Origin of the sequence: Pseudonocardia benzenivorans CB1190 (assembly GCF_000196675.2) — a bacterium.
Lineage (GTDB): Bacteria > Actinomycetota > Actinomycetes > Mycobacteriales > Pseudonocardiaceae > Pseudonocardia > Pseudonocardia benzenivorans.
Genome location: NC_015312.1, coordinates 5,331,995 through 5,387,106, shown reverse-complemented (window position 1 = coordinate 5,387,106; position 55,112 = coordinate 5,331,995). Strand labels below are relative to the sequence as shown.

General features: G+C 73.5%; 58 protein-coding genes and 1 pseudogene (1 of these 59 cut by a window edge). 36 read left to right on the top strand and 23 right to left on the bottom strand.

Annotated features, from left to right (window positions below; genetic code table 11):
• On the bottom strand, nt 1–1,061 hold the 5' portion of the coding sequence (locus PSED_RS25285; RefSeq protein ID WP_013677077.1) for a bifunctional glycosyltransferase family 2/GtrA family protein. 202 nt of this gene lie to the left of the window's left edge; 1,061 of the gene's 1,263 nt are visible here — the first part of the coding sequence; it begins with the start codon at nt 1,059–1,061; its stop codon lies off the left edge, out of view.
• A gap of 174 nt (nt 1,062–1,235) precedes the next feature.
• On the bottom strand, nt 1,236–2,195 hold the full coding sequence (locus PSED_RS25280; protein WP_013677076.1) for a cytochrome c oxidase assembly protein: 960 nt from the start codon (nt 2,193–2,195) through the stop codon (nt 1,236–1,238).
• A 404-nt stretch (nt 2,196–2,599) separates the two neighbouring features.
• On the opposite strand from PSED_RS25280, the gene PSED_RS25275 reads away from it, so the two are divergent.
• Together PSED_RS25275 and PSED_RS25270 are read left to right on the top strand one after the other, a co-directional pair.
• Nucleotides 2,600–4,024 (top strand): LCP family protein, encoded by a 1,425-nt coding sequence (locus PSED_RS25275; protein WP_233899152.1) that lies wholly within the window; start codon nt 2,600–2,602, stop codon nt 4,022–4,024.
• 47 nt (nt 4,025–4,071) lie between these two features.
• Nucleotides 4,072–5,085, top strand: coding sequence for an undecaprenyl-diphosphate phosphatase (locus tag PSED_RS25270; protein ID WP_013677074.1), 1,014 nt, complete (start codon nt 4,072–4,074; stop codon nt 5,083–5,085).
• Here the strand turns inward: PSED_RS25270 and PSED_RS25265 are convergent.
• From PSED_RS25265 to PSED_RS25250, 4 genes are all read right to left on the bottom strand, one after another.
• Nucleotides 5,061–6,581 (bottom strand): sensor histidine kinase, encoded by a 1,521-nt coding sequence (locus PSED_RS25265; protein WP_013677073.1) that lies wholly within the window; start codon nt 6,579–6,581, stop codon nt 5,061–5,063. The genes PSED_RS25270 and PSED_RS25265 overlap by 25 nt on opposite strands.
• The gene (locus PSED_RS25260) at nt 6,578–7,321 is read right to left on the bottom strand and encodes a response regulator transcription factor (RefSeq protein WP_013677072.1); all 744 of its coding nucleotides are present in this window, start codon (nt 7,319–7,321) and stop codon (nt 6,578–6,580) included. The genes PSED_RS25265 and PSED_RS25260 overlap by 4 nt, the downstream gene beginning before the upstream one ends.
• Before the next feature lie 78 nt (nt 7,322–7,399).
• Nucleotides 7,400–8,146, bottom strand: a complete 747-nt coding sequence (locus tag PSED_RS25255; protein ID WP_013677071.1) for a siderophore-interacting protein — start codon at nt 8,144–8,146, stop codon at nt 7,400–7,402.
• Between the two features lie 23 nt (nt 8,147–8,169).
• Nucleotides 8,170–8,781: a TetR/AcrR family transcriptional regulator gene (locus tag PSED_RS25250; RefSeq protein ID WP_013677070.1), complete on the bottom strand. Its 612-nt coding sequence runs from the start codon at nt 8,779–8,781 to the stop codon at nt 8,170–8,172.
• Nucleotides 8,782–8,849: 68 nt separating this feature from the next.
• Here PSED_RS25250 and PSED_RS25245 point away from each other — a divergent pair, with 68 nt between their 5' ends.
• From PSED_RS25245 to PSED_RS25220, 6 genes are all read left to right on the top strand, one after another.
• Entirely contained in the window at nt 8,850–10,331 is a 1,482-nt protein-coding gene (locus tag PSED_RS25245; protein WP_013677069.1) for a flavin-containing monooxygenase, read from the top strand.
• A gap of 23 nt (nt 10,332–10,354) precedes the next feature.
• Complete coding sequence (locus PSED_RS25240; protein WP_267939108.1) at nt 10,355–11,302, top strand: o-succinylbenzoate synthase; 948 nt, start codon at nt 10,355–10,357, stop codon at nt 11,300–11,302.
• A gap of 243 nt (nt 11,303–11,545) precedes the next feature.
• A complete protein-coding gene (locus PSED_RS25235; protein WP_013677067.1) occupies nt 11,546–12,490 on the top strand; it encodes an NAD(P)/FAD-dependent oxidoreductase in 945 nt (314 codons plus the stop codon).
• Between the two features lie 10 nt (nt 12,491–12,500).
• Nucleotides 12,501–13,973: an FAD-binding oxidoreductase gene (locus PSED_RS25230; RefSeq protein WP_013677066.1), complete on the top strand. Its 1,473-nt coding sequence runs from the start codon at nt 12,501–12,503 to the stop codon at nt 13,971–13,973.
• A 38-nt stretch (nt 13,974–14,011) separates the two neighbouring features.
• Nucleotides 14,012–15,532: a CYTH and CHAD domain-containing protein gene (locus PSED_RS25225; protein ID WP_013677065.1), complete on the top strand. Its 1,521-nt coding sequence runs from the start codon at nt 14,012–14,014 to the stop codon at nt 15,530–15,532.
• Between the two features lie 34 nt (nt 15,533–15,566).
• Complete coding sequence (locus PSED_RS25220; protein WP_013677064.1) at nt 15,567–16,589, top strand: PHP domain-containing protein; 1,023 nt, start codon at nt 15,567–15,569, stop codon at nt 16,587–16,589.
• 25 nt (nt 16,590–16,614) lie between these two features.
• Here the strand turns inward: PSED_RS25220 and PSED_RS25215 are convergent, their stop codons facing one another.
• From PSED_RS25215 to PSED_RS25200, 4 genes and pseudogenes are all read right to left on the bottom strand, one after another.
• Nucleotides 16,615–17,181, bottom strand: coding sequence for a DUF1707 SHOCT-like domain-containing protein (locus PSED_RS25215; protein WP_013677063.1), 567 nt, complete (start codon nt 17,179–17,181; stop codon nt 16,615–16,617).
• A 45-nt stretch (nt 17,182–17,226) separates the two neighbouring features.
• On the bottom strand, nt 17,227–17,658 hold the full coding sequence (locus PSED_RS25210) for a cupin domain-containing protein (protein ID WP_013677062.1): 432 nt from the start codon (nt 17,656–17,658) through the stop codon (nt 17,227–17,229).
• A gap of 384 nt (nt 17,659–18,042) precedes the next feature.
• Nucleotides 18,043–19,005 (bottom strand): carbohydrate kinase family protein, encoded by a 963-nt coding sequence (locus PSED_RS25205; RefSeq protein WP_013677061.1) that lies wholly within the window; start codon nt 19,003–19,005, stop codon nt 18,043–18,045.
• 139 nt (nt 19,006–19,144) lie between these two features.
• A pseudogene (locus tag PSED_RS25200) lies at nt 19,145–19,576 on the bottom strand (SRPBCC family protein); the annotation flags it as partial.
• A 70-nt stretch (nt 19,577–19,646) separates the two neighbouring features.
• Between PSED_RS25200 and PSED_RS25195 the strand changes: the two are divergent.
• The 5 genes from PSED_RS25195 (at nt 19,647) to PSED_RS25175 (ending at nt 24,111) form a co-directional block, all read left to right on the top strand.
• Nucleotides 19,647–20,651 (top strand): CobW family GTP-binding protein, encoded by a 1,005-nt coding sequence (locus PSED_RS25195; RefSeq protein ID WP_013677059.1) that lies wholly within the window; start codon nt 19,647–19,649, stop codon nt 20,649–20,651.
• A 34-nt stretch (nt 20,652–20,685) separates the two neighbouring features.
• Nucleotides 20,686–21,813: an alpha/beta hydrolase gene (locus PSED_RS25190; RefSeq protein WP_013677058.1), complete on the top strand. Its 1,128-nt coding sequence runs from the start codon at nt 20,686–20,688 to the stop codon at nt 21,811–21,813.
• 67 nt (nt 21,814–21,880) lie between these two features.
• Nucleotides 21,881–22,606, top strand: a complete 726-nt coding sequence (locus PSED_RS25185; RefSeq protein WP_013677057.1) for a hypothetical protein — start codon at nt 21,881–21,883, stop codon at nt 22,604–22,606.
• A gap of 155 nt (nt 22,607–22,761) precedes the next feature.
• Nucleotides 22,762–23,082, top strand: coding sequence for a putative quinol monooxygenase (locus PSED_RS25180; protein ID WP_013677056.1), 321 nt, complete (start codon nt 22,762–22,764; stop codon nt 23,080–23,082).
• Nucleotides 23,083–23,187: 105 nt separating this feature from the next.
• Nucleotides 23,188–24,111, top strand: a complete 924-nt coding sequence (locus tag PSED_RS25175; RefSeq protein WP_013677055.1) for a LysR family transcriptional regulator — start codon at nt 23,188–23,190, stop codon at nt 24,109–24,111.
• A 23-nt stretch (nt 24,112–24,134) separates the two neighbouring features.
• On the opposite strand, the gene PSED_RS25170 is transcribed toward PSED_RS25175, so the two are convergent.
• Nucleotides 24,135–24,446, bottom strand: a complete 312-nt coding sequence (locus tag PSED_RS25170) for a TfoX/Sxy family protein (protein ID WP_013677054.1) — start codon at nt 24,444–24,446, stop codon at nt 24,135–24,137.
• Nucleotides 24,447–24,568: 122 nt separating this feature from the next.
• On the opposite strand from PSED_RS25170, the gene PSED_RS25165 reads away from it, so the two are divergent.
• Entirely contained in the window at nt 24,569–25,393 is an 825-nt protein-coding gene (locus tag PSED_RS25165; RefSeq protein WP_013677053.1) for an SDR family oxidoreductase, read from the top strand.
• An 85-nt stretch (nt 25,394–25,478) separates the two neighbouring features.
• Here the strand turns inward: PSED_RS25165 and PSED_RS25160 are convergent, their stop codons facing one another.
• Complete coding sequence (locus PSED_RS25160) at nt 25,479–26,150, bottom strand: TetR/AcrR family transcriptional regulator (protein ID WP_013677052.1); 672 nt, start codon at nt 26,148–26,150, stop codon at nt 25,479–25,481.
• A 263-nt stretch (nt 26,151–26,413) separates the two neighbouring features.
• Between PSED_RS25160 and PSED_RS25155 the strand changes: the two genes are divergently transcribed.
• Nucleotides 26,414–27,136, top strand: coding sequence for a TetR/AcrR family transcriptional regulator (locus tag PSED_RS25155; RefSeq protein WP_083845285.1), 723 nt, complete (start codon nt 26,414–26,416; stop codon nt 27,134–27,136).
• A gap of 116 nt (nt 27,137–27,252) precedes the next feature.
• On the opposite strand, the gene PSED_RS25150 is transcribed toward PSED_RS25155, so the two are convergent.
• Complete coding sequence (locus PSED_RS25150; protein WP_013677050.1) at nt 27,253–27,930, bottom strand: antibiotic biosynthesis monooxygenase family protein; 678 nt, start codon at nt 27,928–27,930, stop codon at nt 27,253–27,255.
• A gap of 747 nt (nt 27,931–28,677) precedes the next feature.
• Between PSED_RS25150 and tal the strand changes: the two genes are divergently transcribed.
• The 4 genes from tal to PSED_RS25130 all read left to right on the top strand — a co-directional run bounded on the left by tal (nt 28,678) and on the right by PSED_RS25130 (nt 32,660).
• Nucleotides 28,678–29,877 carry a transaldolase gene (gene tal / locus PSED_RS25145; protein ID WP_013677049.1) on the top strand — a complete coding sequence of 400 codons (1,200 nt, stop codon included), beginning with the start codon at nt 28,678–28,680 and terminating at the stop codon, nt 29,875–29,877.
• Nucleotides 29,874–30,467: a Dps family protein gene (locus tag PSED_RS25140; RefSeq protein WP_013677048.1), complete on the top strand. Its 594-nt coding sequence runs from the start codon at nt 29,874–29,876 to the stop codon at nt 30,465–30,467. Before tal ends, PSED_RS25140 begins: the two co-directional genes overlap by 4 nt.
• 119 nt (nt 30,468–30,586) lie before the next feature.
• Nucleotides 30,587–32,299: an aa3-type cytochrome oxidase subunit I gene (gene ctaD / locus PSED_RS25135; protein WP_049803503.1), complete on the top strand. Its 1,713-nt coding sequence runs from the start codon at nt 30,587–30,589 to the stop codon at nt 32,297–32,299.
• A gap of 31 nt (nt 32,300–32,330) precedes the next feature.
• Nucleotides 32,331–32,660 (top strand): hypothetical protein, encoded by a 330-nt coding sequence (locus PSED_RS25130; RefSeq protein WP_013677046.1) that lies wholly within the window; start codon nt 32,331–32,333, stop codon nt 32,658–32,660.
• Nucleotides 32,661–32,794: 134 nt separating this feature from the next.
• Here PSED_RS25130 and PSED_RS25125 read toward each other — a convergent pair whose 3' ends face one another.
• From PSED_RS25125 to PSED_RS25100, 6 genes are read right to left on the bottom strand one after another with little or no spacing between them, the layout of a single operon-like run.
• Nucleotides 32,795–33,694 carry a GNAT family N-acetyltransferase gene (locus tag PSED_RS25125; RefSeq protein WP_013677045.1) on the bottom strand — a complete coding sequence of 300 codons (900 nt, stop codon included), beginning with the start codon at nt 33,692–33,694 and terminating at the stop codon, nt 32,795–32,797.
• Between the two features lie 56 nt (nt 33,695–33,750).
• Nucleotides 33,751–34,380, bottom strand: a complete 630-nt coding sequence (locus PSED_RS25120) for a uracil-DNA glycosylase family protein (protein WP_013677044.1) — start codon at nt 34,378–34,380, stop codon at nt 33,751–33,753.
• 14 nt (nt 34,381–34,394) lie between these two features.
• On the bottom strand, nt 34,395–34,925 hold the full coding sequence (gene msrA, locus PSED_RS25115; RefSeq protein ID WP_013677043.1) for a peptide-methionine (S)-S-oxide reductase MsrA: 531 nt from the start codon (nt 34,923–34,925) through the stop codon (nt 34,395–34,397).
• Between the two features lie 14 nt (nt 34,926–34,939).
• Nucleotides 34,940–35,383, bottom strand: a complete 444-nt coding sequence (locus tag PSED_RS25110; protein ID WP_013677042.1) for a DUF5709 domain-containing protein — start codon at nt 35,381–35,383, stop codon at nt 34,940–34,942.
• A gap of 24 nt (nt 35,384–35,407) precedes the next feature.
• Nucleotides 35,408–36,130, bottom strand: coding sequence for a ferredoxin reductase (locus tag PSED_RS25105; RefSeq protein WP_013677041.1), 723 nt, complete (start codon nt 36,128–36,130; stop codon nt 35,408–35,410).
• Complete coding sequence (locus PSED_RS25100; RefSeq protein WP_013677040.1) at nt 36,127–36,738, bottom strand: sulfite oxidase-like oxidoreductase; 612 nt, start codon at nt 36,736–36,738, stop codon at nt 36,127–36,129. The genes PSED_RS25105 and PSED_RS25100 overlap by 4 nt, the downstream gene beginning before the upstream one ends.
• A gap of 326 nt (nt 36,739–37,064) precedes the next feature.
• Here PSED_RS25100 and PSED_RS25095 point away from each other — a divergent pair, with 326 nt between their 5' ends.
• The 7 genes from PSED_RS25095 (at nt 37,065) to ligD (ending at nt 44,131) form a co-directional block, all read left to right on the top strand.
• Nucleotides 37,065–37,982: an NADP-dependent oxidoreductase gene (locus tag PSED_RS25095; RefSeq protein WP_013677039.1), complete on the top strand. Its 918-nt coding sequence runs from the start codon at nt 37,065–37,067 to the stop codon at nt 37,980–37,982.
• A gap of 55 nt (nt 37,983–38,037) precedes the next feature.
• Nucleotides 38,038–38,982: an NADP-dependent oxidoreductase gene (locus PSED_RS25090; RefSeq protein ID WP_013677038.1), complete on the top strand. Its 945-nt coding sequence runs from the start codon at nt 38,038–38,040 to the stop codon at nt 38,980–38,982.
• Between the two features lie 202 nt (nt 38,983–39,184).
• On the top strand, nt 39,185–40,870 hold the full coding sequence (locus PSED_RS25085) for a SulP family inorganic anion transporter (RefSeq protein ID WP_013677037.1): 1,686 nt from the start codon (nt 39,185–39,187) through the stop codon (nt 40,868–40,870).
• A 55-nt stretch (nt 40,871–40,925) separates the two neighbouring features.
• The gene (locus PSED_RS25080; RefSeq protein ID WP_132975736.1) at nt 40,926–41,111 is read left to right on the top strand and encodes a hypothetical protein; all 186 of its coding nucleotides are present in this window, start codon (nt 40,926–40,928) and stop codon (nt 41,109–41,111) included.
• An 88-nt stretch (nt 41,112–41,199) separates the two neighbouring features.
• Entirely contained in the window at nt 41,200–41,586 is a 387-nt protein-coding gene (locus PSED_RS25075) for an ATP-binding protein (protein ID WP_013677035.1), read from the top strand.
• A gap of 2 nt (nt 41,587–41,588) precedes the next feature.
• On the top strand, nt 41,589–42,029 hold the full coding sequence (locus PSED_RS25070; protein WP_013677034.1) for an anthrone oxygenase family protein: 441 nt from the start codon (nt 41,589–41,591) through the stop codon (nt 42,027–42,029).
• Between the two features lie 50 nt (nt 42,030–42,079).
• Nucleotides 42,080–44,131, top strand: a complete 2,052-nt coding sequence (ligD, locus tag PSED_RS25065) for a DNA ligase D (protein ID WP_013677033.1) — start codon at nt 42,080–42,082, stop codon at nt 44,129–44,131.
• A gap of 137 nt (nt 44,132–44,268) precedes the next feature.
• Here ligD and PSED_RS25060 read toward each other — a convergent pair whose 3' ends face one another.
• The gene (locus tag PSED_RS25060; protein ID WP_013677032.1) at nt 44,269–44,757 is read right to left on the bottom strand and encodes a nuclear transport factor 2 family protein; all 489 of its coding nucleotides are present in this window, start codon (nt 44,755–44,757) and stop codon (nt 44,269–44,271) included.
• Nucleotides 44,758–44,949: 192 nt separating this feature from the next.
• Here PSED_RS25060 and PSED_RS25055 point away from each other — a divergent pair, with 192 nt between their 5' ends.
• From PSED_RS25055 to PSED_RS25035, 5 genes are all read left to right on the top strand, one after another.
• Nucleotides 44,950–45,240 (top strand): hypothetical protein, encoded by a 291-nt coding sequence (locus tag PSED_RS25055; protein ID WP_013677031.1) that lies wholly within the window; start codon nt 44,950–44,952, stop codon nt 45,238–45,240.
• Nucleotides 45,241–45,296: 56 nt separating this feature from the next.
• Nucleotides 45,297–46,340, top strand: coding sequence for an L-glyceraldehyde 3-phosphate reductase (gene mgrA, locus PSED_RS25050; RefSeq protein ID WP_013677030.1), 1,044 nt, complete (start codon nt 45,297–45,299; stop codon nt 46,338–46,340).
• A 6-nt stretch (nt 46,341–46,346) separates the two neighbouring features.
• Nucleotides 46,347–47,342, top strand: a complete 996-nt coding sequence (locus tag PSED_RS25045; protein ID WP_013677029.1) for a zinc-dependent alcohol dehydrogenase family protein — start codon at nt 46,347–46,349, stop codon at nt 47,340–47,342.
• Between the two features lie 97 nt (nt 47,343–47,439).
• Nucleotides 47,440–48,042, top strand: coding sequence for a cysteine hydrolase family protein (locus tag PSED_RS25040; protein ID WP_013677028.1), 603 nt, complete (start codon nt 47,440–47,442; stop codon nt 48,040–48,042).
• A gap of 73 nt (nt 48,043–48,115) precedes the next feature.
• A complete protein-coding gene (locus PSED_RS25035; protein ID WP_013677027.1) occupies nt 48,116–49,108 on the top strand; it encodes an amidohydrolase family protein in 993 nt (330 codons plus the stop codon).
• On the opposite strand, the gene PSED_RS25030 is transcribed toward PSED_RS25035, so the two are convergent.
• Nucleotides 49,086–49,481, bottom strand: coding sequence for a TOBE domain-containing protein (locus PSED_RS25030; RefSeq protein ID WP_013677026.1), 396 nt, complete (start codon nt 49,479–49,481; stop codon nt 49,086–49,088). The two genes, PSED_RS25035 and PSED_RS25030, sit on opposite strands and share 23 nt — an antisense overlap.
• 75 nt (nt 49,482–49,556) lie before the next feature.
• On the opposite strand from PSED_RS25030, the gene PSED_RS25025 reads away from it, so the two are divergent.
• From PSED_RS25025 to PSED_RS25015, 3 genes are all read left to right on the top strand, one after another.
• On the top strand, nt 49,557–50,315 hold the full coding sequence (locus PSED_RS25025; RefSeq protein ID WP_013677025.1) for an enoyl-CoA hydratase-related protein: 759 nt from the start codon (nt 49,557–49,559) through the stop codon (nt 50,313–50,315).
• A gap of 62 nt (nt 50,316–50,377) precedes the next feature.
• Nucleotides 50,378–52,216: a chloride channel protein gene (locus PSED_RS25020; RefSeq protein WP_013677024.1), complete on the top strand. Its 1,839-nt coding sequence runs from the start codon at nt 50,378–50,380 to the stop codon at nt 52,214–52,216.
• Nucleotides 52,217–52,265: 49 nt separating this feature from the next.
• Nucleotides 52,266–52,751 (top strand): MarR family winged helix-turn-helix transcriptional regulator, encoded by a 486-nt coding sequence (locus tag PSED_RS25015; RefSeq protein ID WP_103379947.1) that lies wholly within the window; start codon nt 52,266–52,268, stop codon nt 52,749–52,751.
• Between the two features lie 64 nt (nt 52,752–52,815).
• Here the strand turns inward: PSED_RS25015 and PSED_RS25010 are convergent, their stop codons facing one another.
• Nucleotides 52,816–52,989 carry a hypothetical protein gene (locus PSED_RS25010; protein ID WP_013677022.1) on the bottom strand — a complete coding sequence of 58 codons (174 nt, stop codon included), beginning with the start codon at nt 52,987–52,989 and terminating at the stop codon, nt 52,816–52,818.
• Between the two features lie 109 nt (nt 52,990–53,098).
• On the opposite strand from PSED_RS25010, the gene PSED_RS25005 reads away from it, so the two are divergent.
• Nucleotides 53,099–53,440 carry a hypothetical protein gene (locus PSED_RS25005; RefSeq protein ID WP_143770614.1) on the top strand — a complete coding sequence of 114 codons (342 nt, stop codon included), beginning with the start codon at nt 53,099–53,101 and terminating at the stop codon, nt 53,438–53,440.
• A gap of 9 nt (nt 53,441–53,449) precedes the next feature.
• Here the strand turns inward: PSED_RS25005 and PSED_RS25000 are convergent, their stop codons facing one another.
• A complete protein-coding gene (locus PSED_RS25000; protein WP_233899485.1) occupies nt 53,450–54,172 on the bottom strand; it encodes an SDR family oxidoreductase in 723 nt (240 codons plus the stop codon).
• A gap of 105 nt (nt 54,173–54,277) precedes the next feature.
• Here PSED_RS25000 and PSED_RS24995 point away from each other — a divergent pair, with 105 nt between their 5' ends.
• Nucleotides 54,278–54,754: an RrF2 family transcriptional regulator gene (locus tag PSED_RS24995; protein WP_103379994.1), complete on the top strand. Its 477-nt coding sequence runs from the start codon at nt 54,278–54,280 to the stop codon at nt 54,752–54,754.
• Nucleotides 54,755–55,112 lie beyond the last annotated feature (358 nt).

Genomic DNA, 55,112 nt, shown 5'->3' with positions numbered 1-55,112 from the left:
ACCACGAGTCCCTGGAACTGGTGGCGCCCCGCGCCGGCGCGGCCGCGGACGCCGAACGTCAGCCGACGGTTGGCCGCGGTGTTGGCGAACGTCGTCAGCAGCAGCGCGAGGATATTGGCCGCGATCGCGCCCATCATCCCGCGCAGCAGCACGTAGAGCAGCAGGTTCGCCAGCGTGCTGGCGACGCCGATCGCGGCGAACCGGGCCAGCTGGCCCGTCATCCCCAGGGGGACCCCGGGCACCTCGAGCGGGGCGCGGCCCAGGCTCGCCCGCAGCTCGCTCACCGGCAGGCGCCCCGACGCCAGCGCGCGCCCGACGCGGACGATCCCGCGCAGGTCGGCCTTGGCCGTCGCGACGATGTCGACGCGGGAGTCGGGGTCGTCGACCCAGTCGACGGGCACCTCGTGGATGCGCAGCCCGGCCCGCTCGGCGAGCACGAGCAGCTCGGTGTCGAAGAACCACCCGGTGTCCTCGACCAACGGCAGCAGCCGGGCCGCGACGTCGCGCCGGATCGCCTTGAACCCGCACTGCGCGTCGGAGAACCCGGCGGCCAGCGTGCCGCGCAGGAGCAGGTTGTAGCAGCGGGAGATGAACTCGCGCCTCGCGCCGCGCACGACGCGCGAGCCCCGGCCCAGCCGGGTGCCGATCGCGAGGTCGGAGTGTCCGGACAGCAGCGGCGCGACGAGCGGGAGCAGCGCGGCGAGGTCCGTCGAGAGGTCGACGTCGCAGTAGGCCAGCACCTGTGCGTCGGACGCACCCCAGACGCTGCGCAGGGCCCGGCCGCGGCCCTTGAGCTCCAGCCGGACGGCTGCGACCTCGGGGATCTCCTCGGCGAGCGCCGCCGCGATGCGCGGGGTGGCGTCGACGCTCGCGTTGTCGGCGATCGTGATGCGGAACGGGTAGGGGAACGACCCGCGCAGGTGTGCGTGCAGCCGGCGGACCGACGGCTCGAGATCGCGTTCCTCGTTGTACACGGGGACGACGACGTCGAGCACGACGTGCCCGCCCGGACCCGGCACGGGCGCGGGGAACACAGCCGGATCGGCGGTGTCGAGGCTCATGGGCACGACGATGTCGACGTTCCCTGTCCTCGCCTTGTGGTCGTCCTGTGCGCGAGCTGTGAGCGGAGACGACGCCACGGTTCCGCGCGAGACGCCGGCCGCAACCCGAGCGCTCCCGCGGCGCGAGTGGACGACGGTGAGGTCGCGCGTGGAGGCCGGGGACCGGCGGGCCCCTCAGCGGCGGCGGAAGCGTTCCGCGAGCTGCGGGTCGTCCTCCCACCAGAGGCGACTCGGGGCGGTGTCCTCGGGGTCGTCCTGCTGCGCCGCGGCGGCGGCCTCCCGGGCGTCGAGCTCCGCGTCGATCTCGACGGCGCGCTGCTCGTCCTCGCGCGTCATCCGGGCGACGACGATCCCGATGAACGGCAGCCCGACGACGTCACCGCCCACCCACAGCACGCCGGCGCCGAGGACCTGGTCCAGTCGCAGGTCGGGACCCCAGTCGCGGTGCAGCGCCAGGTAGTGGTCGGCCCCGACGAGCGGCCCGAGCCACAGCACCAGGCCGAGCACCGCGTCGCCGACGACCTCGACCACGGTGATCCACAACGTCACCAGGTAGGGGTCGGCGCGCGGGGTGGGGTCGACGCGCAGCCGGGTCCAGAAGTAGAGCCAGCCCGCGACGACGAGCATCGTGCCGGACAGCCCGCTCGCGACGGTGCTGCGCAGCGTCAGCGGGTAGAGCGGGCTGAGGTACAGGACCAGCATCGGCACGACGAGCACGACCGTCACGACCAGCGGGAACGTCAGCGCGCGGGCGGGGGCCGAGTGCAGCACGCGCGACCAGCGTGCGCGGCTGCCGGGAGGCAGGAGGTCGGCGACGAGCCGCACCGGCGACCCCATCGCCAGCAGCAGCGGCGTGACCATCAGCAGCACGACGTTCTGCGCGGCGCGTGGCCAGAACAGGGTGTCGGCGTACACGCCGAGGAAGCTGCAGCCGACGAACGCGATGCTCGCCGCGCCGAGCACGAAGCAGACGGTCCGCGACCGCGGCCATGCCGGCCCGGCATGCCGGGCCCGAGCGGTGAGGTAGCCGCCGAGCAGCAGCACCGCGGCGAGCAGCGTCCCGGGGTCGGCCCGCCACGACGTCAGCGTGCGGCCGAGGGTGAGCGGCGGCAGCGCCGCGGCGAGGGCGTTCACGAAACACCTCGCGCAGCTATTCCCGCGATGCGCCGACGTGAATTCCGCCACGATTTCGGCGCGGCCGTGGCGTACATCGGCCCTCCCTTTTACGTCGCCCGGTTGCCGATGGTATCTGCGCCCCGACCGCTCTTCCCGTCGTCCTCGTCTGACGGGAATCTGCTGGAAGGCGGGCTTGCGGCCGGACGTCCGGATGTCGCGGCGGTACGAATTGTGCCCAGCTCGGGGCAATTTCCAGGTAAAGCGACGGTATTCGGTCGGCGGGTGCTGCGGGTACGTCCCGAGCGCGTGTCAGAATCGCGATTCCCGGGTCCGACCCCGGGTGATCGGGTGAGGTGTCGATGGGGCTCCCGGGAGGGGCTCGCGCCGGATTTCGGCGCGGAGGGTCGCGGGCAGGTGTGACGGTGCGGGTGGTCGTCGCACTCGTGTCGGCGATCACGCTGACCCTCACGGGCTACGCGTGGTCGGCCTACAGCAGGCTCGACGGCGGCATCGCCACCAGCGACGTGCTCAGCGGCAACCGTACGGCCGACGGCGCGACCGACATCCTGTTGGTGGGTATCGACAGCCGCACCGACAGCCATGGGAACCCGCTGCCGCAGGCGGAGCTGAACGCGCTCACCGCGGGACCCGACACGGGTACGAACGACACCGACACGCTCATCCTGGTGCGCATCCCTGCGAGCACGTCCGCGCCGGTCACGGCGATCTCGATCCCGCGCGACTCCTATGTGGAGATCCCGGGCTACGGCACCCACAAGATCAACTCGGCCTACGCGCGCGCGATGGCGAGCGCACAGAGCCGGCTGTCGGCCCAGGGGGTCACCGGCGCCGCGCTCGCCGTCCAGGAGGCCGACGCGGGCCGCAAGGAGCTGGTCCGGACCGTCGAGCAGCTGACCGGCGCGTCGATCGACCACTACGCGGAGCTCAACCTCGTCGGGTTCGCCGACATGACGCAGGCCGTCGGGGGTGTGCAGGTGTGTCTCGACGCACCCGCGCGCGACAGCTACTCCGGCATCGACCTGCCCGCGGGACCCCAGACGATCGCGGGCCCGCAGGCGCTCGCGTTCGTCCGACAGCGCCACGGGCTGCCGCGTGGCGACCTCGACCGCATCGTCCGCCAGCAGGCGTTCCTCGCCTCGCTCACCCACCAGGTGCTCTCGGCCGGCACGCTCGCCGACCCGGCCCGGCTGACGTCGCTCATCGACGCCGTCGACCGGTACATCGTGCTCGACCCCGGCTGGGACCTGCTGACCTTCGCCTCCGGTCTGCAGGGGCGCACCGGCGGCGACATCCAGTTCCGCACGATCCCGACGGGCAGCGTCGACCTGCGGACGCCCTCGGACGGGGACGCCGTGCAGGTGGACCCGTCGGCGGTGCGGGCATTCGTCGCCGGGGTGGGCGCGCCGCCCCCGCCCGCCTCCTCGGCGTCGACGGGGAACGCGCTCGCCGACGCCGGTGCCACCGTCGACGTCGAGAACGGCACCTCCCGCAGCGGCCTGGGCGCCTCGGTCGCCCGTGAGGTCGCGTCGTCGGGCCTGCCGACGGGAACGGTCGGCAACAGCGCGGCGACGACGCACACGGTCGTGCGGGCCGGCCCGGGAGCCACCGCCGCGGCCGCCCAGGTGGCGACGCTGCTCGGCGGCGTTCCGGACGTCACCGACGACGCGCTGCCCACCGGGCACGTGGAGGTCGTCGTCGGGCAGGACTACCGCGGACCGACCGCGGCGGCCGCCGCGCAGGCCGCTGCCGGCGCGTCCGCGTCCGCGGCGCCCGGTGCGCCCCCCGCTCCGCCGCTGACCGCCGACGGGGTGCCCTGCGTGAACTGACGGCGTGACGCCGTGAGAGAGCCGCCACCGACAGCAGGAGGAGAGCGATGTCGACCATCTCGTACCTGGAGGCCGTCGTCGTCGGCGCCCTGCAGGGTGTCAGCGAGCTGTTCCCGGTCTCGAGCCTCGGGCACAGCGTCCTGGTCCCGGCGCTCGTGGGCGGCCACTGGGCCACCGACCTGTCGGTCACCCGGCCCGGTTCGCCGTACCTCGCGGTACTGGTCGCGATGCACGTCGCGACGGCGCTGGCCCTCGTCGTGCACTACCGCCGCGACTGGGTGCGGATCGTCGGCGGCCTCTGGGAGTCGTTGCGCCGCAGGCGGATCACCTCACCGATCGCCCGGATCGGGGTGCTGCTCGTGCTGGGCACGATCCCCGTCGGCATCGCCGGACTGATCCTGGAGGCCCCGCTGCGCGACGTCCTGGGCAAGCCGATCCCGGCCGCGCTGTTCCTGGCGGTCAACGGGCTGGTGCTCTGGCTCGTCGAACGCGGCCGCCGCGCGGCCGCCGACGACTCGGCCGCCGCCCCGACACCGTCCGACGACGCGGCCGCGCCGCAGGGGGCCACCGTCGACTTCTCCGCGCAGCCGACGCTGCCCATGCACGCGGTGGCGCCGGGCCGCGCCGGGGTGGCCACGGCCGTGTCGGCGGAGGACCGGTCCGACGCCCGGGTCTCGCGGCTGGGTTGGCGGGACGCCCTGGTGGTCGGTGGCGCGCAGAGCCTCGCGCTGCTGCCCGGCATCAGCCGCTCGGGCATCACGATGGTCGCGGCCCTGCGCCGCGGCCTGCGCCACGACGACGCCGCCCGCTTCGCGTTCCTGTTGGCGACGCCGGTCATCCTCGCGGCGGGCCTGCTCAAGATGCCGAGCCTGTTCACCGCGGCCGAGCGCCCCGTCCTCGGTCCCGCGCTGGTCGGCAGCCTGGTCGCGGGCGTCGCGGCGTACCTGTCGGCCCGGTTCCTCAGCCGCTGGTTCCACACCGGAACCCTGCGCCCGTTCGCGGTGTACTGCGTCGTCGCGGGCCTGGGCAGCCTGGTCTACCTCGGGCTGTTCGCCGGCTGACCGCCCGGCGGCGCGATCGCGACGGGCCACGGCGGGCCGGCCGGCGGCAGGTCCGCAGGCGGGCCGGCCGGCAGCCGCACGGTGAACCGGGTGCGCCCCGGCACGCTGTCCACCTGCACCGACCCGTTGTGGGCGGCGACGACCGCGTGCACGATCGCGAGCCCCAAACCGGTGCTACCCGCCGCCCGCGAGCGGGACCGCTCACCGCGGGCGAACCGCTCGAAGATGTGCGGCAACAGCGCGGGTGGGATGCCCGGGCCGGAGTCGGTGACCGTGAGCACGGCGTCGCCGTCGCCGGGGTCGGTCGCGAGCCCGACGGTGACCTCGGTGCCCGGCGGGGTGTGGGTGCGGGCGTTGGCCAGCAGGTTCGCCAGCACCTGGCTGAGCCGGGACGCGTCGCCGACGGTCGAGACGGGCTCGTCGGGCAGGGCGAGCCGCCAGGAGTGCTCGGGCCCGGTGGCGTGCGCGTCGCTGACCGCGTCGAGGACGAGTCGGGTCAGGTCGACGGGTGCGCGGTCCAGCGGCCGGCCCGCGTCGAGCCGGGCGAGCAGCAGCAGGTCCTCGACGAGCGTCGTCATCCGCTCGGCCTGCGAGGAGATGCGCACCAGCGAGTACTCGGCGTCGGGGCTGAGCGGGGAGCGCATCGTCAGCTCGGCGTAGCCGCGGATGGCGGCGAGCGGAGTGCGCAGCTCGTGGCTCGCGTCGGCGATGAACCGGCGCAGCCTCATCTCGCTGTCCTGGCGGGCCTCCAGGGCGCCGCCGACGTTGTCCAGCATCAGGTTCAGTGCCGCGCCCATCTTGCCGACCTCGGTCCGTGGGTCGATCTCCGGCACGCGCTCGACGATCTCGACCTCGCCGCGGTCCAGCCGCAGCGCGCTGATCGTCTCGGCGGTCTCGGCCACCCGTTCCAACTGCCGCAGCTCGCGGCGGACCAGGATCGCGCCGACGACGCCTGCGCCCGCGAGCGCGACACCGAGCACGATGACCTCGATGAGGATGAGCCCGTCGACGACCGACTCCGCGCGGGCCTGCGGCAGTCCGATGACGAGGAAGCCGCCGTCCGGGCTGGGGAACGCCGAGAGCCGGTAGGTGCCGATCGAGAGCGACGCGCTCGTCGGCTGCGCCGTCGGGACCAGTGCTTCCAGCGCGGCGTAGTCCTTGGTGGCGACCGGCAGGGTCGTCCCGCCCTTGTCGGTCACGAGTGCCTCGACGACCCGCCCGGCGACGACGTGCGCGCCCAGCGTCCGCGGCTCCTGCGCGGGTCCGAGGAAGACGTCGTTGCGGTCGGGCGACGGGCCTGGTGGCGGGCCCTGGTCCTGGAACCGGGAGAAGCGCTGGCCCGCCGAGCGCAGGTCGTCGTCGAGCTGGCGGATCATGAACTGGCGCACGGCGATCGTCGTGGCCAGGCCGATGACGAGGAAAGCGGCGGTGAGCAGCACGAGCACCGTGGCGACCAGCCGCGCGCGCAGCGAGCGCGGGGCCGCGCGGGGGGTCATTCCCCGGACGCGGGCTTGAGCACGTAGCCCGCGCCACGGACGGTGTGGATCATCGGTGCCCGGCCGTTGTCGATCTTCTTGCGCAGGTAGGAGATGTAGAGCTCGACGACGTTGGACTGTCCGCCGAAGTCGTAGTGCCACACGCGGTCGAGGATCTGCGCCTTGCTGAGCACGCGGCGCGGGTTGCGCATCAGGAAGCGCAGCAGCTCGAACTCGGTGGCCGTGAGGTCGACCTCCACGTCGCCACGGCGGACCTCGTGGCTGTCCTCGTCGAGCGTCAGGTCGCCGACGGCCAGCTCCGAGCCCTGCTGCGCGGCGGTCATCCCGGAGCGGCGCAGCAGCCCCCGCAGCCGGGCGACCAGCTCCTCGAGGCTGAACGGCTTGGTCACGTAGTCGTCGCCGCCCGCGGTCAGGCCCGCGACCCGGTCCTCGACGGCGTCCTTCGCGGTGAGGAAGAGCACGGGGACGTCCGGGGTGTCGGCGCGCATGCGGCGCAGCACCTCCAGGCCGTCGAGGTCGGGCAGCATCACGTCGAGGACGACGGCGTCGGGGCGGAACTCGCGGGCCGCACGCACGGCCGAGGCCCCGTCGGCCTCGGTGCGGACGTCCCAGCCCTCGTAGCGCAACGCCATTCCCAGCAGGTCGGACAGCGTGGCCTCGTCGTCGACGACGAGCACCCGCACGGCACTGCCGTCGGCACGCTGCAGTCGGCCGGCGACCTGCTCGTTCACCCCGGTCATGCGGCCACGATCGCGCGCGCGACTGTGACGCTGCTGGGGGAAGTCTGTGGGTTCCCTGTGCGACCGTCGCCCGGTCCGTCAGCGGGCGCGCCAGTAGCCCGTCGCGTAGACGCGGCGGCGGTCGAGACGACGGTCGTCGAGCAGGTGCCGGCGCAGGTCGCGGACCGCGCCGGACTCGCCGGCGAGCCAGGCCTGGCCGTCGCCGTCGGGCAGGGTCGCGGCCCGGACCGCGCTGACGAGCGGCTCGCCCGGCGCCGCGTCGCCGCGGCGGACCCAGACGACCTCCGCGTTCGGCGGCAGCGCCTGTTCCTCGCCCGCGTCGGCGACCTCCAGGAAGGCGACGACCGGTCCGGCGAACCCGGCGAGCTCCTCCAGGACCGTCGCGACGGCCGGCAGTGCGCTCTCGTCGCCGATGACGAGGTGGAACCGTGCGGCCGGGTCGGGCTCCCAGCGGCCGCCGGGCTCGGAGACGCCGACCCAGGCGCCGGGCTCGGCGGCGCGCGCCCAGGCCGCGGCGGGACCGTGGCCCTCGTGCAGGACGAAGTCGACGTCGAGCTCGCCGGCGGCCGGGTCGAAGCGGCGCACCGTGTAGGTGCGGATCGTCGGCCGCGGCTCGCCCGGGGGCCAGACCGGCCCGCCCGTGCTCGCCCGCGGCACGGCCGGGCGGTCCTGGCCCTCGACGGGGAAGAACATCTTGATCCGGCGGTCGGGGCCGTCGCCGGGGAAGCCCGCGAGCTCGTCGCCGCCGAGTGTCACGCGGATCATCCGCGGGGTGATCCGTGCGCTGCGCCGCACCTGCAGCAGCCGGGGTGCCGTCGTCGTCATCGCCGGACATTCTGCCGAGGGGTCTACGACGGGCGGTGTGCGAGGCCCGTCCAGACGAGGTCCATGAGGTACTCGGTCGCCTCGGCCGGCGACATCCGCGGACCCCCGTCGGCCGCCGACCCGCGCCAGAGCGCGAGGCGCTCGCACGCGCCGACGATGACGTGCGCCCATCCGGCCAGCCGCTGCGGCGCCGCGTCCGGGGCCTGGGCGGCGAGCATCCCGGCGATGAAGTCGGTCTGCTGGGCCCGGATCTCCTCCAGGGCGGCCGCGGCGGCCTGCGAGACCGACGCCTCCGAGTACAGCAGCGACCACGAGGGCTTCTGGGCGTCGAGGTACTCGAAGAAGGCCAGGGTGCCGCGGCGCAGCATGTCCTCGGGGCCGTCGGCCGCCGCCGCGGCGGCGGAGGTGACGTCGAGCAGCTCGGTGCGCACCCGCGCGACACACGCGAGCAGCAGCCCCTCCTTGGAGCCGAAATGGCTGTACAACACGGGTTTGGTCACGCCGACGACCTCGGCCACCGCGTCCATCGAGGCGTTCTGGTACCCACGCAGGGAGAAGACCGACACGGCCGCGTCGAGGATCTGCCGCTCGCGCTCGGCGCGGGCGACGCGGCGCCGGGGCGTGCGGGTCTCCATGGCCGCCGACCCTACCGGTTCTAAGTTACCGGTGGTAAGTTACCGGCGGTAACAGCGAGGGAGGGTGCATGAGCGAGGGCAGCGCGGTGGCCGCGGGCGCGGTCGCCACCGTCGAGACCGTCATCGTCGGCAGCGGGTTCGCCGGGCTGGGCATCGCCGTCGAGCTCGACGCGGCCCGCCGTCGCGACTTCCTGATCCTGGAGAAGGGCGACACGCTCGGCGGCACCTGGCGCGACAACGAGTACCCGGGCTGCGCGTGCGACGTCGAGTCGCACCTCTACTCCTTCAGCTTCCGGCAGAACCCGGAGTGGACCCGCACCTTCGCGCGCCAGCCCGAGATCCGCGCCTACCTCGAGGACGTCGCCGACCACTACCGGCTGCGCGACCGCATCCGCTTCGGCGCGCACGTCACCGGAGCCGAGTGGGACGGGCAGGGCTGGGACGTGCGCCTGCTCGACGGGACGACGATCCGCGCGCGCTTCGTCGTCTTCGGCACCGGTGCGCTGCACGACCCGGCGATCCCCGACATCGAGGGTCTCGACCGCTTCGCCGGCACCGCCTTCCACTCCGCGCGGTGGGACCACTCGCACGACCTGCGGGGCAAGCGCGTCGCCGTCATCGGCACCGGCGCGAGCGCCATCCAGTTCGTGCCCGCCATCGCTCCCGACGTCGCGTCGCTGACCCTGTTCCAGCGCACGGCTCCCTGGGTGCTGCCCAAGGGCGACAAGCCGATCGACGAGGCCGCCCGCGCGCGCTACCGACGCTTCCCGTTCCTGCAGAAGCTCGCCCGCACCGGCATCTACTGGCGGCACGAGGCGCTCGTCGCCGGGTTCCTCCACCCGCGGCTGATGGGCGTCGTCGGCAGGCTCGGGCGCGCCTACCTGGACCGTTCCTTCGCGGCCGACCCCGAGCTCAAGGCCAAGGTCACCCCCGACTTCACGATCGGCTGCAAGCGGATCCTGCTGTCCAACGACTACTACCCGGCGCTGCGCCGCGACAACGTCCACGTCGAGACGGCGGGCATCGAACGGGTCACCGAGACCGGCGTCGTCACCGCCGACGGGGTCGAGCACCCCGCCGACACGATCATCTTCGGGACCGGCTTCAGGGTGGCCGACGGCCTGAGCCGCATGACGGTCACCGGCCGCGACGGCGCCAAGCTGGGCGACGCCTGGCGCGGCGGGATGGAGGCCCTGCTCGGCACGACCGTCGCCGGGTTCCCGAACATGTTCCTGCTCACCGGCCCCAACACCGGGCTGGGCCACAGCTCGATGGTGCTGATGATCGAGTCGCAGATCCGCTACGTGCTCGACGCGATGGACACCCTCGACCGGCACCACGCCACGGCGATCGACACCGTTCGTGAGCGGCAGGACGAGTACAACGCCGCGATCCAGGCCAAGCTCGAGAAGGCCGTCTGGAGCCAGGGTGGCTGCGGCAGCTGGTACCTCGACGAGCACGGCCGCAACCGGACCCTCTGGCCCGGCACGACGTTCACCTACCGCCGCCGCACCCGCCGCATCGACCCGGCCGACCACCTCCTCCTGTGAGTGCCGCTACTACCGTCGACGGCGTGCGTGCCTTCACCTACGCGATCCCCATGACGACGCGCTTCCGCGGCATCACCGTCCGGGAGGGGATGCTCGTCGAGGGGCCCGCGGGCTGGGGCGAGTTCTGCCCGTTCCCCGAGTACGACGACGCCGAGGCCGCCGCCTGGTTCGCCGCCGCGCACGAGGCGGCGCACGACGGCTGGCCCGAGCCGGTGCGCGAGCGCGTCCCCGTCAACTGCATCGTCCCGGCCGTCGGGCCGGAGCGGGCGCAGGAGATGGTGCGCGCCTCGGGCTGCGCGACCGCCAAGGTCAAGGTCGCCGACGAGCCCGGCTCGCTCGCCGCCGACCTCGAGCGCGTCGCCGCCGTCCGCGACGCCCTCGGCCCCGGCGGCGCCGTGCGGGTCGACGCCAACGCGCGCTGGGACGTCGACGAGGCCGTGGCCGCGATCCGGGCGCTGGACCGGGCGGCGGGCGGGCTGCAGTACGTCGAACAGCCGTGTCCGACGATCGAGGACCTCGCCGCGGTCCGGCGCCGGGTCGACGTGCGCATCGCCGCCGACGAGGCCATCCGCCGCGCCGACGACCCGTTGGCCGTCGACGTCACCGCGGCCGCCGACGTCGCGATCCTCAAGGTCGCGCCGCTCGGTGGGGTGCGCCGGGCGCTGGCCGTCGCCGAGGCGTGCGGCCTGCCGTGCGTGGTCTCCTCGGCGCTGGAGACGAGCGTCGGGCTGGCGGCCGAGATCGCGCTCGCCGCCGCGCTGCCGCAGCTGGACTTCGCCTGCGGGCTGGGGACGGTCGCGTTGCTGCGTGACGACGTCGTGGCCGACCCGCTCCGCCCGGTCGACGGGCACCTGCCGGTGCTGCGCCGGGCCCCGGAGCCGGTGCGCCGCACCGCCCTCGCCGCCGACGCGCGGCGCACGCAGTGGTGGGAGGCCCGGCTCGCCCGCGTGTCCGCGCGGGTCACCGCCTGAGCGTCGACGCGCCGGCGGCGCACCGGAGCGATGGCGGTGCGCGCAACCAGCCGGCCGCAACCTCACTGTCGGCCGGGCCGCTGGACGGAGCGGTGAGGTCGCGCAATCAGCCGGCCGCAACCTCACCGTTCGCGCAGCGGCCCGGGGGAGCGGTGAGGTTGCGCGCGGGTGCTCGGCCGGGGCCGGCAACCGCCGCGCTTCGGGGTTCACCCGAGCGGTCCGGCGGTCGTAGGCTCGCCGGTCATGTCCGTCGTGGTCGTCGGGGCGGGACTGTCCGGGATCGCCTGCGCCACCGAGCTGGTGGCGGCAGGGGTTCCGGTGCGCGTGCTCGACCGCGCGGACCACGTCGGCGGCCGGATGGCCACCTGCACCGTCGACGGCCGGGCGGTCGACACCGGCGCCGCGTACTTCACGGTCCGCGACCCCGAGTTCGCCCAGGTCGTCGGGCGGTGGCGCACGGCGGGCCTGGCCCGCCCGTGGACCGTCGAGCTCACCGTCCTCGGCGGCGTCCGGCCCGGTCGCTCACCGGGGCCGGTGCGCTGGGCCGCGCCGCGGGGGCTGCGCAGCCTGGTCGAACACCTCGCCCGTGACGTGCCGGTGGAGCTGGGCCGCACCGTGCGTCACGTCGGACCGGGCCCGACGGTCGACGGGCGGCCGGCCGACACCGTCGTCCTCGCGATGCCCGACCCGCAGGCGGCCCGCATCCTCGACCACGCGACGGAGGCCTACGCCGCGGTCCGCGGACGGCCGTGGCGGCCGGTGCTCACCGTCGTCGCGGGGTTCGCCGAGCGCACCTGGCCGCAGCTGCCGGCGGCGTTCGTCAACGGCCATCCCGTCGTGTCGCTCGTCGCCGACGACGGGAACCGCCGCGGCGACGCCGCCCCGGTGCTGGTCGCGCACTCGACCGCGGAGGTCGCCCGCCGCCACGAGTCCGATCCGGACGCCGGGATCCCCGAGGTCGTCGAGGCGGTGGGCGAGCTGCTGGACGTGCGGGGCGCACCGGTGTGGACCCGCGCGTACCGATGGCGCTCCGCCGCCCCGGAGCGCGACCGGGACGTGCCGTTCCTGCTGGGCAGCGACGGCGTCGCGCTCGCGGGCGACGGCTGGGGCAGCTCGCGCATCGAGACGGCGTGGCGGTCGGGGACGTTGCTCGGCCGGGAGCTGGCCCGTCGACACGCGTCGCCGTAGCGTCGGGGCCATGGTGCACACAGCCGAGCCCGTCTCCCCGCTCGACCGGCCGTTCGGCGACGACCGGCCCGCTCGGCTCGCGGCCCTCGCGGCCGACCCCGCGGCGCAGGCGGTCCTCGATGAGCTGCACGCCGCGCTGCCCGCGGACCGGCTGCTCACGGACCCGGACACGATCGGCCCGTACGTCCACGACGAGGCCGAGTGGGCCGAGTACGGCACGCCGGCCGCGGTGGTCCGCCCCCGCAGCACCGACGAGGTGGCCGCGGTGGTGCGCAGCTGCGCGCGGCATCGCGTCGCCGTGGTGCCGCGCGGGGCGGGTACCGGGCTGTCGGGCGGCGCCAACGCCGTCGACGGCTGCATCGTGCTCAGCCTCGAGCGGATGAACGAGATCGTCGAGATCGACCCGGCGGAGCGGCTCGCGGTCGTGCAGCCCGGCGTCGTCAACGACCACCTGCGCGCCGCCGCGGCCCAGCAGAACCTCTGGTACCCGCCGGACCCCGCCAGCGCGCCCTGGTCGACGATCGGCGGCAACGTCGCCACCAACGCGGGCGGACTCTGCTGCGTGAAGTACGGCGTGACTCGTGACTACGTGCTGGCGCTCGAGGTCGTGACGGCCGCGGGCGAGGTCGTGCGGGTGGGGCGGCGCACCGCCAAGGGCGTCGTGGGCTACGACCTCGCGGGCCTGATGGTCGGGTCGGAGGGGACGCTGGGCGTCGTCACCGAGGTGACGGTCCGCTTGCGGCCGCTGCGCACGACCCCGCCGCGCACCGTCGTCGGCTTCTTCGACTCGCTGGCCGACACCGGCGCCGCGGTCGCGGCCGTCACCGCCGCGGGACTGCAGCCCGCGATCTTCGAGCTGATCGACCGGCACAGCCTGCAGGCGGTCAACGAGTGGCGCAACGCCGGTCTGCCCGAGAACGCCGCCGCGCTGCTGCTGGCCCAGACCGACCTGCCCGAGCCCGCCGCGACGGCCGAGGCCGAGGGCATCCTCGCCGCGTTCGAGGCGTGCGGGGCGAAGGACGCGGTGATCTCGACCGACGCCGTCGAGGCGGACGCGCTGTTCGAGGCCCGGCGGATGGTCTACCCGGCGCTGGAGCAGCGGGCCGACGCCGTCCTGACCGAGGACGTCTGCCTCCCGCGCGGCCGGCTCGCCGACATGCTCGCCGAGGTCCAGGACATCGGAGCCCGCCACGACACGTTCATCGCCAACGTCGCGCACGCCGGGGACGGCAACCTGCACCCGTTGATCATCGTCGAGCAGGGGGACGACGAGGCCCGACGGCGCGCCCAGGCCGCCTTCGAGGAGATCATCGACGCGGCCATCGCCCGAGGTGGGACGGTGTCCGGCGAGCACGGCGTCGGCCTGCTCAAGCGCGGTGGGATGCGCCGCGAGCAGTCGCCGCAGGTGCTGGCGATGCAGCGGGCCATCAAGGCCGCGCTCGACCCGCTGAGCATCCTCAATCCCGGGAAAGTCGTCGGATAGGCCTGGTTAGCGGGCCGCCGGGAGGGGCACGCTGAGGTATGGGCACCGCAGCCGACACCTCAGCGACCGCTGTCCGCACGTTCCGCGCCCCCGCCGGGGCCGGGGCGCCGGGGCTCACCGGGCTGCGGGGGGTCAGCGTCTCCGCCGAGCCGGCCGTCGTCACGGAGACGCAGCGGTACGACACCGACGACCTCCGCCTGGCGGCGGCAGGGATCCGGCTGGAGCTGGCGTCGGAGCCCGGCGCGGCGCAGTGGCGGCTGACGTTGCCCGGCGAGGACGACGTCATCCGGCTGCCCGCGACGCCGCCCGACGTCGAGGGTGCGGACCCGCACGAGCCGCCCGGCGAGCTCGACGAGCTCGTCCGTGGTGTGCGCCGGGACCGGCCGCTGCGCCCGGTCGCCCGCGTCCGCCGCGTCCGGACGACGACGCGGCTGCTCGCCTCCGGATCGCCGCGCGCCGCGCTCGACCGGGAGGAGGTGTCGGTGGCGACGCTCGGCGACTCGACGACCGTCGACACCTGGACGGAGTTCACCCTGTACCCGCCCGCGCGCGGCGGGGTGCTCGCCGCGGAGCTGGAGCGGCGGCTCGCCGACGTGGGGGCCGAGCCCGCGGAGCCCGCCGCGCAGGACCGGCTCGACGAGCTGCTCGCCCCTGCCCGGCCGCGCCGGGTGCGTCGCGGGAAGAAGGGCACCGCGGGTGCGGTGCTGGTCGACCACCTGGCGCGGCAGGTCGACACGCTCGCGACGCAGGACATCCGCGTCCGCCGCGACGAGGACGACGCGGTCCACCAGATGCGCATCGCCGCCCGCAGGCTCCGCAGTGCGCTGCAGGCCTACCGCCCGCTGCTCGACCGCGCCCGGACCGATCCGCTCGTCGACGGGCTGCGCGAGCTCGGCCGCACCCTCGCGCCTGCCCGCGACGCCGAGGTGCTGCGCAAGCGGATCAGCGACGCGATCGACGAGCTCGACCCCGCTCTCGTGCTCGGCCCGGTGCAGGCCCAGGTCGCCCGGCACTTCGCCCGCGTCGAGGCCGAGGCCCGTGCGGCGGTGCTGGCGGAGCTCGACGGGCCCGGGTACGCCGCAATGCGGACGGCGCTCGACGACCTGCTCGCCGATCCACCGCTCTCGGCGCGGGCGCGCAGGCCCGCGAAGAAGGAGCTGCCGAAGGTCGCGGCCCGCTCGGCCCGTCGTCTGGAGAAGGCGGTGGCGCACATGCGGGCCGATCCGGTCGACGAGGCCATCCACCGGGTCCGCAAGGACGCCAAGCGGCTGCGCTACGCGACGGAGGTCGCCCGGCCCGCCGTGCCCGGCAAGCAGGTCGCCCGGTTCGCCAAGGGGCTCAAGGGGATGCAGAAGGCGCTGGGGGAGCACCAGGACTCCGTCGTCGCGCGGACCGTGTTGCGCGAGCTGGGCGCGCAGGCCCACGCCGGCGGCGACAACGGTTTCACCTTCGGTCTGCTGTACGGCCGGGACCAGGCGGCGGCCACGCTCGTCGAGGCGCAGCTGCCCGGCCTGTGGGACACCGCGTGGAAGAAGAAGGCACGCCGCTGGCTGCGCTGACCGCGCGGTCGCCGGGCACGGCACAATCGCGCCCGTGAGCGAGCCCCGCGACCCGGTCGCCGATCTGCGCCGCATCGCGTTCCTGTTGGAACGCGCGCACGAGTCGACGTACCGCGTGCGCGCGTTCCGCGGCGCGGCCTCCGTACTGCGCCGCAGGTCCGTCGAGGAGCTGGCCCGGCTCGCGGAGTCGGGCGAGCTCGTCCGGCTGCGCGGCGTCGGTGACGTGACCGCGCGCTGCGTCGAGGAGTCGCTCGCGGGGGAGGAACCGGTCTACCTGCGGCGGCTGCGCGCGACCGAGGACACTCCGCTCGACGAGGCGGCGATGACCTTGCGCGAGGCCCTGCGCGGCGACTGCCACTCCCACACCGACGCCTCCGACGGCGGCTCGCCGCTGGCCGAGATGGTGGAGACGGCGATCGACCTCGGCCACGACTACCTCGTGATCACCGACCACTCGCCGCGGCTCACCGTCGCCAACGGGCTGTCCGCCGCCCGGCTGCGGGCCCAGCTCGACCAGATCGCCGAGCTGAACGCCGGCCTCGACGGCCGCTTCCGGGTGCTCACCGGCATCGAGGTCGACATCCTCGAGGACGGCGCCCTCGATCAGGAGGCCGATCTGCTGGAGCGGCTGGACGTCGTCGTCGCCAGCGTCCACTCCAAGCTGCGGATGGCGAAGCCGGAGATGACCGCCCGGATGCTCGCGGCCGTCGCCAACCCGCTCGTCGACGTGCTGGGCCACTGCACCGGCCGGATGGTCACGGGCCGGCGCAAGCGTCCGGAGTCGGAGTTCGACGCGCCCGAGGTGTTCGCGGCGTGCGCGGAGCACGGTGTCGCCGTCGAGATCAACTCCCGCCCCGAGCGGCTCGACCCGCCGAAGCGGCTGCTGCGGCTGGCCGTCGAGGCCGGCTGCGAGTTCACGATCGACACCGACGCGCACGCGCCCGGCCAGCTGGACTGGCTCGACAACGGCGTCACCCGGGCGGTGGCGTGCGGCGTGGACCCGGCGCGGATCCGCAACACCTGGACGGCCGACGACCTGGTGGCCGCCCGCTCCTGACGACCCGCCGTCACTCCGCGGTGGCTCAGCTGCTGCGGAGCTTCGCGTCGCCGAGCAGGGAGAACACGCGGATTCGAACTGTCGGCGTGCCGGGGACGCGCGGGACCGGGGCCAGGTCGACCCGGCGGTCACCGAGCAGCGTGAAGCCGACCAGCTCGGCCTCGACCCCCTCGGGCACGACGATGTCGGTGTCGCCGATGATCGACCACACGTCCACCGTCACCGGCTCCGAACCCTGCTCGGTGACGACGGCGCCGCGCAGGTCGAGCTCGACGTCCCCGATGAGCAGGACGGCGGTCGTCTTGCGCCGCAACGCCCACCGGCCACGGCGGCGGATGTCGCCGATGACGCTGACGAGCGTCGACCGGGCGGGCGAGGCCGACCCGACGACCGGCGCCGGGGGCAGGTCCGCGACGACGGCGTCGAGGTCGCCGGGGTTCTGGGCCTTCCACACCAGCGCGGCGCGGTCGGTGAACTCGTCGAGGGTCAGTCTGCCCTCGCCCACGGCCCGTTCGAGCTGCGCCTGCGTGCTGCGGCGCTGAGGGTCGAGGGACTCGGGAGGTGTCGGCTCGGGAGGCTGCGCGACCGTCATGGTCGTCACCCTAGACCCGGCGATGTCCGGTTTGCCCGGAGACGATCATGAGGCGGAAGGTGCGAGCTCGAAGTCCGCGAAGTCGAATCCGGGGGAGACGACGCAGCTGACGAGCGCGGGTTCGGCCCCGAGCAGCCGCGCGGTCTGCCACACACCCGGCGGGATCTCACGCTGTGGGAGCGTGCCCGCGGCGGCGCCGGGCGGGCCGAGAACGGTCTCGACCGGCGCGCCGGGGCCCGGCCCGTCCCCACCCGTCGCGAGCCCGACGGGTGAGCCCGAGTGCCAGCACCACAGCTCGGTCGAGCGGACCCGGTGCCAGGCCGAGACGTCGTCGAGCAGGTAGAGGATCGCGGTGGCCGAGGGCCGCGGACCGTGCGGCGTGGATGTCGTCGTCGGTGCGGTCCAGGTCCTGCGGTACCAGCCGCCCTCCGGGTGCGGGGCCAGGCCGAGCAGGGTGGCGAGCGCGGGAGCGGACACGACGTCAGTCTCGCGCACACGGTTACCCAACGTCGCCGAACGCCGCAAGCCGAGGTGGGAGTCCCCACGATCGAGGGCACACGAACGAGCGACAAGGTTCGATGGTGTTCACGATCTGCGGTGGAATGAGGTGGTCAACGGGACGGGAGGTGCATGTGGTGACGACGTCGCTTTCGTCGGGATCGTCGCCGCATCCGTGCCGGACCACCCGGGACCCCACGAACTCGTGAGCGGCGGCGGGCGAAAGGAATCTGGGGCCGCCCGCCGCCGCTCACGGCCCTCTCCCCGCGCCTCCGGCGCGGCGAGGACCGTCGTCGCACCGCCCGGCGTGTCGACGCGCAGCCGGCACGTCCGCGGCTCAGCGCGCCGCGGCCGGCTCCGCGCTCAGTGCGCCGCGGCGAGCTCCGCGGCCGTCGGCGGGTCGGCGCCCCGCCGGGAACAGGTGATCGCCGCGGCCCGGACGGCGCCGTCGAGCACCTCGTGCAGCACGTCGGGACCGATGGCGCGCAACGCCGGTCGGGCGTCGACTCCGAGCAGGCCCGCGTCGTGCAGCCCGGCCAGCAGCGCGGCGGAGAACGTGTCGCCCGCACCCACCGTGTCGACCACGTGCACCGGCCGCCCCGGCAGCCGCGTCCGCAGGCCGCCTGCGGTGGCGGCGAGGACTCCGTCGGCACCGAGCGTCACGGCGACCAGGGCCGCGCCGCGCGCGACCCAGTCGTCGAGCACGTCCGCGGGGGACATGCCCGGCAGCAGCCACTCCAGGTCCTCGGAGCTGACCTTGACGACGTCGACGAGCCCGACGAGCTCGTGCACCCCCGCGAGGACGTCCTCGCGGTCGCCCATGAGCAGCGGCCGGCAGTTCGGGTCGTAGCTGACCGTCGCCCGGGCGGCCGCCCGGCGCACGAGGTCGCGCAGCACCGCCGCGCCGGGCGGTGTCGTCGTCGCGAGCGAGCCGGTGTGCACCGCGACGACCGGCCCGTCGAGCGCGCCCGCGAGCTCGGCGGCCGTCCACTGCCAGTCGGCAGTCCCGGCGACGCGGAAGTCGTAGCTCGCGACGCCCTGCTCGTCGACCTCCACCAGCGCCATCGACGAGGGCTCCGCCGCCGCGACGACGTGTGAGAGGTCGACGCCGTTGCGCGCGAGGTGGGCGCGCAGCCGGCGCCCGAGCGGGTCGTCGGCCAGCCGGGCGAGCATCCGGACGGGGACACCGAGGCGCGCCAGACCGACGGCGGTGTTCGCGGGGCTGCCGCCCGGGACGAGCTCGTGGTAGCCGTCGACGGGTGCCGGGACGATGTCGACCAGCGCCTCGCCCGCGACGGCCACGATGCCGGCGCGCGCCGTGGTCACCGGATCAGTCCTGGTCGGCCCGCTCGACGGTCTCGTCGGACTCGCCGCCCGCGTCGGCCGCGGCGCCGTCGGTGTCGGGGGAACCGGTGGCTCCCGTGGCCTCGGCGCCCTTGGCGTCGGCCTCGGGCTCCTCGGCCGCGAGCCGCTCGAGGTTGGCCAGCACACCGTCGTAGATCTCGCCGAGGGCCTTCGGGGCGAAGCGCCGTTCGAAGAAGCCACCGATGCCGCCCGCGCCCTGCCACGTCGAGGTGACCGTGACCGTGCAGGTGACCGGCGGGCCGGGGGTGACCTTCCACGTCGTGACCATCGTCGAGTTGCGGTCGGTCTCGACGATCTTGTCGTGCATCGGGAGCGAGACGTCGACGACGACCTCGCGCACACGCTTGCTCGTCGCCTGCAGCGTCCAGCCCGCGACCGTGCCCTCGCCCACGGTGCCGCTGTGCAGCACGTAGTCGCGGAAGTGGTCGGTGAGGATCCGCGGGCGGACCGTCTCGTAGTCGGCGAGCATGCGCCGGATCCGGAAGGCGGGGGCGGAGATCGAGCGTGTCGCGCTGGCGGTGACGTCGGCCATGCGCGACATCCTGCCGCTCCCGGCCGGGTGGACGCACAGCGGATCACCGCGCACGTGATAGGGATGCCCGATGCGCGGCGGCCGGATCCCGGTGCTCGTCCTCGCCGGGTTCCTCGGCGCGGGCAAGACGACGCTGCTCAACCATCTCCTCGCGCACAGCGCCGACGTGCGGATCGGCGTGGTCGTCAACGACTTCGGCAGCATCGGCGTCGACGCGATGCTCGTCGGCGGCCAGGCCGACGGGGTCGTCCCGCTGGGCAACGGCTGCCTGTGCTGCGCCGTCGGGGAGGAGGGTGTCGGGCCGCTGCTGGAGAAGCTCGCGGGCCCCTCGTCGGAGGTCGACGTGATCGTCATCGAGGCGAGCGGCATCGCCGAGCCGGGTGCACTCGTCCAGCTGGTGCTCACGGCGGGCACCCCGCGCACGACGTTCGGCGGGCTCGTCGAGGTGGTCGACGCCGTCGAGTTCGAGGCGACCCGCACCCGGCACCCGCAGATCGACGGCCACGTCGGCCTGGCCGACCTCGTCGTACTGAACAAGGCCGACCGCGTCGACCCGGCGAAGCTGTGGCGGGTGCGGCGGCTGTGCCGGGAGGTCAACGCGCGGGCGCCGATCGTCCCGGCGAGCCACGGGGTCGTCGACCCCGGCCTGCTCTACGACATCCACACGGTCCCGGGCCGCCAGCTGATGCTCGCCGGCGGCGCCGCCGACGGCCACGACGGCCACCTGCACACGGCCTACGAGTCCGTGGAGTTCGTCAGCGACCGCCCGATCGACCCGCGGCTGCTCGTCGAGCTGCTCGACCGCCGCCCCGCGGGCACCTACCGGGTCAAGGGCTTCGTCGACTTCGGTGTGCCCGGGCACCGGCAGCGGTTCGGGCTGCACGCCGTCGGCCGTTACCTGCGGTTCGACCGCACGCCGTGGCCCCGCGACGTCCCCCGGCGCACCGGGCTGGAGTTCATCGGTTCCGGCGTCGACGCCGACGCCCTGCACACCGCGCTGCGGGCCTGCGAACGCGACGAACCCGCCGGGTCCGACGACATGCTCGCTGTGCTGAGGTACACCTTCCAGAGGTGAGCCCGCGTCCGATACCCGGGAGTAACCTGCGGGCATGGTCCGTGAGTGGGCCCGGTTGCGGGCGTGGCGTCTGGCGTTGCGTGTCGTGTTCGGACTTCCGCGTCCGCTCAAGCGCCTGGTCGCGGGCCCGCCGGTGTGCATCGACGACCAGCAGCTCGACCTCGACCTGCAGCTGCTGAACCGGGTCGGCGAGCTGCTGTCGTCGGAGAACGAGGACCATCTCGGCGAGGCCGCCCTCGCCGAGCAGCGCCGCCAGGCCGACTTCGCGGCCGAGATCGTCGCCGTCGGTGCGCCCGACGACATCGAGACCCGCGACCTCGTGCTCCCGGGCGGCGACGGGACGATCGCCGCGCGGCTGTACGTGCCGCCCGCGGTGCCCGCGACGTCGGGGATGATCGTCTACTACCACGGCGGCGGGTTCGTCCTCGGCAGCCTGGACTCGACCGATCCGCTGTGCCGGCTGCTCGCCGCGCAGTCGCAGCTGCGGCTGCTGTCCGTCGACTACCGGCTCGCCCCCGAGCACCCCTATCCGGCCGCGCTCGACGACGCGATCGCCGCGTTCGACCACGTCGCGACGCACGCCGCGGACTTCGGCGCCGACCCCGACCTGCTCGCCGTCGGCGGCGACAGCGCGGGGGCCAACCTGGCGCTGGTCGTCGCCCACGAGCAGGCGCGGGCCGGGCGCCCCGTGCCGTCGTTCGTGGTCGCGCTCTACCCGGCGACCGACGCCGAGCGCTCCGGCGGTTCGCGCGAGCTGTTCGGCAGCGGATTCGGGCTGACGGCCGAGTACCTCATGGAGCTGGAGCGGGCCTACCTTCCCGAGGGCATCCCCGACGACGACGCCCGCGGCGCGATCCTGCGCGCCGACGACCTCGACGTCATGCCGCCGGTCTACCTCGCGACGGCCGGCTTCGACCCGCTGCGCGACGAGGGGGAGGAGCTCGCCGAGCGGCTGCGCGAGGCCGGTGTACCCACCCTGGCCAGGCGGTTCTCCGGGCTCGTCCACGGATACGCGAGCTTCACCGCGGTGAGCGCCGCCGCCCGGGACGCGACGCTCGACGCCGCCAGCGCGGTCCGCGCGGGGCTGTCGCTGGCCGTTCGTGAGGGCGGCCGCGACGGCGTTCCCACCGTCGTGCAGCGCATCACCCGGGCGGTGGGCTAACACCCGGCCGCCGCCCGCGATAGCGGGGTGGACACTCGACAAGCTGCATGCGGAACGGACGAGCACGATGGAACGACCCGGGGCCCCCGCCCGGACGCACGACGACGCACCGACGACCCCGAACGCGGCGCTCCCCACGCTCGTCCGGACCCGGCGCGGATTCGTCGTGTTCGATCCGCGGATCGTCGAGGGGACCCGCTGGTCGATCGACGACCACGGCACGCTCGTCGACGACCGGGTGCCCGCCGGCGGCACACTCGCGCTGATGGGTGCCGCGGGGCTCGTCGCCGCCGTCGCGGTCGGGGACGGGTGGTGGAGGCTGGCGTCGTTCGTGGGCGGGGTGCTGGCCGGGGCGGTGCTGGCCGCGCTGCTGCTGTGGCTGCTGCACGTGGTCGCGGGCCCGGAGCGGCGTTACCGCGCGCTCACCGGCTCGCGTGTCTACAGCCGGACCGTCACCGACACCACCGACCCCGACACGTGGCGGCTCTGCGTGCTCGCCGCGAGTGTCGCCGAGAGCCGCGCGTTCCGGTCCGGGCTCGTCGATCCCGAGCGCTGCCTCGGTGCGCTGCTGTGGGCAGCCGTGGGTCCGGAACCCAGGATCGACCCTCGCGCCGCCCGCGACCTCCTGTCCGAGCTGGCCGAGATCGCCGGCGAGCTCGACCTCGTCGGCGTCCCGGCCGCGCCGGCGGGCGACGTCACGTGGGCCGTGGAGACGGCGGTCACCGACGCCGATCGGGCGGTGGCGCTGCGGAGCCGGGCCGACCTGCTGACCGCGCGGCTGCGCTGCGCCTGAGCGCGCAGACCCGGTCGGGGGACGTTGCGCGCGAATGGCGGAGATCGTCACGGAGCGAGGATTTCGGCCTCGCCGGTGCCCGGGGCGGGCGCTACGGTCCTCCCCGACGGCCGGCGCATGCCGGCAACCTCCGAGCGGTAAAGGAGCCTCATCCGATGATCTTCATCGCGCTCAAGGCGAAGATCCGCCCCGAGAAGCGTGACGAGTGGCTCGCCGGGATCAAGCAGTACACGGCCGACGTCAACGCCGAGCCGGGCTGCATCTCCTTCGAGTACTTCGAGAGCACCGAGCACCCGAACCAGTTCGCGATCATCGAGTCGTTCGTGGACTCCGACGCGGGGTCGGCCCACGTCGGGATGGACCACGTCAAGAAGTTCTTCGAGTGGATGCCCTACATGGTCGCCGAGCGCCCGAAGATCATCTACCAGGAGCTCGAGGGCTGGAACGACATGGCCGAGGTCACCCCGGCCGAGTGACGCCGCCGGCGGGGTCCGCCGCACCCGGAGCGATCCGGGGCGCTGGCCCCGCCGACCGGATGGCGCGCCGGCCGGACGGTCATAGCCAGCATCTATGATCGCGCCGTGCCCGGCGACGTGCTCATCCGGCAGCTCGAGTACCTCGTCGCCCTCGGGCGCGAGCGGCACTTCGGCCGCGCGGCGGCCGCGTGCCACGTCAGCCAGCCGACGCTGTCGGCCGCGATCCGCAAACTCGAGTCCGAGCTCGACGCGGTGATCGTCCTGCGCGGCAGGCGGTTCGAAGGCTTCACCGACGAGGGCGAGCGGGTGCTCGGCTGGGCGCACCGCATCCTCGCCGAGCGCGACGCCCTCTACACCGACCTCGACCGGATGCGCGGGGGACTCACCGCGACCGCCCGGATCGGCGCGATCCCGACCGCGATCCCGGCGACGCCGCTGATCACCGACCTGTTCGGCAGGCGCAACCCGCTCGCGCGGGTGCGGATCGAGGCCTTGCCGTCGCGCGAGATCAGCAGGCGCCTGACCGAGTTCGAGCTCGACGCGGGCGTCACCTACCTCGACGACGAGACGCCGCCCGGCACCCGGCGCGTCGAGCTCTACCGCGAGCGCTACCTGCTCCTGCTGCGCGAGGACGACCCGCAGGCGGAGAACGACGTCGTGACGTGGGAGGCCGCCGCACAGCTGCGGCTGTGCGCGCTGCCGCCGTCGATGCGCAACCGCCGCATCCTCGACGCGACCATGGCCGCCGTGGGCGAGCGGCTCGCCCCCGTCGTCGAGGCCGACAGCGTCGACGGGCTCTACGCGCACGTCGCGGCGCGACGGCTGGCCAGCATCGTCGCGCACACGTGGCTGCACGCGTTCGGTGTCCCGGCGGGGATGTGCGCGCGGCCGTTGGCCGAGATCCGCCCGCGGCCCGTCGTGGGGCTGATCGTGCCCGACCGGGTGCCCGCGTCGATCGTCGCCGAGGCGCTGGTCGACGTCGTCACCGGTGCCGACATCGGCCGCCGGCTGGAGGAGGCGGTCCCGTAGGGCTCCCGAAGGGGCGAAACGCGTCAGCCGCGCAGGGAGTCCTCCGCGCGCCGGACCCACGCGGCGAGGTCGTCGTCGTCCGCGACGGCCTCCGGTGCGACGACGACGAACGCCGCCACGGTCCGCCGCCCCATGCGCAGCGGCTGCACGTGCGGCTCGGCGAGCGCCGCGTCGCGACCCGCGCGCCCGACACGGACCATCAGTCCACCGGTGGTGGCGCCGCAGCACATCCGGCCGTCGACGACGAAGGACCGGCCGCCCACCATCGGCTTCTCGACGACGTCCGTGCGCCCGGCGAACAGGGCTCGCAGTCGGTCGAGCAGCAGGACGTCCACCGGGGCAGCAGACCGGGACCGCGCGCGTCCGTCAAGCGATCCGGGTCACCGCCGCGCCCGGAACACCTGTCGGCGCGCCGCTGCTGACCGGAGGAGACACCGAATCCGGAGAGAGGCATCTCATGGCTGCGAAGGTCTGGTTCATCACCGGCGCGTCCCGCGGCTTCGGCCGCGAGTGGGCGATCGCCGCGCTGGAGCGGGGCGACTCGGTGGCCGCGACCGCGCGCGACGTCGCCACGCTCGACGATCTCGCCACGAAGTACGGCGACCGGCTGTTCCCGATCACCCTCGACGTCACCGACCGCGACGCCGCCTTCGCCGCGGTCGCCGCCGCGCACGAGCGGTTCGGCCGGCTCGACGTCGTCGTCAACAACGCGGGCTACGGGCACTTCGGCTTCGTGGAGGAGCTCACCGAGGCCGAGGTCCGCGCCCAGCTCGAGACCAACCTGTTCGGCGCGCTCTGGGTCACCCAGGCGGCACTGCCGTTCCTGCGCGAGCAGGGGTCGGGCCACATTCTGCAGGTCTCGTCGATCGGCGGAATCAGCGCGTTCCCGCTGGTCGGGGCCTACCATGCGTCGAAGTGGGCGCTGGAGGGGCTCAGCCAGTCGCTGGCGCAGGAGGTCGCGCCGTTCGGCATCCACGTCACGCTGATCGAGCCGGGTGGCTTCGCCACCGACTGGTCCGGCCCGTCGTCCCGGCACTCGGAGGCCCACCCGGCCTATGCGGCGCTCCACGAGGAGGTCGCCGCGGCCCGGCGGGCACGCCTCGGCACCCCCGGTGACCCGAAGGCCAGTGCCGCGGCGCTCCTCAAGGTCGTCGACGCCGAGCAGCCGCCGCTGCGTGTGTTCTTCGGCGAGTCCCCGCTGGGCGTCGCGGAGAAGGACTACGAGTCGCGGCTCGCGACGTGGCGGGAGTGGCAGCCCATCGCGATCGAGGCCCAGGGCTGACCGTGCGTGGCGATGGTCGCCATGGCGACCATCGCCACTCGCGAGGTCCGGCGGCAGCGTGCCGGCCGCCACCTCGGGGACGCTGTCAGCTCACCGCGCCCGATGCAGGCTTCTGCTCGAGCGCGAGCGCTTCCACGTTGCGGATCGCGAGGTCGAGCGCCAGCGCCATCGGCTGGGCGCTGCGCCGGGCCTGTGAGAGCAGGTATCCGCCCTGGTAGGCGGCCAGGATGCCGGTGGCCAGGGTGGCGGCGTCGGCGGTGCGGTCGATCTCGCCGCGTTCCTGCATCCGGGAGATCCCGGCGGTGAGGTACGACTCCCAGCTCTGGAACGCCGCGTTGATCAGGATCCGGGCCGGTTCGGACCGGTCCGACAGCTCGGTGGCGAGGGAGCCGATCGCGCAGCCGTTCGCGCCGTGCCGTTCGTCGACGAACCGGACGATCTCGTCGCGCCAGCGCCGCAGGCCCTGCAGCGAGCTGAGTTGTTCGAGGTGGGGCTCCTGAACCTGCATCACCCGTGCGGTCTGCATCTTGATCACCGCGGTGACGAGGGCGTCCTTGTCGTCGAAGTAATGGTAGAGCTGTGACTTGCTGGTGCCGGAGGCCTCGACGACCTGGTCCATGGTCGTGCCGGCCACACCGTTGGCGTGCATGAGGTCGGCCGCGGCCCGGACGATGCGGTCGCGCGTGAGGGCACCGCGGGCGGTCAGACGCCGCAGGGGAGGCTCGGCCCCGGCACTCGTCGCTCCGGCACTCGTCACGGACTCGATCCTAGCGTGAGGACTTGATCGTGAACTCCGCTCGCGCACTACGGACTGATCAGTCTAGAGCGGCTCGGCTCAGAACGCGACCGCGGCTGCTCGCCGTCGCAGGGCGCATATCGGCCGGGTCGGCCCGGACGGCGTTCCGACCCCGGTGATCGGGTCCGGCGGCACGTGTGCGCGGCTCGGTGGGGCCGCCGCCCGCCCGATGCGAGGCACCCGTCGAAATAGACCAGCTGGTACGGGTTGGCTAACATCCGTGCGTGTCGAGGGAGGAACCTGAGGGGCGACCCCTGGAGGAGGCTCGCCGCTCCGCAGCGTCGCGCGTCCGAATCGTCCGGGCCGCGTCGGAGGTCGTCTCCCGGCTCGGGGTCGCGGGGATGAGCGTCGAGCGGGTCTGCGCCGCATCGGGTGTCAGCCGGTCGCAGGTGTATCGCTGCTTCCCGGCCGAGGACGCGTTGGTCTCCGCCGTCGTGGACCTCCACGTCGCCGCCGTGCTCGGTCGGCAACGCTCGCTGCTGCTGAACGTGGCGTCCCTGGCGGACCTGTATGCCTGGGCCGAGGACATGGTCGAGCTGGGCGGCGCGCGCAGGTGCGAGAGCGGGCTCCTGCTCGGCTCTTTGGTGACCCAGCTGGCGGACCGGTCCGACGGCCTGCGGGCCGCGCTCGACGCTGCGTTCCGCACCTGGCAGTCGTACCTGGCCGCCGGGCTGCACCGGCTGCAGGAGCACGGTGAGCTCGACGGCGGCGCCGATCCGTGCGAGCTCGCCGCCGGCATCGTCGCGGCGCTCCAGGGTGGTCTGATCCTCGCCCAGGCCGTGCGGGGCGCGGAGCCGCTGCAGGCGGCCCTCGATCTCGCGCTCGGCAGCCTCCCCCGCGCCGCCCCGCCGGCGGCGGGACGTGCCCCGGGCGCAGCCGGCGCCCCTCGGTCCCGGGACCGGGGACGGTCGCTGTCGACGGGGGCGGCGACGAACCGGGATCCGTGAGCAGCCGGGCCGCCACCGGTGAGGACGGTGAGGGGGATGCCGAGCCCGGGAGGACCCGGTACCGGATCCGGTCGGGCGTCCCGGGCGGCCCGCGGTTCGCGGGCGGCGGTGGACGGTCAGGTCGGGTGGTCCGGGTGGTCCGGGTAGTACTGGGGGGCCTCGCCGCGGTTGTACATGCTGAAGTAGCGGACGATCCGGATCCGGCGGATGCGCGGGTTGCCGGGGAACACTGCCGCCGATTCGAAATCCGCGGCGGCGGCCTGGTCGCGCCACACGGTCCGGACGAGGAGCATCCCGGGGTTCTCCACGTGTTCGTAGACGTCCCAGGAGGTGAGCCCGTCCGCCTCCAGGTCGAGACCGAGGCGCGAGGCGATCTCGCCCGCGTCGGGCGTGGTGGGCGGACAGCTCGGCTCCATCGGGCCGACGAGCACGACGGTGTTCCCGGCGCCCGCGGTGGTCTCGTCGAACCGCTGCTCGCGGAGCACCCCGCTGCCGGGTATCCCGGTGTCGCGGGTGAGCTCGCCGGTCCGGACGGTGTAGTCGACGAAGATCTCGTTGCGACCCCGTGCCTGGGCCAGCTGGTGGTTCGGGTGCGTCCGCCACCTGACGAGCGCCTTCTCGTCCTCCCATGTGGAGAGCGACAGCATCCAGCCCGGCCGGATCACGCTCCGGTGGAGGTCGTGGTCGACGAGGCCGGGGTTCTCGCGCAGATCGCCGTCGAGCAGCCTCGCCAGCTCCGCGTACGCGTCCCGACGGTCGGGCCGCGAATGGGCCTCGAACAGCACCGCGAACATGTCCCTCCTGGTGGGGAAGCTCTCGCCCGGGCCTCGGCGTCCGGGAACGTGTGCTCGTTCAGGTGCGCCCACCCGCGTGCGCGACGCCCTCCGAACCGGAGCAGACTAGACCATATAGTCTAGAGCGCCTGCACGCTGACGTGACCATCCGAGCATCTCGGACCCGATGCGCCGCAGCGCAACGCAACATCGGACTCGCGGTGAAGTGGTGACGGCCGTCCGAGCCGCCACGGGCGGTCGATCGCCGCCGACCGAACCGGGACCCTTTTGTGGGTCATCTGGTCCAGGGAATCCGTCCGTTCGGAGCGGGGACTCCTGGCAGGGGCGTGCAAGGTGGGCGGGGTCGGGCGATGTGGAGCCCTGTGTCAAGTCGTCCGTCCCGGTGTGTGATGAGACGCTGTCGGCATCATTTCAGCAGGTGAGAGCGGTATTGCTCGGGCGGGGGCGGCCCGTGCCGTTGACGGGAGGATGTGCGGGTGTCACGATTCGCGCCACACGAGGCCCAGGTCGTGGGGTGTCAGCCGAGCACTTCAGTGCTGGACGATATGGTCCAGTAGGCGGTCAGCTCATCGTCACCTGAGGCCCTCATCCGGATGGAAGATCGACAGGAGCAGCGGGGAGCGACGAGGAGTCCGTGGGGCCACGGGCCTCGCACGGCCGGGTTCACCCGGACGCCTCGGCTCCGTGGCCCCGCTGCCGTCGCCGTGAGAGTCCGGGCACCGAGGCGAGCCCAGAGGAGAAGCATTCGTGGCAGATGACCGACTGGCCGGGCTCACCGAGGCGGGCGTCTCGATCTGGCTCGACGACCTCACCCGTGCCCACCTCGTCGACGGCCACCTCCGTCGGCTCGTCGACGACAGCCACATCGTCGGTGTGACCACCAACCCGACCATCCTCGCGGCCTCGCTGGCCCGTCCAGAGCCGTACGCCCCGGAGATCCGGGAACTCGCGCGCGCCGGGGTGACGGTCGGCGACGCGGTTCGACAGCTGGTGGTCGCGGACGTCCAGCAGGCCTGCGATCTCTTCCGCGAGGTCTGGGAGGCCACCGCCGGGGTGGACGGGCGCGTCTCGCTGGAGGTCGACCCCGCACTGGCCGGCAACCGTGAGGCGACGGTCGTCGATGCGGTGAGCCTCGTGCGAGCGGTCGGCCGCCCGAACCTGTCGGTGAAGATCCCCGCGACCAGGGCCGGCCTCCCGGCCATCACCGACGCACTCGCACTCGGGGTCGACGTCAATGTCACGCTGATCTTCTCGGTGGCGCGGTACCGGGCGGTCATGGCCGCCTACCTGGCCGGACTCGAGCGAGCGCTCGACCACGGCACGTCGCTGTCGGGAATCCACTCGGTTGCGAGCTTCTTCGTCTCCCGGGTCGACGTCGAGGTCGACGAGCGCCTCGACAAGATCGGGTCGGACGACGCGCTCGCGCTACGGGGCATGGCCGGTGTCGCGAACTCGCGACTGGCGTACCAGGCGTTCCGCGAGACGTTCACCGGCCCGCGCTGGGAGCGCCTGCAGGCCGCGGGAGCTCGCGTGCAGCGACCACTGTGGGCCTCGACGGGGGTGAAGAACCCGGCCTACCCCGACACGATGTACGTCAGCGAGCTCGCCCTGCCCGGGACGGTGAACACGATGCCCGAGGCGACGCTGCGGGCCTTCGCCGACCATGGCGTGGTGCGCGGCCCGGACGACCGGCAGAGCGCGGCCGGTGACGCGGCGCAGGCCCAGGAGGTCATCGACGCGGTGGCCGCCGCGGGCGTCGATCTCGCCGAGGTCCTGACGTTCCTGGAACGCGACGGTGTCGATCGGTTCGCGCACTCGTGGGCCGAACTGCACGACACCGTCGGGCGAGCCCTCGCGGAAGCGACGAGACAGCGGTTCACCCGGCCGCCGACGCCCACGGCGTCGACCACCCGCACGACCCGAGATTCAGAGGAGTTGAGCACATGACCGCCACCCAGGACGGGACACAGGAGGTCTCGTCGTCGAGCCAGCCGTCCCTGCATCAGCACGGCGGGGGAGAGATCCAGAAGTTCGGCACCGTCAAGCAGTTCCCCCTCGGCCTGTCCTACGACGCGCGCATGTACGCGGCGGAGAAGCTCAACCGGACGTTGGCGGACACGCAGATCCTCTACGCGCTCTACAAGAAGAGCCACTGGAACGTCCGCGGAGCGACCTTCTACCAGCTGCATCTGCTGCTCGACAAGCATGCCGGCGAGCAGCTCGCCCTCGTCGACACGATCGCCGAACGCGTCCAGAGCCTCGGCGCCGTGGCGGTGGGCGATCCGCGACACGCAGCCGAGCTGAGCAACATCCCGCGACCGCCGGACGGCGTCGAGCCGGTTCCCGCGATGCTCTCGAGACTGCTGGACGCGCACGAGCAGATCCTGGTCGACGCCCACAAGGCGGCCGCCAAGAGCGCCGAGCTCGGCGACGACGGAACGAACGACCTGCTCGTCTCGCAGGTCATCCGTACCGGGGAGCTGCAGTGCTGGTTCCTGGCCGAGCACCTGGTCGACACCCCCCTCGTGCGCATCTGACGATCCACCGTCACGGCTGCACGGAGCGCCGCGCGGCCCGGTGCCGACCGGGCTCCGTGTTCGACCGGCCGCCGCGCGCGTGCCTGCGAACCCCCACCGACTCCACTCGGGAAGGCGTCATGACCCAACTCGCGCCCGCTCGGGCGATCCGACCCGGCCCAGCGCGCCGCCGGCCGAAGGGCTCGATGTTCCTCCGGATGCTGCGGACGACGGACCCCAAGGACATCGCGATCCTGTACCTGGTCACGTCGTTCGGCTTCTTCCTGGTCGGCGGTGCGATGGCGCTGCTGATCCGCGCCGAGCTGGCCCGCCCGGGGCTGCAGTTCCTCTCGCCCGAGCAGTACAACCAGCTGTTCACGATGCACGGCACGGCGATGCTGCTGCTGTACGCGACGCCGATCCTGTTCGGCTTCGCCAACTACATCGTGCCGCTGCAGATCGGGGCCCCCGACGTCGCGTTCCCGCGGCTCAACGCTCTGTCGTACTGGTTGTTCCTGTTCGGCAGCCTGATCGTCCTGTCGGGGTTCCTGACACCCGGTGGGCCCGCGGCGTTCGGCTGGTTCGCCTATGCGCCGCTGCATTCGGCGCAGTACTCCCCCGGAGCGGGCAGCGACCTGTGGCTCGCCGGGTTGATCGTGTCCGGATTGGGGACGATCCTCGGTGGCGTCAACTTCATCACCACGATCGTCTGCCTGCGCGCGCCCGGCATGACGATGTTCCGGATGCCGATCTTCACCTGGAACATCTTCGTGACGGCCATCCTGATCCTCATCGCGTTCCCGGTCCTGACCGTGGGCCTGTTCGGGATGCTGGCGGACCGGCACCTCGGGGCGCACGTGTTCGACCCGGCCAACGGCGGGGCGATCCTGTGGCAGCACATGTTCTGGTTCTTCGGCCATCCCGAGGTCTACATCGTCGCGATCCCCTTCTTCGGGATCGTCTCGGAGGTCCTCCCGGTGTTCAGCCGCAAGCCACTGTTCGGCTACAAGGGCCTGATCTACGCGACGATCTCCATCGCGGCCCTGTCGGTCGCGGTGTGGGCGCACCACCTCTACGCCACCGGCGCGGTGTTGCTGGCGTTCTTCTCCTTCACGACGTTCCTCATCGCGATCCCGACGGGTGTCAAGTTCGTCAACTGGATCGGCACGATGTGGAAGGGCAAGCTGACGTTCGAGACGCCGATGTTGTTCTCCGTCGGCTTCCTGGCGACGTTCCTGTTCGGTGGTCTGACGGGCATCCTGCTGGCCTCGCCGCCGCTGGACTTCCACGTGTCCGACAGCTACTTCGTGGTGGCGCACTTCCACTACGTGCTGTTCGGGACGATCGTGTTCGCCACCTATGCCGGGATCTACTTCTGGTTCCCGAAGATGACCGGCCGGATGATGGACGAGACGCTGGGGAAGGTCCATTTCTGGCTGACGTTCGTCGGGTTCCACACGACGTTCCTGGTGCAGCACTGGCTGGGCAACGAGGGCATGCCGCGCCGCTACGCGGACTATCTGCCGACCGACGGGTTCACCACGCTGAACACGGTCTCCTCGATCGGCGCGTTCGTCCTGGGGGCCTCGACGCTGCCGTTCATCTGGAACGTGTTCCGTTCCTACCGGTACGGGCGTGTGGTGACCGTGGACGACCCGTGGGGTTTCGGGAACTCGCTGGAGTGGGCGACGTCGTGCCCGCCGCCGCGGCACAACTTCACCGAGCTGCCGCGGATCCGGTCCGAGCGGCCGGCGTTCGAGCTGCACTATCCGCACCTGGTCGAGCAGTTCCGCGACGAGGCCCACAGCGGGACAGCGGCTCCGCGCGGAGCCGCCTCACCCGCGGAGACATGACCACCGGTCAGCTGGAGCACCAGGAGGAGCAATGACCACGTTGAGCGACATCGGTGCCGCGGACGGCGCCGTCGTGGCCACCGAGCACATCCGCGCGGCCCTGCTCGCGGGAACATTCGTCTTCGAGGACGGTTCCGTGCAGACCTTCGAGCCGTCAGGTGCGACGACGTACGTCGACCGCGGTCGGCCGACCGCGGGAAATTGGTACATCGGCAGCGACGGCCGTTTCTGCTCGTTCTGGCCTCCGGACTTTCGTGCCTGCTACGACCTCTACTGGATCGTCGTCGAGGACGAGGTCGTGGGAATTCGATTCGTCGGCGACAACCGTGGCAGCGGCTTCGTCGGCCGCTACCGGAAATGACCTCGGCACCGTCCTGAACCGTTGTCGGATGACGTCCGGAGAGGTCCGGATCACGGCGGCCCCGGGCGCGGCACAGGCGCCGTCGCAGGCGAGGACCTCCTGCCCAGGCCGGACGGGCGTCGTGCCGGCCCGGGTCAGGAGGCCGTCGTCGGAACGGTGGTGGTGTCGGCGGGACCGTTCGCGATCTCGGTCCGGACACTCCAGGCGAACTGGAGCAGCAGGGTGACCGGTGTCTTCTCGACGATGTTGATCATCGACTGGAAGTCCTGCTCGGGGACCTCCTCCGACAGCCGGATGGTGCGGTGGAGATATCGGGAGGCCCCGACGGTCGTCGGCTCGTGGTAGGTGACGTCCACGGTGATGTCGCCGGCGTAGTCGTACTTGCGGTCGGCATAGCTCCGCAGCGTGATGGCCGTGCACGAGGCGAGCGCCATCATCAGGTACTCGGTCGGGGTCGGGCCCGCCCCCGGCGTGCCGACGGCCGGATCGTCGGCCACACCCACGAAGTCCCCGGCCCGGATCTCGGTCTCGAGCCGGTTCGTGGCCGGCAGTGTCGCTCGTGCGGTCGCGACGATCCGCTCGTCGGTTGCGCTCATGTCCGGCTCCTTCCGCGTCGCCTCCTGCGACGGCCGTTCGAACGAGACGGCGTGCTCGGCGACACCCCGCCCGTCGGCTTGCTCGCGGCGTGCGGCCTCGGCGGCCGCGCGATCGGAGTATCCCGGGTGCCGCGGGTCGAGGAGGTCGGCGTAGCCCGTCGTCCGCGACAGGAAGTCGACGACGAAGGAGCAGATCGCCGTGACGGTGCCTCCCCGGGCGCGGATCTCGTCGAGCACCCGGCGCACCGTCGCACCGGCGACGCCCTGACGTCGATGACTCGGCTCGACCTCGGTGTGCAGCAGTGCGTACCGGTCGGGCCGCAGGTGGCGGTAGTAGAGCCACCCGACGAGCTCGCCGTCGCGACGGAGCTCGAAGCGGCTCTCGGCGGTGTTGTCGGTCAGGTCCTCGGTCACCTGCGCCCGTTCCTCGCTGCTCATGAGCTCCCTGTTCCGTCGTGTCGTCGGGCCGCGGCCCGTGTCCGCGCGTGCCGTCGTCACCGCCCGTCCGGGTCGGTGCGGGTTCCGAGCACCGCCTGCACGCGAGCGCGCAGGGCCGGGAGGGCCTCCTCAGCGAACCACGGATTCCGGGTCTGCCAACGGAAGTTCAGCGGCGACGGGTGGACGAGGGGCATGCGGTCGGGGAGGTGGTCGCGGAAGGCCCGGACCGTGTCGGTGAGGGTCGTTCCGGTGGCGCCGGGAAGGTAGTGCTTCTGCGCGTAGCGGCCGATCAGGACCGTGAGCCGGACGTGCGGCAGCTCCGTGAGCAGCCGCGGATGCCAGCGTGGTGCGACGTCGGGGCGCGGCGGCAGGTCACCGTGGGCGCCCTTGCCCGGGAAGTAGAAGTCCATCGGCAGGATCGCGAACAGTGTCGGGTCGTAGAACTCGTCGTCGGTGACCCCGAGCCAGCGCCGCAGCGTCACCCCGCTCGGGTCGTTCCAGGGGATGCCGCTGTGCTGCGCGCGCGTTCCCGGGGCCTGCCCGATCAGCACGATCCGGGCCTGCGGGTGCGCGGTGTAGATCGGCTGCAGTCCCGCGGCCGTCGCGGCCCGGTTGGCCGGGTCCGCGATGATCTCCTCCCGGATCCGCTCCAGTGCGGTGCTCGTCCCCGTCGCCGATCCGTCCACGGTGTGGCCGAGCGTCAGGTCGACGGCTGCGACGCGACGTCACGGCGTCGCGGCAGCACCCAGCCCGGCCGCGGGAAGTGGCAGGTGTAGCCGTGCGGGTAGCGCAGCAGGTAGTCCTGGTGTTCGGGCTCGGCCTCCCAGAAGGGACCGGCGGGCGCGACCTCGGTGACGACCTTGCCCGGCCACAGCCCCGATGCGTCGACGTCGGCGATCGTGTCCTCGGCGACCCTGCGCTGCTCGTCGTCGAGGTAGAAGATCGCCGACCGGTAGGACGTGCCGACGTCGTTGCCCTGCCTGTTCGGTGTGCTGGGATCGTGGATCTGGAAGAAGAACTCCAGCAGGTCGCGGTAGGTCGTCGCGGCCGGGTCGTAGGTGATCTCGATGGCCTCGGCGTGTGAGCCGTGGTTGCGGTAGGTGGCGTACGGGGTGTCACCGCCGGTGTAGCCCACACGCGTGGACAGCACGCCGGGACGGGAGCGGATGAGACCCTGCATCCCCCAGAAGCAGCCTCCGGCGAGGACCGCCCGCTGCGGCTCGGTCGTCATCTCGGTTTCCCTTCTCACGCGTCGTCGGGGTCGCGCACGATGTGGACGGCCGCTTCCTCGGCGCTGGCCGCGCCGCCGTCCCTCCCGACATCGACGGCGTTGAGGTAGGCGAAATCGTCCCACTCGCCGCCGGGTTCGACGTCCACCAGGCGCCCGGAGCGGACGACACCGACCTCGTCGTCGTACAGCTCGCCGTCGGTGCCCGGGGTGTCGCCGAGTCCGTCGCCGTCGTCGGTGTCCCCCACGTCGGGCAACTCCCGGGCCAGGCGGCCGGCGAGGCTCTCGTGATCGTGCGCCTCCCGCGCCGTGACCCCGTAGTGGTCCCGCTCCCACGGCCGTTCCGGCACCGTGTAGCCCTCGTCGAGGACATCGACCCCGCGTCCGTCGAGGGTGTCGTCGTCGTCGAGCAGGCCGTTGTCGATGTCGACCCCGTCCACGCCGTCGCTGTCGTCAGCCATGTCGCACTCCTGTCAGCGCCGCGGTCATCCCGTGACTCCGAACCGCTCGACCCTGATCCGTCCGGTGGGCACCCCCGCCGCCTCCGCGAGCCGGGTGGCGGCGTCGCAGAAGGCGGTCGACCCGCACACGTAGAGCTCGCGGTCCGGGTCCAGTGCCGCGGCGAGATCGTCTGCGGTCAGCCGGCCGGGCGGCCGGGCGTACCCGTCGGGCACGGCGCGCGTGAACGCGATCGACGTCTCCGGTCCCCGGACCTCCGCCGCGTAGTACAGGTCCTCGGGCCCGCGCACCGAGACGACGAGCCGGAACAGGTCCGGCTCGCCGAGGGCCCGGGCGTGGCGCAGCATCGACATCAGCGGCACGATCCCGGAGCCGCCGGCGACGCCGAGCGCGGGCCGGAGGTCCCAGGCGAAGTGCCCGCCTATCGGGCCGCGCACGTCGAGGACGTCGCCCACCTCGACGGCGTCGTGGAGGAAGCGCGAGACCTCCCCGTCGGGCAGGAGCTCGACCGTCAGGTCGAGCTCGGCGGCGCCCGACGGCGCGCTGGCGATCGAGTACGACCGCTGGGCGCGGTAGCCGTCGGGGGCGGTGAGCCGGACGATCATGTGCTGACCGGGCCAGAACGCCCGTGGCTCGGACAGGGTCAGCGTGAAGGACTTCGCTGTCGGGGTCTCCCGGCGGATGCCGGTCACCCGCGCGGTCTGCCAGGGCCCCGGGTGGGGCGCCCTGCCGCGAACCACGGCGGTCATCGATCTCCCTGGTAGCGCTGCTCGCGCCAGGGATCGCCATGGTCGTGGTAGCCGTTGCGTTCCCAGAACCCTTGCTGGTCCTCGGCGAGCAGCGTGAGACCGGACACCCACTTCGCGCTCTTCCAGAAGTACAGGTGCGGCACGAGCAGACGGGCCGGACCGCCGTGGATGTCCTGGAGGGGCTCGCCGTCGACGTCCCACACGACCCACGCCTTGCCGCCGGTGAGGTCGTCCAGCGGAAGGTTCGTGGTGTAACCGGTGTGCGACCGCGCCAGTGCGAAGGCCGCGTCGGCGCCCACCCCGGCGATGTCGAGGAGGGTGTCGACGGATACGCCGTCGAAGCGCATCCCGAACTTCGACCAGGTGGTCACACAGTGGATCGCGCCCTCGTACCGGGAGCCGGGCAGCGCCCGGATCTCCTCCCAGCTCCACCGAACCGGTGTGTCGACCAGACCGTCCACCTCGAAGGTCCACCGCGCGGTGTCGATGCTGGGGGTCGACTCGACGTGCAGCACGGGCCAGGCCGCGCCGGCGTCGTACTGGCCCGGAGGCAGCCGGGTGTCCTGCGGACCCCGGCTCCGTCCGCTGAATCCCCTTGTCAGGGCCATCTGGAGGTTCGCTTCCCGTCGTCGGCGCGCCGCTCCGAGGGCAGACCTCGGCGTCCGGCAACGGGCCGGACAGCGGCTCTGGCGCCGAATATTGTCACGCAAAAGTGAACTGTCAAGTCCACTGTTCAGTAGCTGTCCGACCCATCACAGCGCGGATGTGGCGGACCTTCCGTCCCGGGTGATCCCCGAGGTGGCACCCGTCCGCGCTGATCGGGCCTGGTGTGTCGGGCTCGACCAGGGGGCCGTGACTCGAATTGTTATGGACGGTATCGTCCACAAATCTTCGTGGTGTGCGGCAGGGCAGACGGACTGAGAGAGGTGGCCCGATGAAGGCGATCGTCGTGACGGACCAGGCCGCGGGTACGGCCGGGATGACGCTGGTGGAGCGCGACGCGCCGGCGCCGGCGGGGAACGACGTGCTCGTCGAGGTGCACGCCTCGGGATTCACCCCGGGCGAGCTCACGTGGCCGTCGAACTGGACCGACCGCCTCGGCCGCGACCGGACCCCGTCGATTCCCGGGCACGAGCTGGCCGGCGTGGTCAGCGCCCTCGGGTACGGCACGAGGGGACTGTCGGTGGGCCAGCGGGTGTTCGGCCTCACCGACTGGACCCGCGACGGCACCCTCGCCGAGTACACCGCGGTCGAGGCGCGCAACCTCGCGCCGCTGCCGGGCGACGTGGACTTCACGGTCGGCGCGAGCCTGCCCATCTCGGGGCTCACCGCATGGCAGGGGCTGTTCGACCACGGCCGCCTCCAGCCCGGGCAGAGCGTCCTCGTGCACGGCGCGGCAGGCGGAGTCGGTTCGATGGTGACGCAGCTCGCGGGGGAGGCGGGCGCCTACGTCGTCGCCACCGGACGTGCCCGCGACCGTCAGGCCGCGCTCGACCTCGGCGCGCAGGAGTTCGTCGACCTCGACCGCGACACCCTCGAGGACGTCGGCCGGGTCGACCTGGTCTTCGACGTCATCGGCGGCGACGTCCAGAAGCGGTCGGCCGCCCTGGTGCAGGCCGGCGGGACGCTGGTGACCATCGCCGGCCCGCCCGAGGCACGCCCCGCCGACGGGCTGGCGATCGACTTCGTCGTCGAAGCCGATCGCGCCCAGCTGAGCGAGATCGTCCGGCGGGTGCGTGACGGACGGCTCCGGACGAACATCGGCACCGTCGCGACCCTCGACGACGCCGTCGCCGCCTTCAACCCGACGGAGCGGCCCACCGGAAAGACGATCATCCGCGTTCGCCCGTGAGGACGCCGGGCGCAGCCGTCGCCGGCCCGAGGATCGATGGAGCGAGGTGTTCGCGGTGAAGGCGATCGTGGTGACCGACCGGGCCGCCGGGACGGCCGGGATGAGACTGGCGGAGCGCCCCGACCCGGACGCGGCGAGGCTCGCCGGCCTCGAGGGGGCCAACTACGGCGACGTCGTCGTCGCGGTCCATGCGTCGGGATACACCGGCGACGAGCTGGAGTGGCCGTCGACCTGGATCGATCGTCTCGGCCGGGACCGGACGCCGTCGGTCCCCGGCCACGAGCTGGCCGGGGTGGTCACCGCCCTCAGCTACGGGACGTCCGGACTGTCGGTGGGCCAACGGGTGTTCGGCCTCACCGACTGGACGCGCGACGGCACGCTCGCGGAGTACACGGTCGTCGAGGCGCGCAACCTCGCGCCGCTGCCTGGCGACGTCGACCTCGTCGCGGGAGCGGGCGTCGCGATGACGGGGCTGACCGCGTGGCAGGGCCTGTTCGACCACGGCCGTCTCCGGGCCGGGCAGAGTGTCCTCGTGCACGGCGCGGCCGGCGCGGTCGGTTCCATGGCGACCCAGCTCGCGCGCGAGGCCGGCGCCCACGTCATCGGCACCGGGCGCGCGACCGGCCGCCGGGCCGCGCTCGACTTCGGCGCGCAGGAGTTCGTCGACCTCGACCGCGACACCCTCGAGGACGTCGGCCGGGTCGATCTGGTGTTCGACGTCATCGGCGGCGACGTCCAGAAGCGGTCGGCCGCCCTGGTCCGGGCCGGCGGAACGCTGGTGACCGTCACCGGCCCTCCCGAGGCCCGCCCCGCCGACGGCCTGGCGGTCGACTTCGTCGTCGTCTCCGATCGCGCGCAACTGGGTGAGATCGCCCAGCGGGTCCGGGACGGACGACTGCGCACCAACATCGGCACCGTCGCGACGCTCGACGACGCCGTCGCCGCCTTCACCACGACGGCGCCGGCCAAGGGCAAGACGGTCATCCGCGTTCGCCCCTGAGGACCGGAGGACGCCGTCCGCGAGCACTTGCCGGCGACGCGACCCGGGTGCGCGACCACTCCCTCCGGCTCGCGCACGAGCAGGCCCGGCGTCCCGGCCCCGAGCGCGCCCGTGCCGGTCGTTGCGGGGGACGGCGGACGTCCGTCAGGCTCCCCACCCTGCGCCGTGTTGATCGACGCCGGGCTGCGGGGGAGGAACGCCGATGACCGAAGCATCGCGGACGCGTCGGCGACCGGGATGGCTCGCGCCCGCGGTCTCGTTGCGCCGCGGCGGCATCGTCCCCGACGTCGTCGCCGGGCTCACCCTCGCCGCGCTCGCGATCCCCGAGGTGCTGGGGTACGCGCGGATCGCGGGCATGCCCGTCGAGACCGGGCTGTACACGATGCTGCTGCCGATGGTCGTGTTCGCGCTGCTCGGGGCCTCGCGGCAGCTGGTCGTCGGTGCCGACTCCGCGACCGCTGCCATGCTCGCCGCGGGTCTCGCGGTGCTCGGCGTCCCCGCCGCCACCCCGGAGTACGTCCGGCTCGCCGGGACGACGGCGCTGGTCGTCGCGGTGCTGCTCGTCGTCGCGCGGGTGGTGCGGCTCGGGGTGCTGGCCAACTTCCTGTCGCGCACCGTGCTCGTCGGGTTCCTCACCGGGGTCGGCATCCAGGTCGCGGTCGGGCAGCTGCCCGAGGCGCTGGGGCTGCCGCCGACGGGCGGTTCGACGCCGGAGAAGGTGTGGGCCGTCGCCGTGAACCTCCCGGACGTGGTCCCGATCGCGGTCGCCACCGCGGCAGGGGTGATCGTCGTCGTGCTGGTGGCGCGCCGGATCTCGCGACGCATCCCCGGCACGCTGGTCGCCGTCGTCGCGGCGATCGTCGTGACCGCGGCGGCGGGCCTCGACGCCCGCGGGCTGACGGTGCTCGGCGACGTCCCGGCCGGGCTGCCCGGGTTCGCGTTGCCCGCGCTCGGCATCGACGACCTGCGGGCCGTGCTGCCCCTCGCGCTGTCGATGCTCGTCGTCATCCTGGCGCAGAGTGCGGCGACCTCCCGCGCCTACGCCGCCCGCCACGGCGACGTGGCCGACACCGACCGCGACGTCGTCGGTCTGGCCGGTGCCAACCTCGCGGCGGCGGCGACGGGCGCGTTCGTCGTCAACGGCAGCCCGACGAAGACGCAGATGATCGACTCCGCGGGCGGTCGCAGCCAGCTCGCGCACCTCGCGGCCGCCGGGGCGAGCGTCGTCGCGGTACTGGTGCTCGCGCCGTACCTGTCGCTGTTGCCGCTCGCCGCGCTGGCCGCGGTGGTGCTGCTGATCGGCGTCGAACTGGTCGACGTCGCCGGGATGCGCCGGATCTGGCAGGTCCGCAGGCTGGAGTTCGCCGTCGCGGCGCTGACGACGGTCGCCGTCGTGGTGGTCGGCGTGGAGACGGGCATCGTCGTCGCGGTGATCGCCTCGATCGCCGACCACCTGCGGCACAGCTACGCGCCGCGCAGCAGCGTGCTGACGAAGTCGGCCCAGGGGCACTGGCGGTCGCTGCCCGTGACGGCCGGGGCGCGGACCGTCGAGGGGCTCGTCGTGCACCGGTTCGGCAGCGGTCTGTACTTCGCCAACGCGGCCCGGTTCGCCGACGACGTGGCCCTGCTCCTCGGCACCGGGCCGCCCGTGCGCTGGTACTGCCTGGACGCGGCGGCGATCGGCGACGTCGACTACACCGCGGGCGCGGTGCTGAACGTCGTGCTGGACCGGCTCGAGGCGGCGGGGGTGCGGTTCGTCGTCTCCAACCTGCTCGACCCCGTGCGCGCGCAGCTCGACCACTACGGCATCACCGCCCGGATCGGCGAGGACGCCTGTTTCGACACCTCCGGCGAGGCGCTCGAGGAGTTCGGGCGGAGCACGTCATGAGCGTGCCGGCGAGGTTCCCCGGGTCGTGCCACCGCGGTGTGCGACGATGCCGGCCGTGGCCGACGAGACGATCGCCGAACCGCGCCCGTGTCGGCGCTGCTCCAAGGACGCGTTGCTCAACGTGCACGGCTGCTGCGCCGACTGCATCGGGGACATGGGCCTGCGCCACGTCGACGAGCACGGGACGTGGCGCGCCGAGCTCGCCGAACTGGTGAAGTCCGGCGCGATCACCGGTGGCTGACCGAGTCGGGACTGGCGCGAACGGCTGCGCCCGTTAGGCTTCCAGCGGCCGACGTCGCCGGGACCGGCGACGGGCCCCGGGAGGCGACGTGCTCGTGACGATCCACCAGCCGCGGCCCGACGAGCTCGCCGACGTGCGCGAGCAGGTGCGGGAAGCGCTGCGCGACATGGATATCGCTCCGGACGGCGAGGTCGGCGCGGCCGTGGTCATCGTCGCCGACGAGCTGGCCGTCAACGCCGTGACCCACGCGAGGACCCCGTTCGCGGTGTCGGTCGAACCGCGGCGCGACGAGGTGGGCCGCGAGGTCGTGCGCGTCGCGGTCAGCGACGGCGCATGGTCGGTCCAGGGCGGCCCGGAGACGGTGACCGACGGCCGGCCCCGGCTGGGCCTGCCGATGGTGCGCGGGCTCAGCGTGCGGTGGGGCATCGAGACCCGCGACGAGGGGAAGACCGTCTGGGCCGACGTCCGCCGCTGACCATGACCGTGCTGCCCGCTGTCGCGGCGGCGTTCGCCGGGGTGCTCGCCGGCGGCGAACTGCTCGTCCGGTGGGGGATCGCTCCGGCGCTCACGGCGCTGCCCGACCATTCCCACCTGCTCGCCCGGCAGTCCCTCGTCCGCCGGCTGCGGGTGCTCGTCCCGGCGGTGATGGTGCCGACGGTCGTCCTGGCGGTGGTCGCGGCCGTGCTCGCGGGCGGTGTCCTCCCGTGGCTGGGTGTCGGCGTGCTCGCGGTGTTCGTCCTGGTCTCCGCGTTCGGCACGGTACCTATCAACATCCGGGTCGACGGCTGGGACGCCGCCGACCCGCCCGCCGACTGGCGCGCGCTCGTGCGGCGCTGGCAACGCATCGACGTCGTACGGTCGACGGCCGCGCTCGTCGCGTTCCTCGTGCTCCTCGCGGTGCTCGTGCCGATGCGCTGACGACCCCGCCGGGTGACGCGCGACGCGGCAGGGCAGGGCAGGCTGGGCCCATGCCCGCCCGCCGGCCCGACGCCGCCCTGCGGCCGATGCTGGCCACCCCCGGCCGCCCGCCGTCCGGTCCCGGGTGGGCGGTGGAGTTCAAGTGGGACGGCGTGCGCGCCCTGCTCGACGTCGACGACGCGGGCGAGGTGCACCTGACCAGCCGCAACGGCAACGACGTCACGCTGGGCTACCCCGATCTGCTGGCCGGCGTCGACACCGGGCAGCCCCTGGTGCTCGACGGCGAGATCGTCGCGCTCGACGAGGCGGGCCGTCCCGACTTCGGGCTGCTGCAGAACCGCATGCACGTCCGGCACCCGTCCGGGCCGCTGCTCGCCGAGGTCCCGGTGCGCTTCTACGCGTTCGACGTGCTGCGCGTCGGTCAGCGCTCGCTGCTGCGCGAGACCTACGACGACCGGCGCGCGGCACTCGCCGGCCTCGGTGTCGACGGCTGGGCCCGCTTCGCGGTGCCGCCGTCGACGACCGAGGTGCCGCCCGCGCAGATGCTCGACGTCGCGCGCGAGCACGGCCTGGAGGGGATCGTCGCCAAGAGGCGGACGTCGCGCTACGAGCCCGGGCGGCGGGCGGCATCGTGGGTGAAGACGGCGCTGTTCACCACGCGGGAGGTCGTCCTCGGCGGCTGGACGCCAGGGCAGGGCCGCCGCGGCGCGCTCGGCTCGTTGCTGCTCGGCGCCTACGACGACGAGGGCCGGCTCCACTACCTGGGCAACGTGGGCAGCGGGTTCAGCGAGGCCGCGCTGCGGTCGCTGCGGGAGAAGCTCGAACAGCTGCGCAGCGACGAGGATCCCTTCGCCTCCGGCGTGCCGCGCGAACACGCCCGTGGTGTGCGGTGGGTGCAGCCGCGGCTGGTCGGGGAGGTCGAGTACCGCACGCTCACCCACGACGCCCGGCTGCGGCACTCGGTGTGGCGGGGGCTGCGTCCCGACCGCGACCCGCACGAGGTGCGTATCGACGGCGCGTTCGCGCGGGCACCGCTGGCGTCCTACGGCGTGCGCGCGCCGGCCCCCGAGCCCGCGCGGGCGCCCGCAGCGTCGGAGCCAGCGGAAGCAGCGTCGGCGAGAGCGGAGGCGCCGGCCGAGCGGGTCCGGGCCGCCACCGGCGACGAGCTCGCCGCCCTCGACGCCCTGCGCCGCAAGGGCACCTGGCACGTCGCGGGCGAGGAGGTCGCGCTGACGAACCTCGACAAGGTGCTGTTCCCCGGCCGCGACGGCGGGCCGCCCGTCACGAAGCGGGACTTCGTGCGCTACCACGCGCGCGTCGCGCCGTACCTGCTGCCGTACCTGCAGGGGCGGCCGGTGAACATGCAGCGCTTCCCCGACGGCGTGGCGCGGGAGGGCTTCTGGCAGAAGGAGATCCCGGTCCACGCGCCGGACTGGGTGACGCGCTGGCGCTACCCCGACGCCGAACCCGGCGACGTGCAGGACTACGTCGTCGTCGACAGCACCGCGACGCTCGTGTGGCTGGCCAACCTCGCCGCGGTCGAGCTGCACCCCTGGACCTCGCGGCTGCCCGACGTCCACCGGCCCACCTGGGCGTTGATCGACATCGACCCGGGTCCGCGCACGGCGTTCGACGAGGTGCTCGCCGTCGCGAGGCTCTACCGCGCCGCGCTCGACCACCTGGGCGTCGCCGCGGCGCCCAAGGTCACCGGCAAGCGGGGGGTCCAGATCTGGGTCCCGGTGACGCCCGGTCCGACGTTCGCCGACACCCGCGGGTGGGTCGAGAAGGTGTCGCGGGCCGTGGGGCGCATGGTCCCCGAGCTGATCTCCTGGGAGTGGCACACCGACCGCCGGGCGGGGCGGATGCGCCTGGACTACACGCAGAACGTCATCAACAAGACGCTCGTCGCGCCGTTCAGCGCCCGGCCCGCGGCCGGCGCCCCGGTGTCGATGACGTTGAGCTGGGACGAGCTCGACGACCCCGAGCTGCGGCCCGACCGCTGGACGGTCGGGACCGCGCTCGACCGGCTCGACGCCGTCGGCGACCCGATGTTCCCGCTGGTCGGACGCGAGCAGGTCCTGCCGGAGCTAGGGGGCGTCTGACGGATCACTCGTCGCGGTCTCGGCGCCCGGGCGATCCGTGACTGCGTTGTCGCCAGGCCCGAATACGCCCGGTATGCCGACCCGGCTCCGCCTTGCCACGAACCGCCCGGATCACTGAGCCCATCGACGGCGATCCGTCAGACGCCCCCAGGGGGAGCGCGGTGCTCGACCGCGTCCGGGTGCACGTCGCTGGCCTCGCGGCCGGCCACGGCGTAGCCGCGCTCGGCGTAGGGGAAGCCGTCGAGACCGGTCGTCTCCGGACGCTGCTGGTAGTAGGAGCGGATCTCGGCGATCAGCCCGTCGCGCAGCACGAACCACTCCGCGCCCCGCGTCGCGACGCGCTCGGCCGCACCGTCGGGCCGCCAGAACATCGTCCACTCGATGACGGCCTCGTCCCCGTCGGTCACGACGTGGTCGACGACCCAGCGTGCGTCGATCATCCGCGTGACCTTGCGCCAGTAACGCGCGAGGTGCTCGCGCCCCCGCACCGGCGCCGAGCCGACGTTGGGCGCGAGGAACCAGTGCACGACGTCGGGGTGCAGCGTCGCACCGAGTTCGGCGAGGTCGCCGTCGGTGCAGGCGTCGTAGTAGCGGCGGATGAGCGCAGCGGTGGTCGGGTCCGGCACCCGCCCAGTGTGCGCCCGTCGGCTGCCCGACGGCGGGACGATCTGTTACGGTCGGGCCGTGCGCGCGTCGTCGTTCCTGATCATTATCGAGCGCGCCGGCTGAGCCAGGTCGCCGGCGCGCCGTCGCCGTGCGTCCTCGCCGGAACCTGGTCCGGATCCCTCCGAACGCCCAGCTCCTGGAACGGATCCGTCATGACTGTCACCCTCACGCGGCCCGCCGTCGCCCCCCGCCCCGTCGCCCGCGACCTCGTCGCCCAGCGGCGTGTCACCGCCTACGTCGGCGGCGGACTCGACGGCGCGCTGCGCGTCGTCGCGATGCTGCGCGGCCGGATGTACCGCGTGCACGACCTGTCCGTCGACGTCCGCGACGGCGTCGTCGAGAGCCCGGTGAGCGCCACGGTGTCGCTCACCGCCGCCGAGGCCGACCTGCTGGTCGAACGGCTGCGCCGGATGCCGGTCGTCGTGTCCGCCGATCACGGCTGACGCCATCGCGCCGGTGTGCCACGGTTGGGGCGGACCGACGACCGAGGAGCCTCTCGATGTCCCACCGCCCCGACCCGGCACGCTACGACGGCACGATGCGCTACCGGCGTTGCGGCCGCTCGGGCCTCGACCTGCCGCTGCTCTCCCTCGGGTTCTGGCACAACTTCGGCGACGACCGTCCGATGCAGACCCAGCGGGCGATCGCGTTGCGCGCCTTCGACCTGGGCATCACGCACTTCGACCTCGCCAACAACTACGGGCCGCCGTACGGCTCGGCCGAGATCAACGCCGGCCGGATCCTGCGCGAGGACCTGGCCGCGTACCGCGACGAGCTCGTCGTGTCGACGAAGGCGGGCTGGGACATGTGGCCCGGTCCCTACGGTCAGGGCGGCGGGTCGCGCAAGTACCTGCTGTCCTCGTTGGACCAGTCGCTGCGCCGGCTCGGCCTCGAGTACGTCGACATCTTCTACTCGCACCGCTTCGACCCGACGACGCCGCCGGAGGAGACCGCGGCCGCCCTCGACGCGGCCGTGCGGGCGGGCAAGGCGCTCTACGTCGGCATCTCGTCCTACACCGCCGCCGACGCGCGCCGGATGGCCGGGCTGCTGCGTGAGCTCGGCACGCCGCTGCTGATCCACCAGCCGTCGTACTCGATGCTCAACCGCTGGATCGAGACCGAGGGCCTCCTCGATGCCGCCGCCGACGAGGGCTTCGGGGTCATCGGCTTCACCGCGCTCGCCCAGGGCCTGCTGACCTCGCGTTATCTCGACGGCATCCCCGAGGACTCGCGGGCCTCGCGCGGTTCGACGCTGCCGGCCGAGTGGCTGACCGGCGACATGGTCGACCGGCTGAGGTCGCTGGCCGGGATCGCGGAGCAGCGCGGTCAGACGCTCGCGCAGCTCGCGCTGGCGTGGGCGTTGCGCGACGAGCGCGTCACGTCGCTGGTGATCGGTGCGTCGCGGGTCGAGCAGCTGGAGCAGAACGTCGCGACGCTGGAGAACCTCGTGCTCTCCGACGCCGAGCTCGCCGAGATCGACGCACTGGTCGCCGAGGAGGCGGACGTCGACCTCTGGCGGTCCGCGCGCCGCGGTGAGCTCTGACGTCGCGTGGACGCGTGGATCGTCGACCGCCCCGGACCGGGATCACCGCTGGTCCGGGCGGAGCTCCCGGACCCGCAGCCCGGGCCCGGCGAGGTGCGGATCCGGGTGCGCGCGTGCGGGGTGTGCCGCACCGACCTGCACCTGGCCGAGGGTGACCTGCCGCCGCGGCGTCCCGGGACGGTGCCGGGGCACGAGATCGTCGGCACGGTCGACGCGCTCGGCCCGGGTGCCGGCCGGTTCGGGATCGGCGACCGGATCGGCGTGGCGTGGCTGCGCGGCACGTGCGGGCGGTGCCGGTTCTGCCGCACCGGCCGGGAGAACCTCTGTCCCGACGCCGCATTCACCGGCTGGGACGCCGACGGCGGGTACGCCGAGCGCGCCGTCGTGCCCGAGGCCTACGCCTACGCGCTGCCCGCCGCGCTCGACGACGTCACCGCGGCGCCGCTGCTGTGCGCCGGGATCGTCGGCTATCGGGCGCTGGTCCGGGCCGAGCTGCCGCCGGGCGGGCGGCTCGGGATCTACGGCTTCGGGGCCTCGGCGCACGTCGTCGCGCAGGTCGCGATCGCCCAGGGCGCCACGGTCCACGTGCTGACCCGCTCCCCGGCGGCCCGCGAGCTCGCCCTGTCGCTGGGCGCGGCGTCGGCCGGTCCGGCCGCCGACGGCCCGCCCGAACCGCTCGACTCGGCCGTGACGTTCGCGCCCGACGGGGGCGTCGTGCCGCTCGCGCTGCGCGCACTCGACGCGGGCGGCACGCTGGCCGTCGCCGGCATCCACCTCTCCGACGTCCCGGCGCTCGACTACGAGCGCGAGCTGTTCCGCGAGCGACAGCTGCGCAGCGTCACCGCCAACACCCGGGCCGACGGCGAGGAGTTCCTGCGGCTCGCCGGCGCGCTGCGGGTGCGGCCGACCGTCGACCCGCGTCCGATGTCGACCGCCGACCGGGCGCTCGCCGATCTGGCCGCCGGCCGGGTCACCGGCGCGGCGGTGCTGGTGGGCGAATGAGGGCACCCGCGACAGCGGGTCCTCCGGACGGTGCCGGCCGCGGCCCCGTCCGGATACGGTCGAGCGCACCCTGCCCGACGACGTGCGAGGAGTACCCATGTCCGGTCCGACGACCCTGCGCGCGGTGAGCGGCCTGCCCGCCGACCCGCCCGCCCTGTCGGCGTCCAGCCTCGTCATGATCGACTGCCAGAACACCTACACCCGCGGGCTCATGGAGCTCGAGGGCGTCCAGGCCGCACTCGACCAGGCCGAGCAGCTGCTCGACCGGGCCCGCAGCGCCGGCATCCCGGTCATCCACATCCAGCACGACGCCGGCCCCGGGTCGCCCTACGACGTGCGCGAGGAGATCGGGGCGATCGTCGACCGGGTCGCGCCGCGGGCCGGGGAGCCGACGGTCGTGAAGAACTACCCCAACTCGTTCACCGGGACCGAGCTCGGCTCGCTGCTCGCGCAGCACCCCGGCCGCCCGCTGCTGCTCGCCGGTTTCATGACGCACATGTGCGTGAACTCGACGGCACGCGGCGCGTTCAGCCTCGGCTACTCGCCCACGGTGGTCGGCGCGGCCACGGCGACCCGCACCCTGCCCGGTGCCGACGGGTCCGGCGAGGTCGCGGCCTCGGCACTGCAGGCGGCGAGCCTGGCCTCGATCGCCGACCTCTTCGGCGTCGTCGTCGGCGGCCAGGACGAGATTCCGGACTAGAGACGCCGCTGCGGGCTCCGGGGCCGTGGTGCCGCCCGGGGAGGCGCCACGGGCCCGGGGATACGGTCGGTCCGTGCGAGCCAACGTTCCCCGCGGCCGGATCGACGTCCACACGCATGCGATCGCCCCCGACCTGGCGGCGCCGGGCCCCGGTCGCTGGCCCACCGTCGAGAGGACGGCGGACGACGCGGCGGACATCCTGCTCGACGGGGCCCTGTACCGGAAGATCGACGATCGCTGCTGGTCGGCGCGGCGCCGGCTGTCCGACATGGACGCCGACGGCGTGGCGGCGCAGTTCGTCTCGCCGATCCCGGTGACGCTCTCGCACGACCAGCCAGTCGCGCCCACGGTCGCCCTGTGCGCCACGCAGAACGACTTCCTGGCCGACCTGTGCGGGCAGGCGCCCGACCGGCTGTTCGCGCTCGGCGCCGTCCCGCTGCAGGACGTCGAGGCGGCGGTCGGCGAGCTGCGCCGCTGCGTGCTCGACCTCGGGTTCGCCGGCGTCGAGATCGGTACCGTGGTCGGCACGACGGAGCTGGCCGACCCGGTCCTCGACCCGTTCTTCGACGAGGCGGCGGGGCTCGGTGCGTTCGTGCTGGTCCATCCCGTCGACCAGACGCTCGATCCGCGCGCCGTCGCACTCGGGCTCGGGTTCGGGCTGGGCATGCCGTCGGCCACCGCGATCGCCGGCGCCGGGCTGGTGACGCGCCCGCCGCGACGCCCCGGCGTCACCGTCTGCCTCGCCCACGGCGGGGGAGCGCTGCCGCAGATCCTGCCGCGGCTGGACAAGGGCTCCTCGCTCGACCGGCCCGACGCGCCACCGCCCACGCAGCTCGCACGCGACCTCTGGTGCGACTCGCTGACCTACGACGCCGCCAGCCTCGCCCTCTCGGCCGAGCGGTTCGGGGCCGACCACGTCGTGCTCGGGACGGACTACCCGTTCGTCGTCCGCGAGGCGCCCGCGGGCGCGGTGCTCGACCACGTCGACGCCGCGCTGCGCCAGGCGATCGGCCGGGACAACGCGCTCGCGGCGCTGGCGCGCGTCAGCCCGGCGTCTCGACGGTGACGTTCGTCGACTTGATGACGGCCACCGCCAGCGACCCGGGCTCCAGGCCCAGGTCGCGCGCCGCCTCCGAGCTCATCAGCGACACGATCCGGTTGGCCCCGCACTGCATCTCGACCTGCGCCATCACCTTGTCGGTGGTGACCTTCGTGACGAGCCCGACCATGCGGTTGCGCGCCGACGTCCGCACGTGCAGCGGGTCGTCGGGGGCCGGGTTGTGGTTCTGGATGAACTCGACGAGGTCGATGCCCTCGATGACCTTGCGGTTCGACTCGTCGAGGCCGGCCCGTAGCCGCCCGGAGTCGATGTGGCGGCGCACCGTGTCGTCGCTGACGCCCATCAGGTCCGCTGCCTGGGAGATCCGGAACCTCGCCATGGCCGACGATCCTAGGACCGCCCTCATCCGACGCCGCCCTCGGCCGTCCGCAGAACCCCTCGAAAGGCCCACGACATGACCGGAATCGCCGCCACGCGCACCGACGGGGTGCTCACCCTGACCTTCGACCGGCCTGCCAAGCTCAACACGATCATGCCCGCCGACCTGGCGTCCGCGACCGCCGAGCTGGCCGACCTCGACGGCATCCGCGCCGTCGTGTTCCGCGGCACCGGCGAGCGGGCCTTCTCGGCGGGGATGAACGTCGCGGCGTTCGAGTCGTTCGAGGCGGGCAGCGCCGAGGCGTTCATCCGCGGTGCGCGCGACTTCATCGCCGCCGTGCGCACCGCCGAGGTCGTGACTGTCGCCGTCGTCGACGGGTACTGCCTCGGCCTGGCGTTCGAGCTGATCCTGGCCTGCGACCTGCGGATCGCGACGCCCGGTTCGTCGTTCGGGCTGCCCGAGATCAAGGTCGGGGTGCCGTCGGTGATCGATGCGGCGCTGCTGCACCACCACGTCGGCCTGAGCCTGGCCAGGGAGATCATCCTGACCGGCGACCTCTACCCGGTCCCGGTGTTCGAGCCGTTCCACCTGCTCAACGGCGTCGTCGAGCGGGCGGAGCTCGACGCCGAGCTCGGCCGGTGGCTCGAGCGGACCTCGCGGCACACCGCCACCGTCGTCGCGAGCCAGAAGCGGCTGTTCGAGACGTGGCTGAACACGACGCTGACCGACGGGATCGACGAGAGCACCGTCGAGTTCGGCCGGGTGTTCGACCACCCCGAGACCCTCGACCAGCTCGCCCGCTACCGGGAGGGCCTCGGCCGCAGTCGGACCTGACCCCAGTGTGATGCGACACCGCAATGATTGCGGTCCGCACGTGATCCGGTGACCATGTGCCGGTGCCTGCACCCACGGACGCATCCCGGCTCGACCGTCGCCTCGGCGACTTCACCCTCACCCCGCGGGTCCTGCTGATCGTCGCGCTCGCGCTGCCGATCGGTGCGCTCGGGGCCGTCGCGGCCTGGGCGTTGCTGCGGTTGATCGGCCTGGTCACGCACCTGGTGTTCTACGGCCGGGTGGGGTTCGACCTCGTGGCGCCCGGCGCCGAACCGCACCCCGCGTGGCTGGTGCTGCTCGCGCCCGTCGCGGGCGGGCTGGTGATCGGGCTGATGGCCCGGTTCGGCTCCGAGCGCATCCGCGGCCACGGCATGCCCGAGGCGATCGAGGCGATCCTGGTGCGGCGCAGCCGGGTCGAGCCCCGCGTCGCCGTACTCAAGCCGGTCTCGGCGGCGGTCAGCATCGGTACCGGCGGGCCGTTCGGGGCCGAGGGCCCGATCATCATGACCGGCGGGGCGATCGGCTCGATCCTCGCCCAGCACCTGCACCTGTCGGCCGACGAACGCAAGGCGCTCATGGTCTCCGGCGCCGCGGCGGGCATGGCGGCCACGTTCAACTCGCCGCTCGCGTCGGTGCTGCTGGCCGTCGAGCTGCTCCTGTTCGAGTGGCGGCCGCGCAGCTTCCTGCCCGTCGTGGCGGCGGTGTCGGCCGCGACGCTGGTGCGCGTCCCGCTGCTCGGGGGCGGCCCGATCTTTCCCGTCTCGCTGGGCGACCTGCACGTCCCGGCGCTGGACAGCGGGCTGTGCGTCGTCGCCGGGGTCGTCGGCGGGCTGCTGGCCGTCGGGGTGACCGCGCTCGTCTACGTCTCGGAGGACACGTTCGCCCGGCTGCCGGTGCACTGGATGTGGTGGCCCGCGATCGGCGGCCTGATCATCGGGATCGGCGGGCTGATCGAGCCCCGCGCCCTCGGCGTCGGCTACGACGTCATCGGCGAGCTCCTCACCGGACACGCGACGCTGGCGCTGGTCGTCGGCATCCTGACGGTGAAGAGCCTGATCTGGGGTCTCTCGCTGGGGTCGGGAACCTCCGGTGGGGTACTCGCGCCCGTCTTCATGATCGGGGCGTCGCTGGGAGCGCTGGAGGGTCACCTGTTCCCCACCGTCGCGCCCGGGTTCTGGGCGATCGTCGGGCTCGCGGCCGTGGTGGGCGGGGTGATGCGCTCGCCGCTGACGGGCGTGGTGTTCTCCCTCGAGCTCACCCACGCCTGGCCGATGCTGTTGCCGCTGGTCATCGCGTCAACGGCCGCCTACGGGACCTCGGCGCTGCTGCTGCGCCGCTCGGTGCTGACCGAGAAGATCGCCCGCCGCGGCTACCACCTCTCGCGCGAGTACGACGTCGACCCGCTGGAGGTCCTGCGGGCCGACGAGGTCATGCACGCCGCTCCGCGCACTCTCGTCGCCGACGACCCGCTCCCGGTCGACGTCGGCGTCCTCGCCGCGGAGGTGCCCCGTCGCGGGGGTGGCGCGGGCGGGCGGCCCGCGCCCGTGCAGCGTCTCTTCCCCGTGGTCGACGACGACGCGACGATCGTCGGGGTCGTTCCGCGCAGGCTCCTGACCCACCCGCCGGACGACGCCACCACCGTCGGCGACGTCATGATCGTCGAGCCGCTCGTCGTCGGGGCGGGGGAGACGCTGCGTGCCGTCGCGTCACGCTTCGCGCAGGCCGCGGTCGGGGCCGCCCCCGTCGTCGACCGCACCGACCCGACCCGCCTGGCCGGTCTCGTCACCGTCGAGCAGTTGCTCGACGGCCGGCTGCGCGACCTCGCCGAGGAGCACCATCGCGAGCGGCCGCTGGGCGTGGCGCGCCGCCGCCGGACCGATGCCGCGCCGGTCGATGCGTGAGGTGCGACCAGGGCGCGAGGTCCACGACGGCCCGCGCGACACTCGACCCGTGACGATCGAGGAATCCGACGGGCCTACCGCCGATCAGGTCGACGCCGTCATGCTCGCGGCCCGAGTGCTGGTCGGGGTGACGGCGTCGTCGGTGGCCGCGGTGGAGGACCGGATCACGTTGCCGCAGCTGCGGGTCCTGGTCATGATCTCCAGCCGCGGCCCGCTCAACCTCGCCGCGGTGGCGGCGGGCCTGGGCGTCCACCCGTCGAACATCAGCAGGGCGTGCGAACGACTCGTCGCCGCCGGGCTGCTCGACCGCACCGACAACCCCGCGGACCGGCGCAACCTCGTGCTGGAGCTGACGGCGGAGGGCCGCACGCTCGTCGCCCAGGTCGACCGGCAGCGGCGTGACGCCATCGCGAGGATTCTCGACGGCATGCCGCGACAGCGTCGCGCGAGCCTCGTCCCGGCGCTGCGCGCGTTCGCCGACGCGGCGGGCGAGACGGCCCCCGATGCCTGGCAGCTGGGCTGGACGACCGCCTGACCCGCGAGGTCCCCGGGTGCCGAGGGGCCCGACCTCGTCCCCCGGGTTCTCGGGCGCGGCGAGGTCAGGACTCGTCGTCGCCGCGGAGCAGTCGGCAGTCCCGCTCGACGTCCTGCCACTGCTTGCGCGCGTCCGGATCGCGGTCCAGCCAGCGCTGCGCGGACTCGGCCGCGTCGGCGTCGCCGTGCTCGGCGAGGACGTGCAGGTCGACCAGATCGTCGAGGATGTGCTCTTCCATCGCCCCAGGATGAGGCCGTCGAGGCCGGTGGGCGCGAATCCGGCGCGTTCAGGTGACAGACTTCACGCAATCAATGCGTAAGCGCAACGATTGCGGGTAGCGTATGAGCGTGAGTGTCGTGCGGCCCAACCAGATGTGGACGCCGTCGCCGGTCGCGACGGTCGCCGTACGCGCGATGCAGCTCGGCCGGTTCGCGGGCTCGGGCGTCGCCGCCGACTGTCCCGCCGAAGGCGCCGACGACGCTGCGCGCCATGAGGTCGGTGCGGGCGACGTCCGTGCCGTCGGCGATTCTGCCGGGAGGGCCGTCGGCGCTCCTGGCAGGGGCGAGGACGGCGTCGCGGAGGCGGGCGGCCCGGGCGACCGACCACGCGGCGGCCCGTCCGTCCTTGCACGGTGCATCTCGGCCGTGCACGCGGTGGCGGAGCTGCTCAGGGACGCCGCCCGGGCGTAGGCGCCGGCCTCAGGAGGCGAGCCAGTCGTCGAACCGGGTGGGGGTGATCCGGGCGTCGCCCCGGGGGACGAGCGAGCCGGGCCGCAGTCGGGTGCCGAAGTAGCGCGCGTCCGGCGAGCCGACGACCACCCGCGGGTCGCCCGTGGCGGCCAGTGTCGCGCCCACGAACTCGGCCATCGGCCGCGCGTCGGGCCCGGCCACGTCGAAGGTCCCGGCCGGTGGGCCGACGACGACCTCGGCCAGCAGTGCCGCGACGTCGCCTGCGGCGACCGGCTGGAACTGCGCGGCGGGCAGGACCACGCGGTCGCCCTCGGTGGCGCCGTCGGCGATCGGGGCGATGAACTCGAAGAACTGGGTGGCGCGCACGATCGTGAACGGGATGCCCGATGCCGTGATCAGCTGTTCCTGGGCGGTCTTCGCGCGGAGGTAGCCGGAGTCGGGCAGCGTGTCGGTCCCGACGATCGACAGCGCGACGTAGTGCTCGACCCCGGCCGCGCGTGCCGCGTCGACCAACGTCCGCGTCGACGTCGTGAAGAACCGCAGCACGTCCTCGTCGGCGAACGAGGGCGAGTTGCTGACGTCGACGAGCACCTGCGCGCCCGCGAGCGCGTCCGCCACACCGGCGCCCGTGAGCGTGTCCACGCCTGTCGACGGTGAGGCCGGGACGGCCTCGTGTCCCGCGGCGCGCAAGCGCTCGACCAGCGCCGACCCGACCCTGCCACTGCCACCCACCACGACGATCCGCACGACGATCCCGCCTCTCAACTCGGATAAAGACTGTCCGGAAACAATACCCGGACAAGATGTGTCCGAGTCAAGTAGGCTGCGCGGGTGAAGATGTCCGGGGGAGTCGAGTGGGCGCTGCACTGCTGCGTCGTGCTGACGGGCGCGACCGAGCCCGTTCCCGCGGCGCGGCTCGCCGCGTTCCACGACGTCTCGCCGACCTACCTGGCCAAGCAGCTCCAGGCGCTCTCGCGCGCGGGGCTCGTCCGGTCCGTCCAGGGGCAGGCCGGCGGCTACCAGCTCACCCGCGACCCGCAGGCGATCACGGTGCTCGACGTCGTCGAGGCCGTCGACGGCCGGCAGTCGGCCTTCGTGTGCACGGAGATCCGGCAGCGGGGCCCGTTCGCGGCCACCCCCGAACAGTGCCGGGTGCCCTGCGGGATCGCGTCCGTCATGTACGACGCCGACCGCGCCTGGCGTGACTCGTTGCGCGCCACGACGATCGCCGACCTGGCCGGCCGTGTCGGGCGAGACGTCGGACCCGAGACGCTGCCGCGGGCCCGGGAGTGGATGGCCGGTCGCTCGGGGTGACCGAGCTCGTCGCCGGCTCGCGGGTCCGGCGGGTCGCGGGTCGACGTCACGTCGGGGGTCCGGGTGGCGTAGACGAGCCCGATCCGGCTCGCCGGGCGGGCATGGCGACGTGATCGCCGCCGGCGGGACCTCAGCGCGTGCAGGTGCGCTCAGGTCCCGGGGACGGCGATCGACGAGCACGTCGTGGCTGTCTGGTGGGCTCCGCTTGCGGGGGCTGCCACGTGAACGTCACTGCCCGGCGAGGCGAGCGACGAGTCCGTGGCAGGAGGGTGATGGCCCGTCCTCAGGACGCCCAGTGCGTCCCTGAGGTTCCGGATTCGATGCGTTCTGGGAGTCGCGGGTCGCGGTGGTGGACTGC

Excerpts from the sequence above, each read along its gene's own strand:
- PSED_RS25270 (WP_013677074.1), top strand. The coding sequence starts at position 4,072 with ATGTCGACCATCTCGTACCTGGAGGCCGTCGTCGTCGGCGCCCTGCAG.
- PSED_RS25265 (WP_013677073.1), bottom strand. The coding sequence starts at position 6,581 with ATGACCCCCCGCGCGGCCCCGCGCTCGCTGCGCGCGCGGCTGGTCGCC.
- PSED_RS25260 (WP_013677072.1), bottom strand. The coding sequence starts at position 7,321 with ATGACCGGGGTGAACGAGCAGGTCGCCGGCCGACTGCAGCGTGCCGAC.
- PSED_RS25255 (WP_013677071.1), bottom strand. The coding sequence starts at position 8,146 with ATGACGACGACGGCACCCCGGCTGCTGCAGGTGCGGCGCAGCGCACGG.
- PSED_RS25250 (WP_013677070.1), bottom strand. The coding sequence starts at position 8,781 with ATGGAGACCCGCACGCCCCGGCGCCGCGTCGCCCGCGCCGAGCGCGAG.
- PSED_RS25245 (WP_013677069.1), top strand. The coding sequence starts at position 8,850 with ATGAGCGAGGGCAGCGCGGTGGCCGCGGGCGCGGTCGCCACCGTCGAG.
- PSED_RS25235 (WP_013677067.1), top strand. The coding sequence starts at position 11,546 with ATGTCCGTCGTGGTCGTCGGGGCGGGACTGTCCGGGATCGCCTGCGCC.
- PSED_RS25230 (WP_013677066.1), top strand. The coding sequence starts at position 12,501 with ATGGTGCACACAGCCGAGCCCGTCTCCCCGCTCGACCGGCCGTTCGGC.
- PSED_RS25225 (WP_013677065.1), top strand. The coding sequence starts at position 14,012 with ATGGGCACCGCAGCCGACACCTCAGCGACCGCTGTCCGCACGTTCCGC.
- PSED_RS25215 (WP_013677063.1), bottom strand. The coding sequence starts at position 17,181 with ATGACGGTCGCGCAGCCTCCCGAGCCGACACCTCCCGAGTCCCTCGAC.
- PSED_RS25195 (WP_013677059.1), top strand. The coding sequence starts at position 19,647 with ATGCGCGGCGGCCGGATCCCGGTGCTCGTCCTCGCCGGGTTCCTCGGC.
- PSED_RS25190 (WP_013677058.1), top strand. The coding sequence starts at position 20,686 with ATGGTCCGTGAGTGGGCCCGGTTGCGGGCGTGGCGTCTGGCGTTGCGT.
- PSED_RS25185 (WP_013677057.1), top strand. The coding sequence starts at position 21,881 with ATGGAACGACCCGGGGCCCCCGCCCGGACGCACGACGACGCACCGACG.
- PSED_RS25180 (WP_013677056.1), top strand. The coding sequence starts at position 22,762 with ATGATCTTCATCGCGCTCAAGGCGAAGATCCGCCCCGAGAAGCGTGAC.
- PSED_RS25165 (WP_013677053.1), top strand. The coding sequence starts at position 24,569 with ATGGCTGCGAAGGTCTGGTTCATCACCGGCGCGTCCCGCGGCTTCGGC.
- PSED_RS25150 (WP_013677050.1), bottom strand. The coding sequence starts at position 27,930 with ATGTTCGCGGTGCTGTTCGAGGCCCATTCGCGGCCCGACCGTCGGGAC.
- PSED_RS25140 (WP_013677048.1), top strand. The coding sequence starts at position 29,874 with ATGACCGCCACCCAGGACGGGACACAGGAGGTCTCGTCGTCGAGCCAG.
- ctaD (WP_049803503.1), top strand. The coding sequence starts at position 30,587 with ATGACCCAACTCGCGCCCGCTCGGGCGATCCGACCCGGCCCAGCGCGC.
- PSED_RS25130 (WP_013677046.1), top strand. The coding sequence starts at position 32,331 with ATGACCACGTTGAGCGACATCGGTGCCGCGGACGGCGCCGTCGTGGCC.
- PSED_RS25125 (WP_013677045.1), bottom strand. The coding sequence starts at position 33,694 with ATGAGCAGCGAGGAACGGGCGCAGGTGACCGAGGACCTGACCGACAAC.
- msrA (WP_013677043.1), bottom strand. The coding sequence starts at position 34,925 with ATGACGACCGAGCCGCAGCGGGCGGTCCTCGCCGGAGGCTGCTTCTGG.
- PSED_RS25110 (WP_013677042.1), bottom strand. The coding sequence starts at position 35,383 with ATGGCTGACGACAGCGACGGCGTGGACGGGGTCGACATCGACAACGGC.
- PSED_RS25105 (WP_013677041.1), bottom strand. The coding sequence starts at position 36,130 with ATGACCGCCGTGGTTCGCGGCAGGGCGCCCCACCCGGGGCCCTGGCAG.
- PSED_RS25100 (WP_013677040.1), bottom strand. The coding sequence starts at position 36,738 with ATGGCCCTGACAAGGGGATTCAGCGGACGGAGCCGGGGTCCGCAGGAC.
- PSED_RS25095 (WP_013677039.1), top strand. The coding sequence starts at position 37,065 with ATGAAGGCGATCGTCGTGACGGACCAGGCCGCGGGTACGGCCGGGATG.
- PSED_RS25085 (WP_013677037.1), top strand. The coding sequence starts at position 39,185 with ATGACCGAAGCATCGCGGACGCGTCGGCGACCGGGATGGCTCGCGCCC.
- PSED_RS25070 (WP_013677034.1), top strand. The coding sequence starts at position 41,589 with ATGACCGTGCTGCCCGCTGTCGCGGCGGCGTTCGCCGGGGTGCTCGCC.
- ligD (WP_013677033.1), top strand. The coding sequence starts at position 42,080 with ATGCCCGCCCGCCGGCCCGACGCCGCCCTGCGGCCGATGCTGGCCACC.
- PSED_RS25055 (WP_013677031.1), top strand. The coding sequence starts at position 44,950 with ATGACTGTCACCCTCACGCGGCCCGCCGTCGCCCCCCGCCCCGTCGCC.
- mgrA (WP_013677030.1), top strand. The coding sequence starts at position 45,297 with ATGTCCCACCGCCCCGACCCGGCACGCTACGACGGCACGATGCGCTAC.
- PSED_RS25040 (WP_013677028.1), top strand. The coding sequence starts at position 47,440 with ATGTCCGGTCCGACGACCCTGCGCGCGGTGAGCGGCCTGCCCGCCGAC.
- PSED_RS25030 (WP_013677026.1), bottom strand. The coding sequence starts at position 49,481 with ATGGCGAGGTTCCGGATCTCCCAGGCAGCGGACCTGATGGGCGTCAGC.
- PSED_RS25025 (WP_013677025.1), top strand. The coding sequence starts at position 49,557 with ATGACCGGAATCGCCGCCACGCGCACCGACGGGGTGCTCACCCTGACC.
- PSED_RS25010 (WP_013677022.1), bottom strand. The coding sequence starts at position 52,989 with ATGGAAGAGCACATCCTCGACGATCTGGTCGACCTGCACGTCCTCGCC.
- PSED_RS24995 (WP_103379994.1), top strand. The coding sequence starts at position 54,278 with ATGTCCGGGGGAGTCGAGTGGGCGCTGCACTGCTGCGTCGTGCTGACG.